59 protein-coding genes and 1 pseudogene are annotated in these 55,900 nt (G+C 39.2%); 19 read left to right on the forward strand and 41 right to left on the reverse strand.

What is annotated here, in order from left to right:
• From KME09_00890 to KME09_00905, 4 genes are all read right to left on the reverse strand, one after another.
• The coding region (locus tag KME09_00890; GenBank protein MBW4532471.1) for a hypothetical protein at positions 1–733 on the reverse strand (733 nt) is incomplete at its 3' end.
• A gap of 33 nt (positions 734–766) precedes the next feature.
• Positions 767–7,057, reverse strand: a complete 6,291-nt coding sequence (locus KME09_00895; GenBank protein MBW4532472.1) for a DEAD/DEAH box helicase — start codon at positions 7,055–7,057, stop codon at positions 767–769.
• Complete coding sequence (locus tag KME09_00900; protein MBW4532473.1) at positions 7,054–11,841, reverse strand: hypothetical protein; 4,788 nt, start codon at positions 11,839–11,841, stop codon at positions 7,054–7,056. Before KME09_00900 ends, KME09_00895 begins: the two co-directional genes overlap by 4 nt.
• 51 nt (positions 11,842–11,892) lie before the next feature.
• Complete coding sequence (locus KME09_00905; GenBank protein MBW4532474.1) at positions 11,893–14,781, reverse strand: DEAD/DEAH box helicase; 2,889 nt, start codon at positions 14,779–14,781, stop codon at positions 11,893–11,895.
• A gap of 323 nt (positions 14,782–15,104) precedes the next feature.
• On the opposite strand from KME09_00905, the gene KME09_00910 reads away from it, so the two are divergent.
• Positions 15,105–15,308 (forward strand): cold-shock protein, encoded by a 204-nt coding sequence (locus KME09_00910; GenBank protein MBW4532475.1) that lies wholly within the window; start codon positions 15,105–15,107, stop codon positions 15,306–15,308.
• A gap of 111 nt (positions 15,309–15,419) precedes the next feature.
• Here KME09_00910 and KME09_00915 read toward each other — a convergent pair whose 3' ends face one another.
• The 5 genes from KME09_00915 to KME09_00935 form a co-directional block, all read right to left on the reverse strand.
• Entirely contained in the window at positions 15,420–15,962 is a 543-nt protein-coding gene (locus KME09_00915) for a thermonuclease family protein (GenBank protein ID MBW4532476.1), read from the reverse strand.
• Between the two features lie 133 nt (positions 15,963–16,095).
• Positions 16,096–16,470 carry a hypothetical protein gene (locus KME09_00920; GenBank protein MBW4532477.1) on the reverse strand — a complete coding sequence of 125 codons (375 nt, stop codon included), beginning with the start codon at positions 16,468–16,470 and terminating at the stop codon, positions 16,096–16,098.
• A gap of 66 nt (positions 16,471–16,536) precedes the next feature.
• On the reverse strand, positions 16,537–16,674 hold the full coding sequence (locus KME09_00925; protein ID MBW4532478.1) for a hypothetical protein: 138 nt from the start codon (positions 16,672–16,674) through the stop codon (positions 16,537–16,539).
• A gap of 44 nt (positions 16,675–16,718) precedes the next feature.
• Positions 16,719–17,387 (reverse strand): hypothetical protein, encoded by a 669-nt coding sequence (locus KME09_00930; protein MBW4532479.1) that lies wholly within the window; start codon positions 17,385–17,387, stop codon positions 16,719–16,721.
• Between the two features lie 231 nt (positions 17,388–17,618).
• Positions 17,619–17,906 carry a hypothetical protein gene (locus KME09_00935; protein ID MBW4532480.1) on the reverse strand — a complete coding sequence of 96 codons (288 nt, stop codon included), beginning with the start codon at positions 17,904–17,906 and terminating at the stop codon, positions 17,619–17,621.
• 650 nt (positions 17,907–18,556) lie between these two features.
• Between KME09_00935 and psbA the strand changes: the two genes are divergently transcribed.
• Both psbA and KME09_00945 read left to right on the forward strand, forming a co-directional pair.
• On the forward strand, positions 18,557–19,639 hold the full coding sequence (psbA, locus tag KME09_00940) for a photosystem II q(b) protein (GenBank protein ID MBW4532481.1): 1,083 nt from the start codon (positions 18,557–18,559) through the stop codon (positions 19,637–19,639).
• Positions 19,640–19,924: 285 nt separating this feature from the next.
• Positions 19,925–20,726: pseudogene (locus tag KME09_00945) on the forward strand (IS1 family transposase).
• A 26-nt stretch (positions 20,727–20,752) separates the two neighbouring features.
• Here the strand turns inward: KME09_00945 and KME09_00950 are convergent.
• From KME09_00950 to KME09_00990, 9 genes are all read right to left on the reverse strand, one after another.
• Entirely contained in the window at positions 20,753–20,998 is a 246-nt protein-coding gene (locus KME09_00950; protein ID MBW4532482.1) for a DUF4926 domain-containing protein, read from the reverse strand.
• An 11-nt stretch (positions 20,999–21,009) separates the two neighbouring features.
• Positions 21,010–21,348 (reverse strand): hypothetical protein, encoded by a 339-nt coding sequence (locus KME09_00955; protein ID MBW4532483.1) that lies wholly within the window; start codon positions 21,346–21,348, stop codon positions 21,010–21,012.
• A gap of 109 nt (positions 21,349–21,457) precedes the next feature.
• Positions 21,458–22,240 carry a hypothetical protein gene (locus KME09_00960; protein MBW4532484.1) on the reverse strand — a complete coding sequence of 261 codons (783 nt, stop codon included), beginning with the start codon at positions 22,238–22,240 and terminating at the stop codon, positions 21,458–21,460.
• A 114-nt stretch (positions 22,241–22,354) separates the two neighbouring features.
• Positions 22,355–22,657: a hypothetical protein gene (locus KME09_00965; protein ID MBW4532485.1), complete on the reverse strand. Its 303-nt coding sequence runs from the start codon at positions 22,655–22,657 to the stop codon at positions 22,355–22,357.
• Positions 22,658–22,716: 59 nt separating this feature from the next.
• Positions 22,717–22,902 (reverse strand): hypothetical protein, encoded by a 186-nt coding sequence (locus KME09_00970; GenBank protein ID MBW4532486.1) that lies wholly within the window; start codon positions 22,900–22,902, stop codon positions 22,717–22,719.
• Positions 22,896–23,054, reverse strand: coding sequence for a hypothetical protein (locus KME09_00975; protein MBW4532487.1), 159 nt, complete (start codon positions 23,052–23,054; stop codon positions 22,896–22,898). Before KME09_00975 ends, KME09_00970 begins: the two co-directional genes overlap by 7 nt.
• A 31-nt stretch (positions 23,055–23,085) precedes the next feature.
• Positions 23,086–23,280, reverse strand: coding sequence for a type II toxin-antitoxin system HicA family toxin (locus KME09_00980; GenBank protein MBW4532488.1), 195 nt, complete (start codon positions 23,278–23,280; stop codon positions 23,086–23,088).
• Positions 23,277–23,672, reverse strand: coding sequence for a hypothetical protein (locus KME09_00985; GenBank protein ID MBW4532489.1), 396 nt, complete (start codon positions 23,670–23,672; stop codon positions 23,277–23,279). The genes KME09_00980 and KME09_00985 overlap by 4 nt, the downstream gene beginning before the upstream one ends.
• Positions 23,673–23,759: 87 nt before the next feature.
• The gene (locus KME09_00990) at positions 23,760–24,479 is read right to left on the reverse strand and encodes a hypothetical protein (protein ID MBW4532490.1); all 720 of its coding nucleotides are present in this window, start codon (positions 24,477–24,479) and stop codon (positions 23,760–23,762) included.
• A gap of 262 nt (positions 24,480–24,741) precedes the next feature.
• On the opposite strand from KME09_00990, the gene KME09_00995 reads away from it, so the two are divergent.
• The 7 genes from KME09_00995 (at position 24,742) to KME09_01025 (ending at position 31,037) form a co-directional block, all read left to right on the forward strand.
• Positions 24,742–25,020, forward strand: a complete 279-nt coding sequence (locus tag KME09_00995) for a hypothetical protein (GenBank protein MBW4532491.1) — start codon at positions 24,742–24,744, stop codon at positions 25,018–25,020.
• 209 nt (positions 25,021–25,229) lie between these two features.
• Positions 25,230–28,094, forward strand: a complete 2,865-nt coding sequence (locus KME09_01000) for a hypothetical protein (GenBank protein MBW4532492.1) — start codon at positions 25,230–25,232, stop codon at positions 28,092–28,094.
• Between the two features lie 219 nt (positions 28,095–28,313).
• Complete coding sequence (locus KME09_01005) at positions 28,314–28,646, forward strand: nucleotidyltransferase family protein (protein MBW4532493.1); 333 nt, start codon at positions 28,314–28,316, stop codon at positions 28,644–28,646.
• Position 28,647: 1 nt separating this feature from the next.
• Entirely contained in the window at positions 28,648–28,956 is a 309-nt protein-coding gene (locus tag KME09_01010) for a DUF86 domain-containing protein (protein ID MBW4532494.1), read from the forward strand.
• Positions 28,957–29,118: 162 nt separating this feature from the next.
• Complete coding sequence (locus tag KME09_01015) at positions 29,119–30,072, forward strand: hypothetical protein (protein MBW4532495.1); 954 nt, start codon at positions 29,119–29,121, stop codon at positions 30,070–30,072.
• A 645-nt stretch (positions 30,073–30,717) separates the two neighbouring features.
• A complete protein-coding gene (locus tag KME09_01020; protein ID MBW4532496.1) occupies positions 30,718–30,867 on the forward strand; it encodes a hypothetical protein in 150 nt (49 codons plus the stop codon).
• Positions 30,843–31,037: a hypothetical protein gene (locus KME09_01025; GenBank protein ID MBW4532497.1), complete on the forward strand. Its 195-nt coding sequence runs from the start codon at positions 30,843–30,845 to the stop codon at positions 31,035–31,037. Before KME09_01020 ends, KME09_01025 begins: the two co-directional genes overlap by 25 nt.
• 131 nt (positions 31,038–31,168) lie before the next feature.
• Here KME09_01025 and KME09_01030 read toward each other — a convergent pair whose 3' ends face one another.
• The 5 genes from KME09_01030 to KME09_01050 form a co-directional block, all read right to left on the reverse strand.
• A complete protein-coding gene (locus KME09_01030; protein MBW4532498.1) occupies positions 31,169–32,317 on the reverse strand; it encodes a hypothetical protein in 1,149 nt (382 codons plus the stop codon).
• 40 nt (positions 32,318–32,357) lie between these two features.
• Entirely contained in the window at positions 32,358–32,864 is a 507-nt protein-coding gene (locus KME09_01035; GenBank protein ID MBW4532499.1) for a hypothetical protein, read from the reverse strand.
• A 41-nt stretch (positions 32,865–32,905) separates the two neighbouring features.
• Entirely contained in the window at positions 32,906–33,652 is a 747-nt protein-coding gene (locus KME09_01040) for a DNA-processing protein DprA (protein MBW4532500.1), read from the reverse strand.
• On the reverse strand, positions 33,624–33,962 hold the full coding sequence (locus KME09_01045) for a hypothetical protein (GenBank protein ID MBW4532501.1): 339 nt from the start codon (positions 33,960–33,962) through the stop codon (positions 33,624–33,626). Before KME09_01045 ends, KME09_01040 begins: the two co-directional genes overlap by 29 nt.
• 134 nt (positions 33,963–34,096) lie before the next feature.
• Positions 34,097–34,333 (reverse strand): hypothetical protein, encoded by a 237-nt coding sequence (locus tag KME09_01050; protein ID MBW4532502.1) that lies wholly within the window; start codon positions 34,331–34,333, stop codon positions 34,097–34,099.
• 546 nt (positions 34,334–34,879) lie between these two features.
• Between KME09_01050 and KME09_01055 the strand changes: the two genes are divergently transcribed.
• The 3 genes from KME09_01055 to KME09_01065 are packed head-to-tail and all read left to right on the forward strand — an operon-like array spanning position 34,880 to position 35,791.
• The gene (locus KME09_01055; protein MBW4532503.1) at positions 34,880–35,158 is read left to right on the forward strand and encodes a hypothetical protein; all 279 of its coding nucleotides are present in this window, start codon (positions 34,880–34,882) and stop codon (positions 35,156–35,158) included.
• A 39-nt stretch (positions 35,159–35,197) separates the two neighbouring features.
• Positions 35,198–35,545 (forward strand): hypothetical protein, encoded by a 348-nt coding sequence (locus tag KME09_01060; GenBank protein MBW4532504.1) that lies wholly within the window; start codon positions 35,198–35,200, stop codon positions 35,543–35,545.
• Between the two features lie 21 nt (positions 35,546–35,566).
• Positions 35,567–35,791, forward strand: coding sequence for a protein kinase (locus KME09_01065; GenBank protein MBW4532505.1), 225 nt, complete (start codon positions 35,567–35,569; stop codon positions 35,789–35,791).
• Here KME09_01065 and KME09_01070 read toward each other — a convergent pair.
• Entirely contained in the window at positions 35,691–36,233 is a 543-nt protein-coding gene (locus KME09_01070; GenBank protein ID MBW4532506.1) for a hypothetical protein, read from the reverse strand. The genes KME09_01065 and KME09_01070 overlap by 101 nt on opposite strands.
• Positions 36,234–36,688: 455 nt before the next feature.
• Between KME09_01070 and KME09_01075 the strand changes: the two genes are divergently transcribed.
• On the forward strand, positions 36,689–37,171 hold the full coding sequence (locus tag KME09_01075) for a hypothetical protein (GenBank protein ID MBW4532507.1): 483 nt from the start codon (positions 36,689–36,691) through the stop codon (positions 37,169–37,171).
• 268 nt (positions 37,172–37,439) lie between these two features.
• Here KME09_01075 and KME09_01080 read toward each other — a convergent pair whose 3' ends face one another.
• The 9 genes from KME09_01080 to KME09_01120 all read right to left on the reverse strand — a co-directional run bounded on the left by KME09_01080 (position 37,440) and on the right by KME09_01120 (position 44,350).
• On the reverse strand, positions 37,440–37,865 hold the full coding sequence (locus KME09_01080; protein ID MBW4532508.1) for a hypothetical protein: 426 nt from the start codon (positions 37,863–37,865) through the stop codon (positions 37,440–37,442).
• Positions 37,866–38,104: 239 nt separating this feature from the next.
• Entirely contained in the window at positions 38,105–38,518 is a 414-nt protein-coding gene (locus KME09_01085) for a hypothetical protein (GenBank protein ID MBW4532509.1), read from the reverse strand.
• 130 nt (positions 38,519–38,648) lie between these two features.
• Complete coding sequence (locus KME09_01090) at positions 38,649–38,849, reverse strand: hypothetical protein (protein MBW4532510.1); 201 nt, start codon at positions 38,847–38,849, stop codon at positions 38,649–38,651.
• Positions 38,850–39,070: 221 nt separating this feature from the next.
• Positions 39,071–39,328 carry a hypothetical protein gene (locus KME09_01095; protein MBW4532511.1) on the reverse strand — a complete coding sequence of 86 codons (258 nt, stop codon included), beginning with the start codon at positions 39,326–39,328 and terminating at the stop codon, positions 39,071–39,073.
• 157 nt (positions 39,329–39,485) lie between these two features.
• Positions 39,486–40,049, reverse strand: coding sequence for a hypothetical protein (locus tag KME09_01100; protein ID MBW4532512.1), 564 nt, complete (start codon positions 40,047–40,049; stop codon positions 39,486–39,488).
• 158 nt (positions 40,050–40,207) lie between these two features.
• Entirely contained in the window at positions 40,208–40,708 is a 501-nt protein-coding gene (locus tag KME09_01105; protein ID MBW4532513.1) for an IS630 family transposase, read from the reverse strand.
• 28 nt (positions 40,709–40,736) lie between these two features.
• Positions 40,737–41,054 carry a transposase gene (locus KME09_01110; protein ID MBW4532514.1) on the reverse strand — a complete coding sequence of 106 codons (318 nt, stop codon included), beginning with the start codon at positions 41,052–41,054 and terminating at the stop codon, positions 40,737–40,739.
• 472 nt (positions 41,055–41,526) lie between these two features.
• A complete protein-coding gene (locus KME09_01115; protein ID MBW4532515.1) occupies positions 41,527–43,029 on the reverse strand; it encodes a hypothetical protein in 1,503 nt (500 codons plus the stop codon).
• Positions 43,030–43,057: 28 nt separating this feature from the next.
• A complete protein-coding gene (locus tag KME09_01120; protein ID MBW4532516.1) occupies positions 43,058–44,350 on the reverse strand; it encodes a transposase in 1,293 nt (430 codons plus the stop codon).
• A gap of 26 nt (positions 44,351–44,376) precedes the next feature.
• On the opposite strand from KME09_01120, the gene tnpA reads away from it, so the two are divergent.
• On the forward strand, positions 44,377–44,772 hold the full coding sequence (gene tnpA / locus KME09_01125; protein ID MBW4532517.1) for an IS200/IS605 family transposase: 396 nt from the start codon (positions 44,377–44,379) through the stop codon (positions 44,770–44,772).
• On the opposite strand, the gene KME09_01130 is transcribed toward tnpA, so the two are convergent.
• From KME09_01130 to KME09_01165, 8 genes are all read right to left on the reverse strand, one after another.
• Entirely contained in the window at positions 44,726–45,850 is a 1,125-nt protein-coding gene (locus KME09_01130; protein MBW4532518.1) for a filamentous hemagglutinin N-terminal domain-containing protein, read from the reverse strand. The genes tnpA and KME09_01130 overlap by 47 nt on opposite strands.
• Positions 45,843–47,132 carry a cytochrome P450 gene (locus tag KME09_01135; protein MBW4532519.1) on the reverse strand — a complete coding sequence of 430 codons (1,290 nt, stop codon included), beginning with the start codon at positions 47,130–47,132 and terminating at the stop codon, positions 45,843–45,845. The genes KME09_01130 and KME09_01135 overlap by 8 nt, the downstream gene beginning before the upstream one ends.
• Positions 47,133–47,554: 422 nt before the next feature.
• Positions 47,555–48,163 (reverse strand): Uma2 family endonuclease, encoded by a 609-nt coding sequence (locus KME09_01140; protein MBW4532520.1) that lies wholly within the window; start codon positions 48,161–48,163, stop codon positions 47,555–47,557.
• A gap of 89 nt (positions 48,164–48,252) precedes the next feature.
• On the reverse strand, positions 48,253–49,032 hold the full coding sequence (locus KME09_01145; protein MBW4532521.1) for a hypothetical protein: 780 nt from the start codon (positions 49,030–49,032) through the stop codon (positions 48,253–48,255).
• Positions 49,033–49,077: 45 nt separating this feature from the next.
• Positions 49,078–49,383, reverse strand: coding sequence for a hypothetical protein (locus tag KME09_01150; GenBank protein ID MBW4532522.1), 306 nt, complete (start codon positions 49,381–49,383; stop codon positions 49,078–49,080).
• Positions 49,384–49,385: 2 nt separating this feature from the next.
• Complete coding sequence (locus KME09_01155) at positions 49,386–49,586, reverse strand: type II toxin-antitoxin system HicA family toxin (protein ID MBW4532523.1); 201 nt, start codon at positions 49,584–49,586, stop codon at positions 49,386–49,388.
• A complete protein-coding gene (locus KME09_01160) occupies positions 49,567–49,848 on the reverse strand; it encodes a hypothetical protein (protein MBW4532524.1) in 282 nt (93 codons plus the stop codon). Before KME09_01160 ends, KME09_01155 begins: the two co-directional genes overlap by 20 nt.
• Positions 49,849–49,920: 72 nt before the next feature.
• A complete protein-coding gene (locus KME09_01165; GenBank protein ID MBW4532525.1) occupies positions 49,921–50,631 on the reverse strand; it encodes a hypothetical protein in 711 nt (236 codons plus the stop codon).
• Between the two features lie 254 nt (positions 50,632–50,885).
• Here KME09_01165 and KME09_01170 point away from each other — a divergent pair, with 254 nt between their 5' ends.
• The 4 genes from KME09_01170 (at position 50,886) to KME09_01185 (ending at position 55,340) form a co-directional block, all read left to right on the forward strand.
• Positions 50,886–51,236 (forward strand): helix-turn-helix transcriptional regulator, encoded by a 351-nt coding sequence (locus KME09_01170; GenBank protein MBW4532526.1) that lies wholly within the window; start codon positions 50,886–50,888, stop codon positions 51,234–51,236.
• Positions 51,237–51,441: 205 nt separating this feature from the next.
• Positions 51,442–54,360, forward strand: coding sequence for a hypothetical protein (locus KME09_01175; GenBank protein ID MBW4532527.1), 2,919 nt, complete (start codon positions 51,442–51,444; stop codon positions 54,358–54,360).
• Positions 54,361–54,462: 102 nt separating this feature from the next.
• On the forward strand, positions 54,463–54,645 hold the full coding sequence (locus KME09_01180) for a hypothetical protein (GenBank protein ID MBW4532528.1): 183 nt from the start codon (positions 54,463–54,465) through the stop codon (positions 54,643–54,645).
• Between the two features lie 260 nt (positions 54,646–54,905).
• The gene (locus KME09_01185) at positions 54,906–55,340 is read left to right on the forward strand and encodes a hypothetical protein (protein MBW4532529.1); all 435 of its coding nucleotides are present in this window, start codon (positions 54,906–54,908) and stop codon (positions 55,338–55,340) included.
• The last annotated feature ends 560 nt before the right edge of the window (positions 55,341–55,900 follow it).

Raw genomic sequence — 55,900 nt, forward strand, 5'->3', positions numbered from 1 at the left:
CACGCCATTTTTCGAGAGGCGCTGCCAGCATTTCTTCCAGTTCGGCATCATCTTCAACAATATAGAATCTGCGCTTACTGTCATCGGTTTCCAAGGCAGTATCAAAGTCTTCTGTATTAATTTGGAGATCGCTCTGCTTATCTTGTAGCTTTAGAACGTCGTCAAGTGAATAACCAGCAGCAAGTATTAAAATAGCATCGGCAGCCTCTTCTGGTAGTTTAGAGATTAATTTATCGACATCATCATCCGTAACCACAGATCTCACTGCTGCTAATAATTCTTCTGGAACTCCCAATCTTAATAGGTGACGATCGCGAATATCGGCAAATCTTTTTTGTCTGGATGCTTTAGGGTCGGCTGCTATTTCTCTCTCAATTGATGCTACTTCTTCGACATCAATAATTTGTAATGCACCAGATTCGGGATTAATTTTACAAACTCTTCTTTGCGCCCATTGGTATGCTTCGTCGTGATTATCCACCCATAATAGTAAATAAGTATTACCAGTTTCGGGTTTAAGCACGATCGCCCGATAGCTGCCATCAACTCTGACGGATTTGAGGTTTTTATCGGTAGCATTATGAATTGATTCGTAGTTAATCCCTGAGCTAGTAGGATTTTGCCTAAATTTGCTAATAAAAGAATTGGTTTTAGCTTGAGTCTGTTTGGGTAGCTTGCTAAAAGCATCTAAAAAGTCGGCGGCGATCGCTATGCGGATATTGTGGTTGAGCATTTTTTTAAAGTAATAAGTAATAAGTTTTAAGTTTTAATTGGCTAAATATTGATGGTAAAAGGCTTCTGGGTTATTTAAAACCTCGTTCACGGTTATGGTCTTCCAGCCATTTTGGGTAAAGGTTTCTGTTTCGCTGGAGTCTATGACTAGAGCTAATTGGCGATCGCTCCAGGCTAGTTCTGCTTCGGCAATTACAGTGTCAGTATCGTCTGTAAATTCGTAACCGACTTCGGGTACTTGCCAATTATGGACTGCCATATAATCGATTAGAGCGATCGCATCTTCGTCAAAGACTAATTCTTTGATTTCTTGCCAAATCGGATTGCTATTTCTTGTAGATGTTTCTGGCTCTGCGGTAGGTGAAAGCAGGATTTTTTCTAGTTGTGTTTCCTCTTCAGAATCACTGTCGTTAACCAGATAGCTGTAATCGAGAAACTGAAATAGGTTGAATTGCCGTAAAACTCCCGTCCAGGCTTTGATTACTTCATCATCGACCCCTGCAAAGCGATCTCTAAGAGATATGACTATCAGAGAACCTTTACTGTCATAAGATTTGTGTTTTGGAGGGGCGATCGCGAAATAGGATTGAATTAAATTATTCTGTTGGTTTGATTTCCAATCAAGGCTAGCTAAACGGCAAGAGTTATTGAGTTCAAAGGTATTGATTATTTTAGAGCTAGTTAATTTACTAACTTCTTGTTGCCAGATGTCTCGATTGGTTTGGACTTGAGGATTGATATAGGCAAGAGTTCTTAATAACGCCCATTTTTGCCATAGATGGCGATCTGGATTACTGAGATAATTGACTAACCAAACGAAACTATCTTTGTTTTCTAAAGGTCGTAGTTGTTCGCAATTATATTGTTGATGAAGTTGATTTTGATTGTTGCGAAATACAGTACTAATATCTTGGGTTAAGAGATTGACATAAGCTCCCGCCTGCGAATTGAATTGAGATTCAACATCAGACCAAGTAAGCGACCAGACGTGAAAGTTTCCACTTTTGGCGATCGCCATTCGTTGTTGAAAGTCTTGTGATAAGCGATCGCTATGATATTCCCAACCATCGGTAAAGACAGCAATGGGTTTGATATCTGAAGACTCTTTAGCAGGATAAAAAACAAAATCAGCACGACTGGGAATAGCTACTCCGTTATTTTGGTCGAGTTCTACCTGGGGTTCTATCTGCCAGTTTTGTTCGCCAATAGAGAGAAAATAGCCAGGTTTTCCCTTAATTACTTCTTTACGCAGTGTAGTTGTAGTTGGTTTATCTTGATGACGATATCGGGCTAAGGCATCGATGAAACGCTGTTCTAGAACACTATCGAACAGGGCATTTAGCTTGACCTCAGATAATCCTGGTTGAGATAGGGTAATTTTATCCTTGCGAGTGATAATGGCATTTAAAACAGCGATCGCACTTTGACGACTAGTGTTATCTTGCTCGAAGTTATTGCGATAGGCGAAAACACATTCGTAACAGCCATCTTCACAACTACAACTGACAAGTACTGCTAAGGCTTTTTCTAAAACTAAAATTAATTCATGGGGATTGCGGAGTAACTGTTTGAGGTAGCCAGTCCCCCCAGGAACGGTGTCGTAGAGGAATAAAAAGGGTTTTCTGCGAGAACTATTGGGAACGGGTTCTTCACTGACTAAAGTGCGGAGGTGATCTACTTTACCTTGGAAATGTAGCTTTAGTCCCAGATGTAAAGCAGCCAGAAAAGATGGTAATTGTTGGGAAGAATTGATCGTATCTACTGGCATTAAAATACGAATTGCTTCTGATTCAAACTGCCTGAATAGATACAGCACATCAATAAAGTTGTTGGGGTTATCATCTTTCTTACAAGCCAGGGTATGATTGCCTAATTCATCACCATTTTGAACTTTGCCACACTCACGACAGATTTTAAAACCACCCCTCGGACGAGCTTCACCAGCTATTTCAACAGTTTCGGCTTGATTGGTGATTTGCCCGAAATTAATTTCACGAAAGTTAACTCGTGAGAGGAATTCAAAGCCAAAGGGAAATTCTTGTGAGTCAATTAAATAAGACTTTTCTCGAACTTCGGGAGCAAAATCAGCTAGTAATTGATGGTTGAAAAAAGAAGGAGTACGTTCGTCTCGGTCATCTCCAATTCTACTTTTGCGATCGCCTGTAGTTGCCATTACCTGACGCAGACGAACCATTTTACGTTTACGCCCTTCATCAGCCCACATCGTATCTCCGCAGCGTGGGCAGGTTTTTTGTTTAGCAGTTTCGTAAAGAGTAGGAACGGCATAGCTACAATTGCGACAAAAACGCCATTCTTCAATTTCCGATAGTTTGACATCAATTTGGTCTACTTTGACCCGACGACCTTCAGCATAAAAGGTACTAGAGGGGACAAGTTCTCTAATGGCTAATGCACCAGGACGTTCGTATTCAAAAGGATGGGTTTCGTATTTACTATTTTGTTGGTTACTTTTGCGCCAAATGATGGATTTAAGAGTTACGCCAGCTTCGGGAAAGGCATAGTTGGGCAGCAAACCTTCATCAGTGAAGAAATTAAGAGTATTTTTTTTATTTATTAATTCCACCAAGCTCATAAAGCCCCTTCTTTCCTGCTTTAACTCCTCTAATTCTTGCTCATAGTTTTGAGACTTGGCACCGCTTTCTTTATCCTTGATACGACGACCGAGAGTTTTAATTTGATTTTGCAGTCTTTTCCGTTCTTCAACTACTTCCTGTAGACGATTAAGAATACGCCAGCGCAATCCCCCTTCATCCCCTTCTCCTTTAAAAATAAAAACTTCTAATTGTTCTTTAGTACCTTTGTCTATTTCGGTATCGAATAGTTGAATAAACCCTTGTAAAAGTTGTTTTTGATGGCGATCGATAAAATTAAGCCAAGTGTAAGGAAAACGATTTAGATCGCCTTGCTGTATTGGTGCTAAAACACGACTAAAGATTTCAGGTAAATCAGGAATATTTTCTGACGTACCAATCCAACAATCCAAACAATAAGCCGTTAGTTGACGCTGGAGAATAGCCGAGGCATCTAAATAACAGCCAGGAGTTTCTACTCCTCCAGCAATCATCTTGAGTGGGTTAGACCAAAAATAAAGATCGTGATTTGTACCATTGGCGATGGTAGTAACAAAAGCATTACCGTCTCTTCTTCCCGCCCTTCCGATTCTTTGTTGATAGTTTGCTTGTTGGGGAGGAATAGAACAAAGTAAGACTGAGGATAAATCCCCGATATCAATCCCCATTTCTAAAGTAGAAGTCGCAGAAAGCAAATTGGGATCACAACGATGTTGACCGTTAATAAAGCGACGTTCTAATTCTTCTCTGGCTTCTCTTTCTAATAGTCCTGTATGTTCCTGGGCAAAAATACGTCTGAGATTTCCTGTAGAGTAGAGATTTTTATAGAAATTAAGCTTTTCTGCTTCCTCTTGATAGTGTCCCGAACACTGAGATTGCAAGCAAGACATTCCCTGCCAAAAAGATAGTTCAGTAGCTGTACTCACAATGGAGTGATGACAATGGGAACAAGATAAATTTTTGGTGTCTGTATCTAACCTTACTACTGTAGTTTCGATTCCCCAAACTTTGGCGTTTTTGTTAGTATGGCGATCGCCTAAAAGACCAAACTTAACTAGAGTTTTAAAAGTCTGTTGATAGATAGCGGGTGTTTGTGCGCCAATTAAACTAACTTCTTGGGTATTGTTCAAGTTTTTAAATGCCCAATTCTCCCACCAAGTAGAATTTTTGATGATGACTGGTTCAAATTCTTGATGGCTTCTTGCTTCTACTGGGTAACTAGGTTTGATCGAAGCGGGTCCCATATTGGGCATAAATGTCGGTCTTTGTAAGAGAAAAATATTGCCATCCTGTTCAATGTACTGTTTGAGCAAAGGATGTAAAATTCCCCCCTTCTGTCTCATGTGATGAATAATGCCCAGGATAAACTGTTGTACTGTGCGATCGCTAATATGATGCAGTCCCACTTCGTTCTGGAGTTTGATTAGTACTTCTGCTGTAGCTCGGTTTAATTGTTCGAGATTAATCCCTACTGCACAAGTTCCCGTTTGTTCTAATGACCCACCAAAAGAGGTTTTAAGGCTAAGTTCTGAGATTATTTCCCAATCCAAACGGCGATCGCAATATTCTTTTAACTGAGAACTACATTTACCAGATTTCCTTAACTCTTCCCATTCATAAAGCCACTCCAAATCCGAAGGCAGAAAAGTAGCTACATAATCAGCATCCGAACCCAATTGCGATCGCCAATATTGTTTGAATTCGGGAATAATTAACTCTAAATTTTTGCCATTACCTTGTCGATCTAAATATTGCTTGATCGCAGTCCTTAAAGTAGTACGAAAAGTTCGCGCAGCAAAGAAACCAGCCCGATGAGCAGCATCTTGTACGGAGTCGGAGAAGGTGATTAGTTTTTTATCGTCGTTATAGGTAGAAGCAAACAAAGTTCCAATTGCAGCACTAGCTAAACTAGCAGCACGGGAACCTAAAATAGCTAGATTATTCTTTGTCAGACAAAATGGACAGTCATGACTGGATTCTCGCCATTTAGAGCCATTTTTGCTTTTCTCCCGCACCATATTCGGCTCGATAACTGAGAGTAAATTTTTACTATTACAGGTATGGCAGTAAGTAGCTTGAGGAATATTTAACCTCAAACAGTCCTGGCACAGCTTTTGCTCAATTCTTTCTTTCTCCTCATGTTTTTCATTTTCTTTGGTAGGAAAAACAAAAACAGTTAGAGGATTACGATTAAAAAATGCTGTATAGAACGACCTGAGATCGCACCCAAGCTGTTGGTCGTTTTGTTTGCGTCGTAAACTCCCCCATCCCGTAGCACCGCATTCACGACAGTGAATTACAGGGAGGGTTTTACCTGCTTCTTCCGTAGTCAGATCGTCAGCAAAAGTTAGTGCAGGGCGATCGCTAATATTTGCTACCATGCGTCTTAATTCCCTTAGCCATAGTTGAATACGAATATTAGCCCAAGGACGATTATTAATATCCCGTGCAATGGAAAATAAAGCAGCCAGACTGGTAAATATGGCAATTTGATAATTTGTAGGGGCGAATCGCGATTCGTCCTTACTATCAGGAAGACGCATTTTACGACTTAACTGCGCCCAGAGAGAAGGTAAAGAAGTTGGTTTACCTGAAAGAATTTTAAGCAGGTTATGGACTATAGGCAAAGATTTTAAGCGATCGCCTAGATCGATGCGCCAGTCTATTTCCTGCCAATCAGCTTCTAGAGGATAATTAAACCAAACTTGATATTGAGCGCGGATATATTTTTCTACGCTGTCATAATTTTGCGGTAGTAACGAGTCTAATAAATCTGGACTAGGTACAGGTTGCGGATCGATAAAGGCATCGGCTAAAAACTCGGCTGCGCTTAACCGATCTTCCGTAACAACAGCATTGAGATCGAATGTCTCATTAAATATTTTCCCTGCATAACTCAACAATTCATTCCCCGTGTCTTTCTTTTCGCCTAAAGTTGCTGAAGTTCCCACACAAGCTAAATGATTTGCGGGGGTTTGCAAACGAGCTTTCAGACGACGAATCAAACAAGCTAAATCCGTTCCCTGTGCGCCATCAAAGGTATGAATTTCATCTACCACTAAATAGCGCAGAGTTTCGGGACTATTTCCACTCCATAGCCCTTGATCTTTGGGACGAATCAGCAGATAATCCAACATTTTGTAGTTGGTTAACAGAATATCTGGAGGACTGTGGCGCAGTATATCTTTACTGGTAATTACTGCCGTTTCCGTCATTACCGAAGTAGGTTCGCGTTCGCTTTCTCCCACAAATAAACCAGCCGTAACATAACCCTTGAGGTTGGAATTATGCCAAATCAACTGTGCCAATCTTTTAGCTTGGTCGGTAGCCAAAGCATTCATGGGATAGATTAGGATTGCCTTGATACCTGGTTCGCCCCGATGTTTAAAACAATGGTCGAGGATCGGCATCATAAAACACTCTGTTTTACCCGAACCCGTCCCAGTAGCGACGATGGTTGACTGATAATTGGGGTGTTGCAGTCGCCCAAATGCTTGTTCTTGATGGCGATGAGGCGGAAAAGCCATCGGTACGTCAGGAAAATAATCGATTCCCGAACTTCCCGATCTAAAAGGTAAACTGGCAGATAAATATGGCCCTTTAAAGATTGCTTCTGGTTGTGACAAAAAGCGATCGATTAAATCTTCAAAACCAGGAGAAGATGAGCGAAATTCGGTTTTGAGGAAGTCGGTAATGCTGGCTTGGATTTCGGAGGCAAGAACAGATGGTATCATGCGTTAACCTCCTGATTAGCAAATCTTTGTTCAAAAGCTTCCCAGGCAATACGATAATCTTCTTCTCTGTCGCAAAGATCGAATGGGGCTTCGTAAACAATCGTCCTAGTAACAGTTCCTCCTGGTAGGGTGTTGTCTTCAATCACTCGTTCTACCGTTTCAAATTTCATATTTTTGATATCTTCCCAACCTGTTTCGTCTCTGGATGCTTTACGGGGGAAGCCTACCCCTGGAAGTCCTTTACTGGAAGTGAAGACAATGCGCCCGTTTTGGTCGTACCAAGTATCTTTTTCGTATTGGCGCATTACGGGGAATTGCACTCGGTAGATGGTGATGAGTTCGTCTAGAGTTAAACCCAGTGCCATTGCTGCGAGTACGTCTATTTCTACTAATGCCTGTCGGCGTTCAAAGTCAGTGCGGAGGGCAATGTTTCTTTGCCAGTTTGGGGTTAGGTTTTGGAAGAATTGGTTCTTTAATCTAGAGTCTTGTTTTGTCCAAGTGTCTTGATTGAATTCTGGGGTGTGGGTTGTTTCCCAAAGTTCGGCGTAGTGTGTAGTTAGACAATTAAGAGTGAGAACTCTAGAGAAAAATAATCTTTCAAATGAGCTTAAATAAGGCAAAGAAGAAAATTGAGAACCTCCCAAATTACCTACTCCTGTCGATTTAATATAAAAGTCTGCAATTAATGAGGAAGTTATTGCATGAGCAATAATTAGATATTTAGTAGAAATAAACGTAAAAGATAAGCATCCATGAATATGAGATATATTTTTAGGTACAATCGATGAAATAAGCGTTCTTTCTCCACTTTGAGAAAGCATTTTTCTAGCAATTAAACGATAGTACTCAGTTACTTTTTTTGGCTCATTTTCTCCTTTTTCTATCCAAGTAACTTTAGGTATTCGATTTTGATACTCATTTACACTGCACGCAGGAACATAATTAGTACGAGGTAAATAATCATCAGGAATAGCAGTTAAATCTAAAACATCATAATGACCATTAGCAGTACAGACTTGTCTAGGAGTTTTATTTAAGGGATTACCTACAAAAAAATGAGGGCCCGAAAGGATTAATTGATCTGTCGATTCAGGAAAACAAGTATTTCGCTTTATTGTTCCATCTTTACAAGCATTAGTTTCATCAAACATTACCGTAGAGTAATATTGCCCTACGAGGTTTTCTAATTTTTGGGGCTGTGCAGCAAATTTTTCTAATACACTCAATAATTGTTGAGATTGAAGTACTGGAAGCCGTGCTTGTAAAGTAGGTGTATTTTCTCCATCATAAAGTTGAGCAAATAATTTTAATTTCGACTCATTAATATGAACAATTCTTAGAGGATGACCATCAGTATTCCATTTATCATCATCATTTTTAATCCCTGGAACTTTACCTTCTCCGTCATGTTCAAAACAAGAATTAACGGTAGTAGGAGTAAATAAATTATTGATATTGTTGAAATTAACTAAATTAGCTTTGCTATTTCTATAAATATGAGTACCGAACCTCATTCTTCCATGATCGTTAGTACCTTCAAATAATTGAAATTCATTTTGATATTGACAATGCAATAAAAGACGAGGGTATATTTCTTCTCTCAAATGTCCACCCTTTGGATCGTCATAAGTTCCTTCTGGATGAACAAAAGCAGATATTCCATTACGGCTTCCAATCATCCAACTTTGAGGTAAAAAACATTTATACAAATTTGTTTGAATACCTTTTAAAATCGGATAATTTTGATAACTGTTAAGAAAATCTTGAGTACCTTCAAAACCTTCATAAACATTAAAATAATCAAATTGTAATTGAGAATATTTAGTAAAAGTTTCCTCTCTTAATTTTCCTAACTTACTAGCTGAAAACTTACGCAATATAAATAAAGGTTCGGCATCGCCTAAAACATCACCTTCTTGCCACTCAACTTTTATCCAAGGTGGATTTCCTAAGATAAAATCAAAGCCATTATTATCGGCAAAAATGTCAGCAAATTCTAATTCCCAATGAAAGAATCTTTTTTCTTTGGCTATTTCTTCCACTAACTGCAATCTCGGATAGCGACTACAAAGCATTTTTAAGTCAACCGAACCATATTTATTAATAAACTCTTTTGCCTCTGCTTCTGGTAAAGTTTCAGGATAAAGAGGAATTTCTAATTGTTTTTCTGGGACGATGGACATTTCTCCTAAAATGACAGAAAGCTCCATTAAATATTCACTACGAGTAGGTAATAAATCCGCTTTCTCGATGCGCCAAAACCATAAAGAACACCAATAATCCATTACCAGTTTTAATCGCCGATAAGCACTAGAATTACCAACTCCTTCCGACATTTTTTCTTGAGCCACGATTTTATCTTTCATACTCAAGGTACTACGCTGTAACTTATCCTCTTCTTGACCAAAAACAGCCAAAGGGTCGGTGGTACGATTTCGCATCGATCGCTGTTGTTTAACGTGACGCTGCCAAAGTTGATTAATCTTTTTGCTAAAACTGATTAACTGTTCTATTTCAAATTCGCTATAAACTTCTTTGCCAAATTCTTTTTGCCAATCTTTAATCTTTTTGATGTTTTCTGGTGCTAATTGTTTGATTACTTTGTCGGTATAATTAGCCATTCCTGGATCGGGTAATAGGAAATGAAAGATAGTTTTTGCTGGTAATTCTTCTGTTAATAAAACTCGTTTAGGTTCATTATCATACCAGTAGTTTTTATGCCTATTACTCTGGGGTATTAAACTGGTGTCGTAAACTTGACGACGCGCCCCAATGAGAGAATTACCGCAGTGTAACTGCATCCCAAACCAAGGAACGTGCGCCCCTTGATAGATAGAATTGAGCCATAAAGATACTTCCGCTAACTCTACCGCTACGGGATTTAAGTCAATGCCAAATACATTACGATCCGCCAACAGCATTTTGACTTTCTGCTTTTCTTGCAGATAATCTTCTTGTTTAATGCGTCGATCTAATTCTTTTTGTTTGAGTTCTAAATAAGCTTCTGCTAATTGATTAATCGCCTCATTCAAAAACGCAGCACTTCCCATTGCTGGTTCGCAAATTTTTAAATTGAGAATATCATCAGCAGTTTTATCTTTGAGTAATTCTTTGAGAGAATATTTAACCAAACAACGAGTTAGAGATTCTGGAGTGTAGTAAGAAGCGGAATTTTGTCTATCTCTTCCTGCTAAACGATAGATAAAAGTACCCTTGGGATAGCATTTAGGCGTACCATCATCATTGAAAACTCGTTCGTCATCGGTATAGTTTTCTAAATCTGGTAACTTAACAAAATAAGCCACTTTTAATTCATCAGTATTTTTATCATCGGCTTTCTTAACCTCATACAAATCTTCTTCGGCAAAAAAGCCCCGAAAACAGAGCAAAGCTTCGTAAACTGCACCTAATTGGTTAATTCCTAACTGAGCATAGGAAATACGCCCTCTTCTTTTACCTTTACTTGCCCTAGAAAGAGACATCAACTCAATCACGCGACGCAAAACCACATTGCGAAACTTGACTTTATTGAGTATGGATAAACGTTCGGGATCGAAAAGATGACTTTTTAACGCCTTGAGTTCAAAAGTATCGTGGGTAACTTCTTTGCGTTCTAAGTTAAGACTAGATTGCTCATACTCTAATTCGGGAAATCCCTCCCAAACCAACTTGAACAGCTTTTTAATCGAAGCATCAATAAAATAGCCCTCTGTATCTTCAGTCGTGCGTAACTCTGCTTGCTCCAAATTTCGCAGAAACTCCAAACTATAACCCTGGCGGTAAATATCCGAATTCATCGGCGCATAACCCAATTCCCGACGCGCCTCGATATAAAACAGAAACAACAAGCGATACATATACCGCAAGCATTCTAGGGTTAACTGTCCCTCATGCAGCTTTCCCTTGTATACCCCTTCCTTGAGCTTATTTTGCTTATACCAAACCGCTTCATTCCCCAGTAACTCAATGGACTCTCGCAAGGCATACTTAAGATCGTCGGAGACAGAAAAGGCGTGTTTGTGAGAATTCTCATCCAACTCATCCAGTAAAGCCGTTCCCTCACTAGGACAGGTATGTTCGCGATGGAGTAAAATCGCTTTAGCTTGCAGAACATCATTGTCTAGACGCGCCAGAATTTCCTCCAAGTCAAACCGCAGCAACCGCGAAGCATTCCACTTAAAGCGATCTAACAAAACTATTTGGTGAATACCAGCTAAAATAACCCAACGGGGAGGATCTTCTTGAGCAAAAATATAGTCTGATATTAAATCCTCGAAGTCGATGTTGAGTAGTTCGGGATTAGGAAGGCGCGGTGATGGGTTAGTATCGTTAGTTGCATAATTTAGATTAAATTGCGCCTCGTTTAAACTTAGAGAAAGGACATCAACGGCTTCTTGTGAGTCAGAAATAGCTTCAATAATCCAAAATAAAGGCTGTCCGCTACTCTTATTAACCTCCGCAATCACTGGAATTATCTCGTCTTCATCCAAAACTTTTTCAGTCGGTTTAAACTCATAACCCAGTACAGAGAAAAATTTACTAAACCATTCTCTTTGAAGCAATAATCGCTCCTGAATATCCTTTTCCTGACTAATCTGACTGCGAGTTTTGAAATAATCAACTTTTAGAGAGGCGATCGCGTTTGGAGGCGACTTATCGCCTGTTAACTCTGCTTTTTCATTCCAGCGTTTGACAACATCTTTAAGATCGTTCTGTAAAATAGCATCAAGATAATGGTGGGAATAAAATTCATTCTCGTTGATAATTCCAGTTAAAATAGCCATGCTTTTTAAGTAATAAATAATAGGGAATAGGTAATAAGTTAGGGTTATTAATCATTCACTACTGCTTAAAACTGCGACAATTTTTATATAAGGAACTTTCTCGGTAATAGTGCTTTCTTCTACCCAAGAGTAGTAATCGTCAAAAATGCGCTTGATACGGTTTTGCTCTTTCTGCTTCTTACTCTCTGTAATCGTATTTATATTCTCGAACTTCAGTTCAAGCTGTCGATTGTGTTCCCATCTAAGCTGCTCTAGGCGATCTAATTGCTGAGAAAGTATGGGATTAATGCGATCGTTATATTCTTTGTCTGCTGCGAGAATATTTTTGGTCGCCTGATCCACAGCTTGCGATCGCAATTTTAGTAAAGACTCATCTATCGGTTGATTAGTATTGGGAATTGGTTCATTCCCTAAATTAGTGCGATCGCGTGTGGCAGTAAATTCTTCAACCCTGACAAATTTATTTTTCTCAAACACTACCCCCAACCACTTGTTGATCAAAGGTTGCCCTCGGCGGTTAGGAATCACTCCAGAGATAATAAATACAACTTCAGTCGGTGCTAATTTATCACCTAAAGTAATTACAGGAGCTTGATGACGACCAAATAAAGTTACTCCCCTATCGTTGAGCCAAGTAACTATTGGATGTAATTCCCAGAGATACTGCAACGAAGACCAACTATCTTCAGCACGTCTGGCTTCATCTAAACCAAGTGCGATTGCGACTTTATCTGCCGATAACCTTAATGGTTCATTCTTTTCAGGTAAAATCTCTCTGGGAAAGCGTTTATAGCGATCTCGTAACTCTTTCGGCATGGTTAACTCAATTAAGAGTTCATCTTCAAGAATAGATAACTGTAAATCTTGCTCCTGTTTATATTCTTCTAAAGCAGCTTTTACATAACTAAAATCATCTTGGAATAAGCTAGGCATTTCAGCAATGTTTTCATCTCCTACCCGCGTCTCCCGGTCATCGCGTTGCCGTATCTCAACAACTGGCTCATCTAACAAAGCAAAGAAATCAAAATCATCATTTTTTGGCTGTTTGGGTTCGAGGGAGCTAGCAAAATCTTCCGCCGATGTTCCTGATTCAATAGCTTGGGAAGTAATCCTTATTTCTTCATCAACATCAAATACCCCCATAAATACGGAGGGATCGCCAATATTCTTAACCGCTTGTTCATCCTTGACCAATAGTACCTGAATAATTCTCTCAACCTCATCCATCCGAGAATTAGTGGAACGAGTTAATAAATAACGAATCTGTGGTTGTTCTTCTTGTCCATAGCGATCGATCCGACCATTACGTTGCTGTAACGCCATTAAAGACCAGGGAAGATCAAAATGAATTAATCGATGGGATAAATAATGCAGGTTAATTCCTTCTGAAGCCACATCCGTAGCAATCAACAATCTGACAGGAGACTGTTCGTTACCAAAATCCTCAATAATCCGCATCAAATCAACATCAGACATACTTCCGTCCAATGTTGCGAGCGCATTTTCTTTGAGAGACAAATCCTTAGCTAAATTCTTCTCAAGAAAGCGCATTGTCTCCAAACGCTCGGTAAATATAACAATACGGTCTTTTGAGTCTTTCCCCTTCCAAGCAAATTCATCTTGGCTTTTGCCTTCGATCACAGACAATAACTTTTGATATTTAGAAAACTCCGAAGCAGTAACTTGCTTTAAAACAGACTGCAAAACTTCCAACTCAGCAATGTCCTTATCTTGTGTAGACGAATCGCTATTCTTCTCTACTTTCTTGATGCGTCTAGTTAGCGTTTCCAAACAAGCCATCGGACTAGATAACATTGCCTTGAGCAAGGTTGTTTTAAACAACATCCCTGCCTTCCCTTTTTTATTGATCGAGGGGAGTTTCAAACTATCGAGTATCTCAAAAGCTGACTCTTCCAAATTAGAAGCATTACTCTCAATTGCGATCGCGTTTCTTTCGGGAAAATGTTTGGCTAACTGATCCTTGACATCTTTTTTGAAACGACGGACATAGAGATCTCGTATTTCGCTTTTACTATAGTCTTGTTCAGATGCGATCGCTGTTGGATCGAGCATATTCATCAAGCTAGCAAAACTTTCTGCCCGACCATCATGAGGCGTAGCCGACAGCATAATCAAACTGTCAGAACGAGTTGCCAGTCTTTCGGCTAATTTAGCTCTTAAAGAGGTACTTTGTCCTTTTCCGCGACGCGCTACATTATGCGCCTCATCAATAACAATGACATCCCAGTAAGCGTTTTCAATATAAGTACGATACTCGCGATCCTGCTTGAGAGTATCTACAGAAACTATCGCTTTATCGTAATAGTGAAAGGGATTGTGATTGGTGGGAATGCGCGATCTAATTCTTTGAATTCCTACTGAGTCTAAACGTACTAAAGGAATAGTAAAACGCGACCAAAACTCCTTCTGAAATTGAGTTAACATACTTTTAGTTGTTACTACTAAAATGCGTCTTCCTTTACCTCGTCGAATCAATTCTGAAACTAAAATCCCCGCTTCTAAAGTCTTACCCAAACCTACTGCATCAGCAATTAATAGCCGTTGACGAGGCATTTTTAAAACTTTCAAACTCGGGTCTAGCTGAAAAGCCAAGGTATCCATCGCTGCCTTATGACCAATGTGGAGATTAGAGTCGGTAGGCGCAGTCTGTTTTAAATTACCTTCAATGAATAATAATGATTTTAAATAACCAGAAGAATTATCAGCAACTAACTTTATTTCTTTGGGATCTAAAACAACCAAATCATCTTCTAAATCGACGACAAATTGTGCTATTTGATGTTTGATAAAATCACTAATACCAATAACTTCTATCACTACCCTACTTCCAGCAGCAGCTTTGAGAGTTTTACGTATCAACCATTCAGAATCGCGTACAACAATTTTAGCCCCTGGTGCAAGTACGGCAGAATTGACCATATTAAATATCTATTTAAAATATCTATGTATTTCAAATATGCCCAGATCCAACAGCTAAAATGGCAATAGTACATATATTTGGTTGTTTTTGCCTAAATTAATCAAAGAAGATCTTATTTATCACTAAAAAGCACGTACATTTCTCAATGTATTACATTGAGAAATGTACTGATAAAGTTGTTGATTGCGTTATCTTTATTATGCTCGGCGATTGGCTTGGCCTCCTCTCAAAAAGATCGCAGTAGCAGACAATTTCTGGCTACCTCTGTTTTTGCGATAGACTACAATCTTACTGATGATTTATTTAATAAGCAAAATACGGTATGAGTACTGGTACAATCAAGTTTTTCAATGACGAAAAAGGATTTGGTTTCATTCTTCAAGATGATGGAGGGAAAGATCTTTTTGTACATGCTTCGGAAATTGAAGGCGAACGCAATACCAAGCTCAAGGAAGGTCAGAAAGTAGAATACGAAATCGGGCAAGGTAAGAAAGGACCATGTGCAATCAACGTCATTCCCAAGTAAACTATTTTGATTTCAATCTTCTGGAGTTGGTTTTAAAACTAGTCTGCCTTTTTCCGCCAGAAATCTCAAAAGAGTACTGCGACCGTAGCTTCAGCTTAATCGTAGAGTATGTCAATTGTGATGCCAAATTCCCAAGTTGTCTTCTCTAGCGATATTCTCTGCCCAGACTAAATGTTCTGGTTCTTTACATCGACTCGACCCTTGGGTGTCGCGACGGGCTAACCCCCGTTCGAGCAACCAGGTATTGAGATGAATCTCTTGCTCGACTAGTTCATTAGATTTGGTTGAGATATGTTTGACCAACTCAACATCATAGTTACGATCCATTGAGATCCAAGCTTCGTAGCGATCGCCAACTTTTTCTAGTTCTACTGTGCCATCACCCAAATTAATGACTGACTGCAAATACTTCTTGGACTCATCTCCTGTTGCTGCTACACCACAAAGATTAATAGTTTTAGTTTCATGGTGACTAGCCACTGTAAAACTTGAGCCACTGTTAACAGTTACTAAAGTCCAGGGGGTGTAGTCGGCTGTTTTGTATTTATATCGCTGCCACTTGTCCAAACCTACGATAACAGAGACGATAAAAGCCAAGACCAAGATTATCGGCTTACGAAAACGTAAATAGAATAGAAATAACTTTGCTTTCATGACTTGAAATTTACAATTTTATCTAGTGTTCCCAAATCAGTAAATTTCTCAATGTATTATTTTGCGAATTGTCACAACCAAAAGTATGTTGACTCAATTTCAAAAAGAATTTTGGTCGCGCTTTACTATTCCTTTAGACAATCTCGGATATTAACGAGATATAACCATCCTGATTTGCTCTGTATTTTTCTTGGACAAACTTTAAAGCTTCTATTTGTCGCTCAAACTTTTCTATGATGATGAACTGATTATTGTTCGGGCTATAGCTGAGACGAGGCACCTTCACTACATAGCCAGCAGCTTCCTCGGAGATTAAACATAGAAAGCCTTTTTCTGCTCCCCATACTCTTTTAGCAAAAGTAATTGCCATTGCCTGACGCTCAAAGCTTTTAACTATAATCCATGGTTTCGAGGGGTCTTGGTTAGGGATCTCAATTATGTGTGACGGCAAAATTAAAAAATACCTCCAGAAATCGTTTTTTAACCGTTCACCAATATTACCGAACATTATCTTTAGAGCCTAATCGCAAACCTTCTCAAGATAAACCATATTTATATTCTTCCAATATTGCAGCTAATCTATTTCTGGTAATTGTTCCAACACTGTTTCTAAGCCTCGTAGAGTTTTGCCTGTATCGGTAAACTGCCAAAAAGAATATAGATACTTGCCTTTTCCTCCTAGCAGCAACTCAAATCTTGGTTGCTGACACAACCAAGATTCATATCATGAAGCTGGAACGCCGAAATCAGTAATTTTCACTGATTTGCTCCACTGTGAAATGGACATCCAGCAGTAAGCGATTGGATGAACCTAGAATTATCGAAAAAATGCTCTAGGTTTTCAATTTGCAGGCGATCGTTGACGCGAGCAACCGATATCCCCACAATCTCAATCGTTTCACCCGTAGCAGCACGATCCTTAAACGTTCCTGTAAACTCGCCCCAGTGCCGCCACTTGAACGTAACAGCAGGAGGACCCGAATAAACTTCTACTAACTCCCACAAAAACCCTTCTGGAAAAGCGGTGTGAAATACGTCTGCTGATGATTCAAAATCTTCCCGATCTGGGTCGTAATGTTCGCTTTTGAGTAGGAATGTATTATACGTTCCTACTTTTGCTATCTCTTCAGCGGTGTAGGCACGTCCGTTGTTCGTCTGCATGACAAACTTATCTTGGACGACTGAAAGCCATTCAGATGGATTCTTCTTGAACGAGGCTTCCATTTCAAACACTCTCACCAGGTTCTGCGCGATCGCGGCTAGCGACCCTTCAGCATGATTGTGCTGACTATGTTGAGCTAACCGTTCTTCGCTTTTTGTATAGTCTGGCTTTTCACCGTAACGCCAAGATTGAGATTCATGATCTAAAGCGAGAACAGTAGAACGGTTTTGAACGCCCAACGAGATATCTTCTCTATCTGTCATTATTTTCTCCAATTCTCTTGCTAGCAAATTGACATCTTCCTTTCTTTCTATATTAGATGATTCAGATCTCCATTTTTAGCTCATTCAAACAGACGGGCAGTAAAGCACTCTTCCACATTTGCCCCAATCAGATTATTTAGAAGGTCGAGAATTTGGGTAGTGCCATATAATCCCCACTAGATAAATCATCTAGCCAAAATACACTATCTGAACCAGGGCAAACGTATCAAATTACGAAGATAAAACTCTAATCAGATAGTCATTGTCCATTGCAGCATGATACCTTTTCAGTCGAATGCTTTTTTTCAAAGTTATATCTCTCTTTAATAATCCTAGTGTTTGTCTTCTCATCGTCCCAAAGTTTTCAGACCCATGACCGGTGCGGATTCGTGACTTATCTTCGCCGAAAATCACATCTATCGACCAGTGCAATTGATTTTCTATTCCCCGAAGATTAGCTTCCAGCCACTCTGGGTCGGCCTCGGCTAGAGTATTTAAGGGCATGGCGTAGAGTTTCAATGAGATTTTCCAAGCGGGTCAATTCCCAAACCTTTGCCAGTACATGGGTTGAATCCGTCCGTTGTTTACCTCTAGCTTTAAGCAGTCCTTTCTCTTAAAATCTTTGTAACATCGTATTACTTGGTGTTTTTTACTTCTTTTATCCAGAATTTATACACTAATAACGCACTTTGACATTACGCTCGACTACTTATTGATTACTTTCGCCAACAGATTCGGTCGGCTTATCCTTTAGCATAAGCTTCGCAAATGGGTAAGAATACTCTCACGAGGCGCGTTTTATGTGGGAAGCTTCCCACATAAAAGCCGCCGCCCAAAACGCGACCGTATATACAGACAGGTTTTTGATTCGATTCCTCACAGTTCACCAAGATTGGTTATCTGCTACTGTCATAGTCTATTGGGTGGGTTTTGGGTGTAATTTGATTACGTTTGGGAGCGATCGCCTTGGGTTGAAAGTGGGAATCCGCATATTGCTATCTATTACGACCTGCGATAGAGATCGTCAACAATTTCGTTACAAAACTTGACAAATAACTTTACATTCGTTAATGTACTTATATGGATGAAGAAACACATTATTTTTTACCTCGTTGACCATCCTGTTCTGGAAACCGAACAAATATATAAACAACGCAATCATAAACACAATGACAACTACACTACAACAAACCCAAACCCAGAATAACTGGGAAAGGTTCTGTCAGTGGGTAACAAGCACTAACAACCGCATCTATGTTGGTTGGTTCGGAGTCTTGATGATCCCCACCCTCCTAGCAGCCACAACTTGTTTTCTCATCGCCTTTGTCGCAGCACCTCCTGTAGACATCGACGGAATCCGCGAACCCGTAGCAGGTTCACTACTATACGGAAACAATATCATCTCTGGTGCAGTTGTTCCTAGCTCCAATGCAATCGGTCTTCACTTCTACCCAATTTGGGAAGCAGCATCCTTAGATGAGTGGTTATACAACGGTGGCCCTTACCAATTGATTATTTTCCACTTCTTGATTGGTGTATTCTCATACCTCGGTCGTCAGTGGGAACTATCATTCCGTTTAGGAATGCGCCCTTGGATCTGTGTAGCTTACTCAGCACCTGTATCCGCAGCCACAGCAGTATTCTTAATCTATCCTTTAGGACAAGGTTCATTCTCTGATGGTATGCCTCTTGGTATCTCTGGTACGTTCAATTTCATGTTGGTCTTCCAAGCAGAACACAACATTTTGATGCACCCCTTCCATATGTTGGGAGTAGCAGGTGTATTCGGTGGAAGCTTGTTCTCTGCAATGCACGGTTCACTAGTAACATCTTCCTTAGTACGTGAAACAACTGAAACCGAGTCTCAAAACTACGGTTACAAGTTCGGACAAGAAGAAGAAACCTACAACATCGTTGCAGCGCACGGCTACTTCGGTCGTCTAATCTTCCAATACGCATCCTTCAACAACTCCAGAAGTCTACACTTCTTCCTCGGAGCATGGCCTGTAATCGGCATTTGGTTCACAGCAATGGGTATCTCCACAATGGCGTTCAACCTGAATGGATTTAACTTCAACCAGTCCGTAATGGATTCTCAAGGACGTGTAGTCAACACCTGGGCAGACATCTTAAACCGAGCCAACCTTGGTTTTGAAGTAATGCACGAGCGTAATGCACACAACTTCCCATTAGACTTGGCTAGTGGCGAACAAGCTCCTGTAGCAATAAGCGCCCCTGCTATCAACGGCTAAGAGTTAGTTAATCAAACTATCAGTAAATAAAAAAATGCTCTCCAGAAATGTGGGGCGTTTTTTTTGGCGGTTTTTAATTTAACAGTTTGGTCTGTACCACCTTAATCTCGACCGTCCCAACCGCATACTGCTCCTTCAAGTACGCGATTGGCTGAGTCTACGACTTGCTCCGCAAACGCCAGCCCGAAGGGCATCGCATTCCTCAAACTACAATAACTAAACTTGGTAGTGCTAAACAAGTAATGATATAGAATAAGCGTTGATATTAAACAACTCCGACCAATGCTGACTTGTCCAAGCTGTCATTCTGAAAAAACTGTAAAAAACGGTCATATTCACAACGGAAAACAACGGTTCAAATGCTGTGGGTGCAATAGACAATTTGTTAAAAACCCAGAGAAGATAACGATCTCACAGGAAAAGCGAGAGCTAATTGACCGACTATTGTTGGAACGGATTTCTCTGGCGGGAATTGCGAGACACTGCGTTGGGCGGTTTCACCGACTTGAAGCAAGTGTCGAGGTTGCTCGTGCAGTGAAAGTTTCCGAAAGATGGCTTCAAACCTATGTCAATAACGGCGGCTTTTGAGTAAGAATCTTCTTACTCAAAACGCGCCTAACAAGTATGCCCTCGTATCAAGAGCAATACAAGCAACTCCCAAAAAAAAGGAAAGTTGACAATTCAAAGCGATGAACTATGGTCATTTGTAGACAATAAGGGGAATAAACAATGGGTATGGTTAGCTTTGGATGTAGACAGTAAAGAAATTGTTGGTGTTTATATTGGCGATCGCAACGAAAAAGCAGCTCGAAAGCTTTGGGAATCTTTGCCTCCTGTTTATCGACAATGTGCAGTTACCTATACTGATTTTTGGTCTGCTTATGGGGCAGTATTTCCTAGTCAACGTCACCAAGCAGTGGGTAAAGAAACGGGGCTTACAAGTTATATTGAACGATTTAACAATACATTGAGACAGCGAGTGTCACGTTTAGTCCGAAAAACTTTATCTTTTTCTAAATCGTTAGAAAATCATGTCGGTGCTATTTGGTACTTTGTGCATTATTACAATTTATCATTACTTGTTTAGCACTACCTGAAGATTTATTAAACTATTTAAGAAGCTTGCAGTACGACAGGACGATAAAGCAAAGGAATTAATTGGTCTACTGGTAAAGTTTCCATAGCATAAGTTATTCCTTCTGGGTCGGCAAAGTCAACCAAATAAGCTTCGCCATCAAAATTCATAACTACTGTTCCAACTTGTCCTTTTCTGAGTAAAATAGGTTCGTTGGTTTCTTTGTGATTAGCTTGGATATCAGTAGTGATCGCTATTAAATCATATTCTTGAATTAGACTCATAAAAACCTCAATTATTTATTAACTGGATAAACATTTGTCAATCGGGGAAAAGTTTCCTGATGACGAATAATCCAAGAGCTTAAAATCAAAGAACTTCCTACTTCGGTTTGAAGTCTAAACTTGATATCGTAATGAATACCGTAACGATCTTGTTTATAGATTACAACATTATTGTTCTCTCGAATAGCTTGTAATAATGCTTGTTCTAATATTGCTTTATTTTCCAGAGTAATGCCAAGTTTTTTATGAAAAAGGAAAGCTTTGTGTTTTCCTTGCAAGTGTTGGGTATTTAAACAATATTGTTCGAGTTTGTCTCCTAAAACAGCTTGGTCACTGTTTGGTAATTTCATTTGTAAATATTCCAACCCATTTCTTCAATAGTTTATCGTGATCTGTAGACTAAGCGTGTCCTAAAGAGTACTGCTATGCATATCTTCTAAGGCGGAGCGCGATCGCCTATCAAATACCATTGCCATCAGAATTGGCAAATTGTTGAGTATCAGATTCAGATTTAAGCCAAGATTTAGTCGTTTGAATCAGTTGCTTAATCTTGATACTTATCTCCGAACCATTTTTAATGATTAAAGAAGCAAAGTTATCTGGAGTAGGCTGGACAAAGCTCTCGGTGATCACAGCCGAAGATTTCTGACCATTGACACTAGAAGTTACGAGCTTCCTAACAAAGGTCGGTTGATAAATAGCATGAGCGTAAAATATTTCATTCTTATCAATAGCTCTATCGCCAGTGAGAGATTTATAGACAGCTAGGAACTGTTTGCAGAAACAGTCAGCAACGTTGTAGTAAGAATAATTCTGAAGAAAAGTCAAACCAGCGTAGCCACTACATTTAAGCCGAAAAGGTAATTGAGAAAGGGGTTTGTTGTTATCGTCTAAAAACCAAACTATGACATAGCTGAATGCTTTATAACCTTCCGCATCATGTTTCTGTTTATCGTAGGGAAGAGTCTCAAAATCATTGCTCATCAGGGCTTGAGAACGATTGAGAATTAAGAGCTTGGGCGATTTGGTCAACAAAAGAGTTTCTTGAGTACCATCACGAAACTCATGTTCGACGGGCTTCCAAGCATCAGTTAATTCAAACTTGGCTAATTCGGCATTAGTTGAAGTAATGGCAATACCAAACTTTTTATCTGAAGCGTTAATAAATTGCGCGTAAGGAATTGAGGATAATTCACCGAGAAATTCCTCAGTGTTAAAGCCGAAATCGTGATTATTTTGCATGGTCTTTATGAAGATAATATTAATACTATTGTACTATTCAACTGCTCAACAGCGTGGTTGGATATGCGTGGGCTTGCATCGCATAGTTTGATGAAACCCACGCATCCCCCACGCTCAATTCTTACCAGTTTGGCGGAATCTGCGCCCTCGGAGTTTACGCCCTCGGATAGAGGCAATGAGCGCATCTGTTTGATCACCAGGCAGAATTTGAACGTTGAAGAATAAAGGATGGCGAAAGTTGGTTCCAAGGTGGGGAATTGCGCCGATAATCGCGGTTTTGACTTGATCGAGGCTTGAACCGATAAAACAATTGTTCTGTGGGTCGCAAAAAATAGTGACGACGGAATCAGCAAGAGGATTGTTGAGGCTTGGCTCAACGGTTCTGATCTCAATTGAAAGTAAATATGTTTGAGTCATTTTATAGAGTGAGAGATTGTAGACTGAAAAGATTTAAACGATCGCGACTTTAAAGATTTTTAATTGGTCTGGGAAATCAAGTAAATATTTCCATCGGCATTAGCATCAGGAAAGTTAGCACGAATAAAATCTAAACAATCGCACTCCAGCTCAAATTCTTCAATAGTTAAAAATTGGTTGTTACGGGATTTAAGTTGAGGATTAGGAGTATCGCATGACCAATAACTACCGTTAGTCGTCAACATCGGATACCAACCATTTGTGCAGCATAAATGATCGTCACAAAAAGCCCTAAAGGATTAGCTTCGCGTCCGATCGCTTCGGATCTCGTCTTGAACTCCGTAACTGTGTGCCAAGTTTTAGAAGGATCGACGTTGGGAACTTCTACTAGATACATGTTGATTAAAGAAGAGAAAAGAAAGGAAAGATTATTTAATTTTCTGGAGAAAGAGTTTAAGAGTTTTGACTTGATAGGGTTTGGCATCACTGTTATCTTTTCCAGACTGAACAATGGCTATTGGATAAAAAGGATGTTGCCAGACGGTGTGACTGCCCTTACCGCGTTTGGTCAGCCGAATAAAACCTGCTTTGGATAAGCGAGACTTAAGGATTCGGTTTTTCATAGGAAGTAGGGCAGAGAGGGTTTGTTGTTTAGAGAAATTAACTCGGCTCTTTTTTCGAGATAAGATTCGTTTAAATGCAGCAAGAATTTGAAGTATTCCGCTGCCCAAAATTTAGCCTGGTTGTAATTAGGTTCTGATGCCAAATTTCTTTTGAGTATTTCGACACGAAGGCGATTCTCTAAAGTCAATTGAGTATTGTTCGAGGGAGCAAGATTCACCTTGGATTGATTGGATTGTCGAAGTTGTCTAATTTGGTCTTCAAGACGTTGACACTCATTGAACAGAATCAAATAGTCTTCTAGATGATTGACGGCAAGTTGGGCAGCTTTATGTGGATACTGATCGAGATAAACTTTTAATTGCTGAAGTTCAGCATCAATATTTGGATTCATGGCGAGATGGATGATTTTGTAGAGGGTGGTTAAGAAGTAAAGCCATAAGAGCGATCGCATTACTTGTGCGATCGCATCACGGAGCGACTAAAAGATGTCTTCAGTAGAGATCAGATGAGACTCATCGAACAGACAAATTTGGTCTTCAGCCACCCAAAGACGCTCACCATAGGTTGACTCGTAACTGGGGTTGACTAGCCAGTAGTACCAAGCAGTTTCAGACAAATAAGCTTCCGTAGAACGATAGAGTTCGTGATTGTATTGGCGACCGATAATTACAAAACTTGCCCATTCAGAATGATGTTCAGTCGCATCGATGACTTTAACGATACTATCAAGCGCGAAACGAGCATGAGGAACATCGAGGGGATTTTGATCGCCAAACAAATCGCAGTCATTAGTTCTTTGATGATGAGTTTTGGCAGCCTGTTCAAACAAGCGACACCAACCACGTCCATTAGATTCTTGATAATCTTGGAAATGAGAGCATTGAGCGCAGGTATCAGAATAACGCTCCAGAGCCGATTCAACTTTCCAGAAACTAACTTCACCGTTAGTAATTTTGTATTTCCAATAAGGTTGATTGAGTAACTTTCCTGAATTCGTTTTGGACTCGACAAGCTCCATTGCGTAGACAGTAAATGGAGTAGAGGAATTATTTTTAAGAATAACTTGTTCATAGAAAACGAATAAAGGTTGTTCGCAACTATATTTGGTTTCATTGGGGTCTTGTGGGGGTACGAACTCTATGGTGATGAGTTCTCGTTCTTCTGCTTGTACTGTCTGTTTTTCGGCTAAATATGTCATGATGTGAATTGACCTCTTAATGGGGGGTATAAAAGCGATCGCATTGTTTTCTCAGGACGAGCGATCGCTTTTAATCTAAAAAATTTTGCATCACTTTAGTTAACTTATTTGGCTTGCGGACTAATGCTTTCCGTTTCCTCATAGTATTTATATTGACATACTGCTAACTGATTGTCAACATATTGATTGTCAGTTGCTTGATATTTCAAATATTTGGTATAGTGGATATCAAGTAGTTAATCGACAATAATTGGGGGTGAACTTGACAACAACAGGCGTTTTAATGAACAGAACATATATAGACATACAACTTTGGTGGCCGAAAGATGATGAAGGAAAGCCATTATCCGTTTATGCAGTCTATAAAACAATTGAGGGAACAAGAAATGAGGTAACTAGACATACCCTAACTAGAGCTAAAGATGGGTTATTAGAAAAAGCAGATATTTCAAATCTCAAAGCCTTGGCTCGTTTATGTTCTATATGGAGTGGCGAAAACCTGTCTGTTGATGACTTGATAGTAGAAGAATCTGATAATTAATGTTGATTGATTAACTTTACATTTTGTATTTCACAGCCATAAATAGCAAAAGCGATCGCTTCCCGTCGAAAAGTTAGCGATCGCCTTTGAACCAATATCCGCATAAAGGAATTAGTAGTTATGTACATTTTAAATGGTGGAGTCCAAAACTGCACCTTGACTTTCAAACAACATCAAGAAAACCGCTCGAACCAGTTGGGAGGTGCGATGTGATTGGATTTATCACACCATTCCAGATTTTAGATTACCTAGAGCGCTTGAACGTAGTCAAAGAAACTTCAAATGAATACCATTGTACCTGTCCTGTCTGTGGAGATGGTGGGTTCAAAATCAACAAGAAAAACGGTTCGTACCAAGCGTTCAAGTGTGGCTGTGAAATTAAGGATATTCGGGAAGCGATAAGTCCATGGTCTGAAGCTTCTTCTCAAGGGTCAAGGGTAAGGGGGCAAAGGGACGAGGAGATAGGGAGACAAGGAGAAAGGGAGAAAATCAAGCTTGCCCAACTTAATGCCTCTGCTGAGAACGCGCCAAAGCCAGAGTTCTCGCCTATTCCAGAATGGTTAATCAAACAAGGAGTACCTGTTTCAGCAGTAGAAACCCGTTATTGGTACTCAAAAACTCAATGGGTAAGTAGATTTGAGTGGACAACAGAAGAGAGAAAAAAAGCCAAAACGATCAGACAGGGGCATATTAAGTCCAATGGCTTAATCCAATGGAGTAAAGGCGCAAAGGATTGGAGAGCATACAAACTATCTGAAGCAGTTAAGCATTGCCAGGGAAAATGGGTCTTAGGTTTAGAAGGAGAAGGATGTGTCGAGACAGCCAGAGCGATCGCCTTGGCAGCAATAACATGGCAGGGGTCGAACTGGACACCCAAGGCAATTGTCAATGATTTGAGCGCCTTAAAAGACGCAAAAGCAGCAGGATTAGTTTATTTTCCCGATCATGATAAAGCGGGGCAGAAAAAAGCAGAATTAGTCAAATCAGCCTGTTTTAAAGTCAACTTACCATGTCTGATCATCTCGCCGACAGATGTATGGAGTGAAATGCCAGCTAAAGGAGATCTTACGGACTTTGTAGAGGTGCATCCGCATTTTAGTACTGATGAACTGATATCGAGATTAGAAAAAGCGATTGCTCAGGCGATAAAAGTCGAGTCCTTACAAAAATTAACGGCGGCTTTTGTGAATGAAGATTCATACACAAAACGCGCCTTAACATCAGAATCAGCGGAAGGCGATCAAGAAAAATCGCGGGAGTTACCGAACTGGTCACAGTCGGATTTGGCTCAGTGGTTAGCAGAGAAATATCGAAGTAAACTAGCCTGGAACGCAGAGCAACAGCAATGGTATCGTTACGGCGCGCAAACAGAGGGGATTTGGAGTATTGAACCAATTGAATTTGTCGGGCAGCTAGTCAAGTCAGAAGTAGAAGCGATCGCAATGGAAATTGCCCAAACAAGTAAAAATAAGAAAAAACCAAACTACAGTGTATCGATGCTCAATGGAGCGATCGCATTATTAAAAATGGATTTAGCCGTGAGAACCTGGGACGAAGCGAAAGGAGTATTGCCATTGCTCAATGGGGTATTAGACCTTGAAACAAGGAAACTTTTATCCCACAGCCCCTCCAACCGATTAACCTGGTGTCTGCCCTACGCCTATAATCCACTCCTAACTTGTGATCCGATTCAAGATTGGTTACTCGAAATGTGCAGGGGCGATCGCCAATTAATTGAATTGATGAGAGCCTATCTACTGGGAATCGTAACAGGTAGAACTGACTGGCAGAAATACTTAGAACTAATCGGGCCAGGAGGAACAGGCAAGTCAACTTTAACCAGATTAGCGATCGCTTTGGTGGGGCAAGAAAATGTACATACCACTACCCTCAAGAAACTAGAAGGAGAAAAGTTTGAAACCGCCTCGATAGCAAGAAAACGCTTAGTCCTAATCAACGATTCAGAAAGATACGCAGGAGAGGTGGGTAAGCTTAAAAACCTCACAGGTCAGGATACTTTACCTTATGAAGTAAAGTACCAGCAGTCCAAAGGTGGATTCAATCCTGATGCCTTGGTAATTGTTTCTACCAATGAAGTAATCCAAAGCAGTGATTACACATCGGGATTAGCAAGAAGAAGAATTTCAATCCCGATGCTCAAAGCGATTAAAAGCGATGCGCTCCGCGCTGGCTTCGCCAATCGCCAAAAGAATCTAATCGAATATCAGAATGGTGAGATGGTAGGGGAGTTTGTACCATACATTCCAGGATTACTTAATTGGGTATTATTGATGGATGAAGTTGAAGCTACCAGAATCATCAAAAACTACGAGACGGCAGTACCATCACTCTTGGCAATGAAGGCACAAACGTTAGTAGAAACTAATCCGATTGCCGACTGGTTAGATAGCAAAGTAGTTTATGACCATGCTGCCAAAACCAATGTTGGTGTAGCCAAAAGGGACAAAGATAACAATTCAGCCCAATGGTATTTAAATACTAACAAATGGTTATATGCCAGTTATGCCGAACATTGCCATGACACAGGTACTCGCGCACTTTCCTTACGCCGCTTTGTAAATTTATTATCTGACTTGGGCAAAAATCAATTGGGGTTGGATATCGAGCGATCGCGCGATCGCTTTGGGTCATATTTCACTGGCTTAAAGATTCGCTCCGAAGAAGACGATAAGCCGCCTATGATTACGGGTGAGCAGAAATACCACAATATTCAGCCAGCCCGTAGCAACAATAATATAAATACAATACATAGAGTTTGGACGATGGTGATAAATAAAGTAACTACTGCGATCGAGAGAATCATTGATGATGCTCTTGGTAGTAAATTAGAAACGGAAGTAGAAACAGAAACAAATCAAAAATCAAATCTAGATTTAGAGACAGAAAATGTTGAAGAAATTGCGGTAGGAGATCGCATAACTATTTCTGATTGTCCTGGGCATTGGAGTTGGGCCTCGCCGTTTAAGGTCACAGCAATAGAAGGAAATTGGGTAGCATTAGAGTTAGTAGACAATTTGATTGAGATGGGTCGGTTAGAAAAATGTCGAACTTAAAAAAGAAGAAAAAAGCTCAAGAATTATCCCACCTAATGGTAATTATAGATGTTCTGATTGTGACAGCATTTTTCAAAACTACTGAAAAAAAAGACTGAAAAAAAAATTCGGTAATAATGATTTCTGGAGGTAGTTTTAAATTTTGCCGTCACCATGATCCAGAATATGTATAATCAATCTTTATTTAAGAAACATACCAATACATTACAAAAGATTAGGATGAAATTGACCAATATAAAATTCCCAATCAAACAGATCGAAGAATTTTGCGATCGCTGGCAAATTATTGAATTTGCTTTGTTTGGTTCTGTTCTTCGTGTTGATTTCCGTCCTGATAGCGATATCGACGTGATGGTGCAATTCCATTCAGATGCTCATCCTACCCTGTTCGACTTAGCAGATATGGAAAATGAACTAAAGGTAATTTTTCAGCGAGACGTAGACTTAGTAACTCGCAAAGGTATTACAGGTAGTCGAAATTATCTGCGTCGTAATAATATTCTTGACTCTGCTCAAATTATCTATGCCAAAAGATCCCCAATTTCTACTTGATATGCTGCTCTCTGCCAAAATTGCTGTTGAATACGTAGCAGGGCGATCGCGAGAGGATTTGATAAGCGATCTTCAACTTCAGGATGCTGTGATTCGACGATTTTTAATTATTGGAGAAGCAGCAAGACGTGTTTCTGAAGAAACCAAACAAAACTTACCGAAAGTTCCCTGGACAGCTATTAACGGAATGCGTAATCGGTTGGTTCATGAATATGATGATATCGATCTTGATGTTATTTGGGATACCTTGATTAAGAGTCTGCCTATTTTGATTAAAGAACTAGAGAATGTTGTTTTACTGGAAGAATAGCTCAAAAACCTCACAGGTCAAGATACCCTGCCTTATGAAGTAAAGTACCAGCAATCCAAAGGCGGATTTAATCCTGATGCTTTAGTAATTGTTTCTACCAATGAAGTAATCCAAAGCAGCGATTACACATCAGGATTAGCAAGAAGAAGAATCTCCATTCCCATGCTAAATCTAATCAAAAGCGATCGCCAGAAGAACCTGATTGAGCATCAGAATGGGGAATTGCTTGGGGAGTTCGTACCATACATACCAGGGTTACTTAATTGGGTACTGGCAATGGATGAAGTTGAAGCCACCAGAATAGTTAAAAACTATGAGACGGCAGTACCATCGCTCTTGGCCATGAAGGCACAAACGTTAGTAGAAACCAATCCCATTGCCGACTGGTTAGATAGCAAAGTAGTTTATGACCATGCTGCCAAAACTAATGTTGGTGTAGCCAAACGAAACAAAGACAACAATTCAGACCAATGGTACTTAAATACCAATAAATGGTTGTATGCTAGTTATGCCGAACATTGTCATGACACAGGTACTCGTGCGCTTTCCTTGCGTCGCTTTGTGAATTTATTATCTGACCTAGCTAAAAATCAATTGGGATTGGATATCGAGCGATCGCGCGATCGCTTTGGCTCTTATTTCACTGGCTTAAAGATTCGCACCGAAGAAGATGACAAACCGCCTATGATTACGGGTGAGAAAAATTTATCCTTAGTTCAAAATAGTCAACCAGCCAATCTTAATAATACCAATGTCGTGAATAGAATTTGGACAATGGTGATGGATAAAGTAACGACGGCGATTGAAAGAATTATTGATGATGGTCTTAGCAATGAATCAAATGATTCACAAGAAATTGAACAAGAACAAGACAAATTAACCGTGGCGCGTTCTAGGTGGAAAGTTTCTCACCCAGAAGCCGCCACCACTAAGACTGAGATAGAAGCAGAAAATAATCAAGAAATAGCGGTAGGCGATCGCGTAACCATTTCTGATTGTCCAGGTCATTGGAGTTGGGCCTCGCCATTTACCGTTCGAGCAATAGAATCGAATTTGGTAGCATTAGAGTTAGTGGACGAGTTAATTGAAATGAGTCGGCTAAAAAAGTGCTGTTGAGCAAACTATCAAACAATGGGCGAAGCCAAAAGAAGAAAACAACAAGGAACCAAATCGATTAATCAAGCCATAGTAGTCAAAATAGAAAAGTCGAAGACGACCGAAATTAAAAGCTATTAGCCTTTAGCTTTATCAAACGGTAAGTTTGGAGGCAATTTTAGGATTATCGCCCCCATATTCTCCGCAACAAGCTTACTCCATTTCGATTTTTTTCATCTTCTTTTACAGACGTTTCCTTGCCAAATTGATGAATTGGCATACAAGGACTATATACAACTTTCGCTCTACCGTTGGAAACAAAGTTTTTCTTCATGACACTTTCAAAGACTAATTTTTCTACATACTAGCGTTTTTATCTCTACAAAGGGTTGTCGATTTGTCACCTTGCTTGGTGATTTGGGCAAGAATCAATTGGGTTTAGATATCAGGAGAGAGCGCGATTGGCGAAGCCAGCGCGCGACGCGAAGCTATATGCGAAGCGGTATCCTTTAGGAGTCCTTTAGGGGAGCGCATCGCTTTGGGTCATATTTTGCGGGGCTAAAGATTCGAGATGTCAATGACACTTCACCACCACTAATTACGGAAAACTCTGAAGCAGGGTATGAGCTAGACGAGGATAAGTCTGTTATCACAATAGGGGATTGTGTGACGGTAGAAGATGCGCCTAGCTATTGGTCGTGGGCGAGTCCTTTTAAAGTAGAAGCGATTGATGGAGAAATGGCAAAGCTTCAAATGGTGAGTGAATTAATAGAAATTAGTCGGTTGCAAAAATGCTTCAATACAGACTTAAAATGATGATGGCTATAGAGGGCTGTATCTTAGCGATCTACTATTCACCAGCAAAATGTTATCAGTTTTCAATTATTGATGACTTTAATTGCGTCTACGATTATTCTGATATTTTTTACAGTTTAGAGGCAGCAGAAATTAAAGGAAGAGAAGCAGTTAAAGAACTCTGGTGCTAATCATGAGTCATGGTCATTATGACTCATGATTATGTTATCATCTGCAATCGCTTCATAAACGCAGGTAATAATTGAATTGAGAACGAACATCGGGAACAAGGATAATGAAGAGGAATCGGGGATAAAAGAGACTAGAGAGAGATTTTTTGCCAAGCTAAATCTAGGATATGAAGAGGATAAGCAGGATAACCATCTTGGATAGTAGTTTTAATGTCCAACTGTTTGGCTAATTTCCTGGTCAGTTCTAAAAAATACAAAAAGTCATCGCGTTCGAGCCATTTTCTTCTTAGTTTGAGGTATTGACCGCAGTTGAAACAAAAAGTTTCAGCTTTTGTTTGTTGATGCTTCTGCTGCTTCGATTTGTGATCGTGTGGGGATTGCTCAAAATTGCTATGGTAGTCGCAGTAGATAAATTTATGTTTCCAAAGTGGTCTAGGGGAGGTCACCATCAAAGTCCAAGGATTCACACTCAGTTGGTTTTGTGAATCATGAGATTTGTTTTGGAAATGATTCTTGAGATTACTGAGCAAATCATTTTTACGTTCAAACTGATTGTAAGCGACCGCTTCATATTCACTCATAGTCCACAAATCGTTTTTGGTCAGGCTATTTAAGTTGAGTTGATCGAGGATATAAAAGAAATTGTGATGAATAGCCGTTACCTTTTCTCTAAAGGTACATTGCTGACGGAAAACGATTTCTAGCTCGGTATCAAAATAACCATAGTAACAACGCTTAAAAAGCCGAAAATTAACATTTAGGTCTCTTTCAAAGGTGTTAAAGTCACCAAACATTTTCCAGTAACTAGTGGGAACATGACTGAGTAAAGTTTCAAAATCCAATTCAACTTTGGGGGGCTTCGGCTGTTGATAACTACTTTGGCGTTGAGATTGGTTTTGATTGGAAGCAGCCCAATCAGTCCAGTTATATTTAGCCGAGCCAGAGCGAGAATTGGACTGAGTGTAAGCTTCTGTGTGCGATCGCGATTGATGATTAGTTTTCCAAGGGGAGGTAGCTGTTGCCATGCCATCTTTGGCATTAATAATTGTCTGGGCGATTTGTGTAGCTAAATGTGAATCTAAATCACTAATATCTGGGTGAAAAACTTTGAGTAGAGATAAATACTTTTTCCTGTCTAAAGTCGGGTTAACAAAAATACCGCGATTGAAAGATTTGATGGCATTGAAACCTTTTTCCTCTGTGCCATCATCAAACTGAATACATTGTATTTGTTCTACATTAATGGCGATAATAATTTGCTTACCCAGATAAGTCCACATCAATCTGCAATTATTAGTGGTGAATAAATTTGTTAGTGACTCAATCTAACTGATGAATAGCTATTGGTAAATATTTAGGCAAGTCTACCTTGACTCGATTAGAGATTAGGCGTAACTGCCCTAGTCCTTTAGGGTAATTGTGGGCATTGAAGCGGTAGCTCAATAAATCTTGAGCTAGAAAATATGACCACAGAATTTCTGCTTCGGTTTTTTGACTAATCTCGATTAAATGTTGACGTTGGCAGTCAAAAAATCGAGTATATAACTTCAAACATCTGTCAAAAGCAGATTCTCTGATGATGAGGACAAATCGAGAATTGAGAGACGATTGTAAACAGTAGCGAAGATCTTGCCAGTTAAAAAGCAGTTGCTTATGAGTTCTAAATTTAGAGCCGACTAAATTAGAACCATCATAAAATTCAATTTTGTAGCCATGTTTAGTCGGAGTAATATATCTGTACATAAAGGGGTCTGGAGCCGTAAAAGATGTTTCGTTTTTGTTTTTCTTACAAAACAAAGCAAGATAAATTCGATTGAAAAATTGCATGTTGTCTTCTCTTTTTACTCCACTCTTTTATATCTAGGTAATTAATTCAGGCTAGCTAAAGCATGAATATATTGATTACGGCCCATCGCGTTATCGATCTTAAAACCAGCATCAGGATCTAGGGCTGAGATTAGAGTTAATCTCCCTTGAGGAATTCCTCTGCGATAATTCTTGGCTACTGCTGATGTGGCTAAACCATCAGCCATCACACCGACAACTGTTCCACCAGCTTCAATTGTACCTAACATCAAAGCCCGATCTACCCCTCTTGTACCACCAACAATTATTTGGCTCTTTTGTTGAACACAAGTTTTAATCAGTTTCTGAGTATATTCTAATCCTGCATCATCTAGATTGCGAGAACCAACAATTGCTAATCCTCCTTGATCGAGCAAGTTTTTGTTACCCACACCATAAAGAATAGCGGGAGCTTGATCTTTTAGTTTTTGTTTCAAGCACTTAGGATATTCAGCATCGCCTCTGCTCAAGATCCATAATCCTTGATTTGTCCATTTTTCCACCGCTAAACTCAACATCACACCACGTTTTAATAAAGCCAAGATGCGGTGAGATTCTAGCTGATTAATTGTCAACTGAAGAAGTTTATCTTGAATTATTGAATCAAATAAATCTTGAGGAGTCAAATCATTATCTTTTAACCAAATTACTAGACTATTATATTCTCTTAAGGTTAAAGGTTTTGGCACAGTTGTACGCGACAAACCAAAACTGGCACATAAGAGTAATATTGCCTGAGTATCAAGGGAAAAAATGTGATTTGTCATCATTTTCAACATATATAAACTCAATTTGACTAAGACTATATTTGCCTAATTTATAATTAGAATTATGCCAAAATACTTGTTTAGTGCCTGATACTAAACATATACCAGCTTGAGAAAAGTAAACTATACTACGTAAACGTTGAACGGTCATATGTTTGGATACTTTTGGGAGAAATTCTGACGCATCCATTAGCACTGACTTTCTTGACCAATCTTGCCAAAGACTGTGTTGTTTTTTATAAATGTTGATTGCTGTTTCAATTGCCAGCAAATCATTTAAAAGTAAGATAGATGTTTGATTCATGGCATCCATTTGTCGAGCCTGATAATCTAGAAAAGCACTACCTAACCTACCTGTTTAAGCTTTTAAATATTGAGGAGGATTAGACAGCTTTTGTAAATAATCCATAACAATCGGTGGTGTATTTTTCATCTTACAAAGAAAGTTTATAGCTTCTGATGGTTAAGGAATAAAGCAGAAGGGGCTTGTTGTTGATGTTGGAGAATTCGGCTCAACTCATTGAGAAGGGCATAATTTTTCTGCTCCAGTTCTTTGTATTGACGCGCCAAGAGAACAAAATCTTCAAAATGGTTAATGGCTAGCTGAGGAGCTTGTTCAGGGTATTTTTCAAGATGACGTTTAAGGCATTCGACGGAAAAACAGAATTCTAGGTCAAGTTTCATAGTAAAAAATTAAAGTGTCACTTCAATGAGTAAATTAGTGTCAGGGTATGGCAGGAAGGTTGTGTAATCAAGAAAACTAAGGAGTTCGCGATACCAAGGATAAAGTTGGTTCGCGTACAAGTTAGCTTTGTTCAGATTCCAAATCGTACTTTGAGTGGGATTTCTCAGATTAAATTCAAAGATAGTGGCTTCCAGAAATTTCGCTCGAAATTCTGCCAAGCAAGCTATTGTTAATACGTCTTGATTAGAAGTGGTTTGGCTCCGTATACTCTTCGAGATCGTTGCAGAATTAAGCTGGTTATAAAGTTCATCAGAAACGACCAAAGCATTGATGAAGTTGCTCTGCTGGGTAAAAATGGTAATCAGTGGCATGAGATTAAAGAACAGATGGAAGCCGTTTATATAACGGGTCAAAGCAAACTTTCTTTTCTTTATGGTCTAATTATAGCATGATAACGCTGTAATATGTTATTTTTTACGCTATAAATAAGAAAATCAAAAATGATTAGACTAGCGCGAAAGTGATATAACTAGTGAGTAGAATTAGTGAAGGAAAAGAAATTGGACGCAAAACCGTTTAACGATCGTCTGAAAGACTTGGGCTGGAGTCCCTATAGACTGGCTCAAGAACTAGATAAAATAAGGCAGACAGAGAAAGGGGCAGGGAATTACACTAGTACAGTGGTTAAGTTTTTGGAGAACCCAAATAGTTCTCGAACAATGACTTTTTTAGATTTGGTGACAGCGATGGATGGAGAAATTGTGATTCGCTGGAAAGTCAAAAAAGAAGTCACAGTAGATTGTAAAGAAGTCAAGATAAACTAATTCAGCTACCTTTGTTTAATAACTATAGTAAACTAGATTGTGGAAAAAACACATTTAAAATCATATCACAACTTGATTAAACTGAGATCGGGTGTTTATCGAGGTTTAGATAAAACGGGTAACTTAGTTTTAATTAAATCTTTTGAATTTAATAGTGGGCAAAGCTGGAGTTTCCAAAGACAATTAGAACAAGAGACAGCTATTCTTAAGTCTCTTTCTCATCCTAGAATACCTAAATATTTTGATAGTTGGCAAGATGGAAGTATTTTTTATTTAGTTCGTGAATATATTGAAGGTAATTGTTTGGTTACAAACAAAATATTTACTGAGAAAAACGTAATTAATATTGCTTTACAGCTATTAGATATTCTAGTTTATTTAGAGTAACGTAATGTAACACATCACGATATTAAACCACAGAATATTATAATAGATTCCGAAGAAAATATACATTTGATTGACTTTGGTATTTCTAAGGAACTGAGTGATAAAACATTAGGGATAACTACTCAGTTTGGAGGCACAGAAGGGTTTATTGCACCAGAGAAAATTTTACTTCGCAGAACAGATAATCGAAGCGATTTATATAGTTTAGGAATGGTGCTGGCTCTCTACATCGATCGGCTTCAATAGAGTTACGACGAGCCATCCCACGTTCAATTACCCAGGTATTAAGGTGAATTTCTTGCTGCACTAATTCATTGGGGGTATCGGAAATGTGTTTAAGCAGATTAACATCATAGTTAGAAGCCAGAGAGATCCAAACTTCATGGAGATCGCCAACTTGTTCTAGTTCTACTGTGCCATTACTCAAATTAATAACTGACTGCAAATACTTCTGGGACTCATTTCCTGTTGCTTCTACACCACAGAGACTTATAGTTTTCTGTTCATTGTGACGTTCAACTGTAAAAGAAGAGCCACTATTGACACGGCTGATTTTCCAAGGCGTATAGTCGGCAGTTCTGTACTTGTACCTTTGCCAATTGTCTAAACTAATGAGAGCAACAGCCGCAACAGCAGACAGAATAATCAAGGGTTTTCTAAAGTAGAACAGAAATAACTTGGTTTGCATGACCAGAAAGCTAGATTTATTTCTAGTATTCCCATTCTGCTATTTAAGCTAACTGCTTCTCCATCTTTTGTTTTAAGCCTGTAGATCTCTACTATTGTTTAACTTGCTTGGTCGCAACGGCGATCGCGGGGATAATAAACCCGCATTTTGGCTGGATTAATTAATTATCAATAGAGCATAAGTGACTTTACATAAAAGTGTATAAATTCAAAAATGCATTTTTACAAGCGATCGCTCTTTGTGGTCAAATAGCCGTGGGGTGGAGGCTGAAGAATCCAGTTCAAAGCCTTGAGATACTTTAGAGGCTTTTGAACACCATTGCTTAGAATGAAATAACCCTGCGCCTAGTACGGTTATTTTGTAATCTTTCAATAGCTCAAAAACTAGTAATAATACTTTCTGCTGTTGAGCTAAATTAGTATAAAACGATAAAAAATATTTGTTTGTAAATTAATATGCCTTTAACTCAAGAGGAAGAAAGAGATTGTAAGACTAAAATATTAAACTTAATTATACAAAAGAATCATCGTTATAGAGAAATAGATAATTTTTGCGGTGATTACACTCCAGCAGAAATTGTCAAATGTATAAATCAACTAGTGAATGAAAATATTATAAGGGAAGAAAAACTTCCCTATGAACATGAAACTTCTTATTATTTGATATCTGACAATTATTTATTATTTGATTCGACCTATGAAATTACCAGCAGTAGCGATACATTTGAGAGATATTTTAACCGTATACCTCTAACTTTAGAGCAAGAAAGAGATTGTAAGACTAAAATACTAAATTTAATTAAGCAAGGCAGAAATCATCATAGACAAGTAGAAAATTTTTGTGATGATTTCACTGTGATAGAGATTGTCACATGTGTAAATCAACTAGTGGGTGGAAATATTATTAGGCAAGAAGGAGCTTATTACCATCTAAACTAATCTGAGTTTGGGCTAGCTGTTTGGGTTAACTTGTTAGGGGCATGGGAGAAATGGGAGGAAGCGACGAAGAGAGGATATTCGCTCTTTGTATCTGAAGAAAATAATGAAGAGGAATCGGGAATAACTAAAGATTTTGGCTATTTTGGTTGATGGCGATGGTGAAATAGCTGTCGGGTTGAGGCTGAGGAATTGAATTCAAAGCCTTGCGATGTTTAAGATTGTGTGTGACGAGTGAAGGAGATCGCCCTTTGATGAGACATTCCAATCACTATTCGCAGCGCTCTGAATACAGATTATATTTTTGGTTCAAATAATCCTCTTTGACTTTTTGCGGATCAAAGTCTGAAGATACGGGTTGAACTTGTGGCGTGTTTTGCTGAATTAAAGATTTGAAAGTTTTACTTTGGCATGGAATCAGTTGTTTCTGAACGTTTTGTTTACTTTCTTCTTCGTCCGCCTTTTCAAGGCGGACATTGCTAAATTCACTGTTGCTGATATGTTTATCTAGCTGATCGACTTTGGTATCTAGAGCTTTGATCTCTCCTGAAAGTTTTTCATCAACGGTATTTATTTTCCCTTTAATTTCAGATTGACCAAGCTTAAGAGAATTGACTTCTTCAAGTAGTTTCCTCTGGTCTAATTTAATTTCGTTGAGGATATCGGCGATGTCGGTCTGGATAATAGGATTGGTCATTTGGTATACTCCAATTAGATTAAGTAGTTGAATGAACATCCCCAATGATTTGGTCGTCGATGGGGATGTTTATATTTTAAAGCTTCCAAGGATAAGGAAACAGTGGGTTAACTTGTTGTCAGGAGTATGGAGAAAGCGATCGCAAGCTCGGAGATATTCCACGTTGAGTAAAAGAATGACTCAGGGGGTGTATTTTGCGGCGTTGAGCCAAGCGTCATCAGTGGGAGATTCTAGAACGCCTAGTCGGTAAAGTTTTGATAGTCATGGTGATGGTTGATGGTTGATGGTGATGTGAGATCGTTTTCCGATTTTAAGCTAGCTAATATTCGTTGAAACTCTGGTCGATCTGAATCAAAGAAACGTTCGTGAGTAGAATCACGGTTGAGAAATTCAGAAATGTTTTGCTCGATGGAGAGATGGGAGTAACCAATCCAACCATCACCCCGTAAAACCGTGTCCAAAAACTCAAAGTCGCCATTAATAATCTCCTGCTTATCTTCAAAGATCATCAATTCAATCAAATACTCCGCTAATAGATAGCGATCGCCTTTTGCGACAATTGTTTGTAACAAATCAAGGCGTTGCTGGCGTGTACCGTGGGAGACGTTAAGATCAATAATTTGCGACCATTCTGGTGTTTGTGGATTGTTCATAATCTTAATTTAATGAGGAACAGGGAGGTTATGAATGCGAGTGCCGAGAAATTGACCGTTGAGATCGAAGACATCAAGACACAGAGTATAAAAAAGTGGAAACGTTCTCTAAGTGAACTAACTCATTCCATTAGTGATGGGAGTGTTCAAGAGAATCGCAGTTTTGAACTAGCTTCCCTTCGGCAAAACAACTAAGGCAGTAGTTAAAGTCCTCAAATGATTCTTCAATTGGAATTTCTAGCTCTTCTGGAGGGTACTGGTCGTCGCACAAAAAAGCAATACGAGAAATTGGTATTCCAGCAAAATCAAAACGCGCAAGCTCAATCAGCATCCAAAGTTGGTTGTTGGGGTTAAGTTGTTTGTTATATAGTGTAATACACTTTCTTAAAGATTTTAATCTGTAGGAGGGTATTATACAGATATGGATCATTTTTCTTTTATTATTTAAAGGTGTTGAATGTGATCTGGCTTAAGGAAGGTCATAGCCTGACTGCCTGACACAAGTGCCTGAAACATATTGCGTCTCTTTTTAGAATGAAATAGCCCTGTGAATCATTCAATGTTAAACCTTCCATTTCCGTATAGTGCTTTGTGTTCACTGTTAACAATTGTACTCGTACCAATCCTAACAGTCGGCTTTTGAGTGGGAAGCTTCCCACTCAAAACGCGACGTAAGTTTGTGTATCCTTTTTCTCTAAATTGTTGCTTGATTTCTTCTATTTTTTCTTCGTCTTTTTTTTCGAGCCTGGTAAGAAATTGATATATTTGACCGTTAAATTGTCTAAAGTCACCAAATTTACTTTTTTTCACAGTTGACAAAAATTGAGTAGAAAATTAGCGATCGAAATAAAGCAGAAGGGGCTTATTGTTGATGTTGGAGAAGAAGGATTAATCCATTGAGCTGGCTAGATTCCGTATTGTTCAAGTTGTTTGAGAAGGTTTAGTTTGTTCAGCAGCAGCACCGCGATTAAGAAAGTGATCGGACGTAAACAATATCATGTCTGTAAAAATTATCTGAAGTAAAACTGAAATTTAATTTTTCTTCAATCCAATAGCAATATTTTCGATAATAAGCTCTGAGTTCTAAAAATTCAGGATCGTTAATTGAATCACGACAAATGTGTCCTAGAGTATTCAACATTTCACGAGCTGAATCTAATTCCAATCCATATAAACGCTGTTTATTAGGGTCGAGAGTTTCAAGAGTTTCAAAAGAAAAAGTTTCATTTTCTGAATAAAATTGTTTCACTAATGGTATGGCATTGAGGATTTCAGTATTATTAACCTTAATTAATTTGTCATGCTCATAAAATATTTCGTAATAAGGCACTGAGCCTATATCAAAAGAATTTTCCTTAACATAGGTAACGTTTACCCAATTAACATCAAATAAATGGATGTGATGATATTCTTTATTTCTTTTATAGCTGACAGCAATAGGATTAACTACTTTCTCTATGGATTTTTTTGGCATTTTATCAACTTCTGCTTGAAAAATATATTTTTTAATTGCTTGAGCCTGATTGAGCAAAGTTTGTAAGCTTTAGGGAAGTTTGGATCAGATAATTTGTGTCATGTTCTTCGATCAATATGGTAGTCGGTGGGGATCTTTATATTTTATAGCTTTTAAAGATTGCGATGCCGAAGGCTAGGCAGAGCCTAATCGCGATTTCTGTTGAGATTGTATAGTCATTCTAAATAATTTCCGTATGATTTAACGATATCATCCAAGGAAGTACCAGGAGCGGAATAAATGCGTCTTTTTTTGAGGATGGCAAAGTCTTGTTCGATCCGATTAAAATCAGGTGAATAGGGTGGTAAAAACAAAACTTTGTGACCCGCTTGTTGGGCAATGCGAAATACATCATCCTGGCGGTGAAATGACGCATTATCAAGGATTAGAGTGGAGTTTGGTTTTAATTCGGGAATGAGATGTTTTTCGAGCCATTGATTAAACCATAAAGCATTAGTACTTCCTTGAAAAAGAATTGGTGCTAACAACTGTTTACCTCTTTTCCCAGCTATCAGACTGGTTCTGGTTCCTTTTTGACCATGGCGATCGCCATAAGTTTTTTGTCCTCGTTTTGACCAGGCATAAGGACGATAGACATATTCTTCAAAGCCTGATTCATCCAAATAAACTAAATTGCTTGACCCATCCAGGATGACAATTTCACGTAAATTTCTCAAAAAGTTGATTCGCTCACTATGCCTGCGTTCACTGTATTTCAGAGTTTTTTTTACGAGTTAACTTCATTTGCTTCTGGGCATACCCAATAGCACTCGTATGCACTCCAAAATATTGCGCTCTTTCTCTTAACAAAGCATCTGGATGTTCTTGAATATGTTGGGCAAGTGCTTTCCAGTTTAGTTTTCGCCTTCTTCCAAGTTGTGGTGATGGAGTCAAATTTTTTCTTCGACACCAATCATTCACACACCATAAGCTTACTTCATATCTTCTTGATGCTTCGGCTTTTGAGCCTCCAGCCGCGACAAACTTTACCACCCGCTTTCGCAGATCTACACTATAAGTCATCTAACTTGATCAATTTCTCAGTTAGCTTATATTATTTCATATGTTTCTTATTTAGAATGACTATAGCTGCTCAACAAAGCAGAAAAAGAGTCGGCAGAATTATCAATCAATTGCCAAAGCTGCTCGGCGGAGAGATGCGGCTTTGGCTGCACTAAAGTATTAGGCGGCTTTTCTGTACGTCGCGTTTTGGGTGGTAAGCTTCCCACCCAAAAGCCGACTGTGAGAAGCTTCCCATAGAAAACGCGCCGTATATCTTCGCGTCGCCAAGTGCGATCACAAAGAAAATCATCTTGTTCGAGTTCAGTAAGTTCGTACCAGTCATTAGGTGGTGGATTAGTGAGAAAATTTCTGCTACAAGCCTGTAAAATCTCGAAACGAAATCGATGGTCATTTGGATTGTGAGTAGAAGTATTAATGTTTATCGAAAAAATTAGTATGAAAAACTACTCTTTTTGTAAACATCTAAAGAGCTTCACTCGCTTTGGCAAAGTTCAGGTGGGGAAACTGGCTGATTAGATTTAGACTCAGCCACCAAGAAGATTCGACCATCAGACATCCTCTTAACGGTGTTGGCTTCAACAATTGGCTCGTCCTGTTGAGCCGAAGGCGAACCTTTAATCTCAGACTGATAGTTTTCCATTTGGGGTAATCCTTCAGACTCAGCAAAATCATAGGGGTTGGGTGCAATTGGGCTACCCAAATCCTGTACTCGAACTCTTCTTTCATTGTAACCAGTACAATTTTTGGAGATTAAGTCTCGTTCATTGATCGAGCGATCTTCTCGACCGACAATGATGATCTCTTCGCCCACGTTATTTTCAGGGGAGGAGATGATCACTGTCCCGTCAATGCCCAGTTCGGAACTGGCTGTAATGTCATTGAAAGGAGTTAACGACTGGCGCGATTCTAGACCAAAAATATAGTTAGAATCGATGGTAATATTGCCACCGTTTCCCGCGACGGCATTAGCGGTAATGTCACTATTTTCTAGACCGACCATTGTATCGGTATCGATGGTAATGTTACCACCGTTTCCTTGTCCTTGCGCCGAAGCCGTGATGTTTGATTGACCAAATAGTTTTAGACTTTCGGTGTCGAGGTTAATATTTCCGCCTTCTCCTGATAACGTTGAGGCAGAGATCTCGCCTCCGTTGTCTAGAGATATAGAATCGGCATTGATTTCAAGATTACCTGCGTTACCTATTCCTTGGTTTTGAACAGATACAATTCCCCGATCAAAAATCTTTAGTTTCGGTGTATTTATAATTACACTACCTGCATCGCCTTCAGGAAAAGAAGGTAGATCGAACAATTGTCTTAACGATGGATTAGTAATTTCACTGGAGGCTGTAATTTGGCTATAGTTGATTAAGCTATCATCTGTCGAGTCAGGAACTTTACCATTTATTTGAACATAATTGTTGGCATCAACAATTATGTCTCCTGCCTTGCCTGTTCCAGAATTTGTAGCATTTACTCTCGCTCCATTTTCAAGCTTTAACATCGAAGTAAAAACTTTTACATTTCCTCCCTTGGCAAAGACTGTGGTGCTTCCAATAACACTATGAGCAAAGCTATTTAAAGATGTATCCAACGTGAAAGCCCCTGACAATTCAACACTATCGGAGAAATTAGCTTGAATACTTCCTCCATTACCCTCTTGTAGAGCTTGGGATATGATCGTTGCTCCTTCTCTCAAGAATAAGCGATTACCCGAAAGGCTGATGTTTCCTCCGTCTCCAGATGCTGCTGCAATTGAAGACACTCCACTTAATGCAGGAATCCTTTCAATTGGAGAAACTCCGATAATTGTTATAGAATCATCGACATTAATGTTAATATCTCCAGCATTACCCGAACTATATGCTGAAGTATTTATTAAACTAAAATCGCTAATATTTAATTGATTAGCAGAGATGTTTACATCAGAACCTTTTCCAGACTCAAAAGATTGAGAAATTATGCCTGGTTTCACTACAGAGGAATTATTGACACTCCCACGTTTACGCTGACGCTAAAAACGTGGGATTCTCCCGTCTAGTCTCATAATTGGTAGTATCGAACAGGCACAATTGCTCTGCTCTTCCATTTATGATGTTCATGGAGTTCTGGGGATTGCCAAATACCCCGTCCAGTAGATTGTCTGCATCTATTACGGGTGCAGGTCTGTGAAAATCTACTGGACAACTGCGATAATCCCAAATAGCGAGATTTTTCCCAGCATTAAAATCAGAGTTTAAAATTGCGCCACTGGTACATTTAAACCAATGACCATTTCGCTTCCCGATAACACCATTAACCGATGAGGTTTTGGAAGAATAATGAGGTGGTCTAACATGAACTTGTCGTCCAAGTTTTGCCATCTTATATTCTAGTTTTTGCCCAAGATCGTAGTATGCCCAGGCATGACGAGATTCGGCATTGTCAGAGCGAGACTTTTTTCTTTGCTTCATCGTCTGACGACAACCAGACAAATCTTCCAGCATTAAGTCTGCATTTTGCCAGTCAGCAAAATCAACAATACGACGAGATACAGTGTGATTAACCGCTCTCATCCAGCGCTGTTCTTTTTGCTCAAGTCTTTTTACAGCACGATATTTACCAGCTTTTTGTAGCTGCTTTCTACGTTGCTGAAATTTGCGACGACGATGTTTGACCTGTTTCCCAGAAAAGAATAAACCAAATCCCTTTTTGGGAACGGCTACAGCTATTTGGTTTTGACCTCTATCTACCCCAACTCGATTATCAACGATCACCTCTGGAACTTCCTCGGTGATTGAGATTAAGGCATACCATTTATTTCGATATTGGCATAGCTTTAATGTGCCTTTAGTTAATTTTGGATCATTGTCCAACAACCTATCTAATATAGGTTGCCAATAATGACTTTTAACCGATATAGGAACTCGCTTAATCCCATGCAAAGTAGGGAAAGACACGGAATAAATGTCACCAACTTTAAACAGCCTCCAATTTTGGCAATTAACCTCTGGAGGTAGCAGCTTGAATTTCTTGGTTTTTTTGCCAGCTTTGCCTTTGCAATGACGAATAACTTGATTAGCTAATGCCGATTTTAGAGATGTTAGTACGCAGCCTGCGTTAGCAGGCAAGTCGCGTCTAGCGACGCTCTGGTGCATTCGCACCTGCGCAGTAGTTAACTTTTTTCGTTCTGCAATCGGTAGCTTTATTAGCTCGTTAGCCAGTTCAGTACAAGCTGCTGTCGTCTCAGCAAACATTTGTGCTTTAACGCCGTTAAGACTATGAAATTTAAGTTTCAAAGTGGTGGTGACTTTCATATAAGAAGTATAGTACAATACTGTCTATGAGTCAATCCTATAGACGAACAAATACTACTGTATCTTTAATTAATTACCACTTTATCTGGATACCTCGTCGTAGAAGAAAAGTGTTAGTTGGTGCTGTTAAAACTAGAGTCACTGAGTTGATCTACGAAAAAGCTAACGAATTAGACTGCAAAATCATTAGTCTTGCCGTAGAACCTGAGCATATCCATCTTTTTCTCAACTGTTCTCCTGGCATTGCACCAAAACAAATCATGCACCGTATCAAAGGCTATTCATCTTATATATTGAGGAAAGAGTTTCCGCATTTAAAAAAGATGCCTAGTATGTGGACTAGGAGCTATTTTGTCTCTACTGCTGGCAATGTTTCTAGTAGTACAATTGAGAAATATATAGCTGCTCAAGGGAAAGTTTAACTGGGGCTAAAGCCCCCGTGTCGCAATTCATCCAAGGTCTAAAGACGCTTGGCTTTCTTGCTCCCGTGCTTTCTGTAAAACTCGATGGAGAAGTTATTCCTACTAAGTTAATCGAGCCACTTATATCTACATTTATATTTCCAGAAGGCTTCCCATCAAAGTTTGAGTTCAAAACCAAGGATTTATTTGAAAGAAATAAATTCTTTCCTGTGATATTAATATTTCCTCCTGGAAAGCCACTCGTACTTATTAAAGAATTATTGCTTATTACAATATCTTGAAAACCAGTCGTTCTCAAATAGTCGAATGTTAATTTCTGAGATGAAAGGTTGATTCCAACTATTCCAGATTCAATGCTACTAATTTCGATCTCTCCAGAAGGATTCGCTAAAATTCCACCGTCTAATGTAACCTTATTTCCGATTAAAGACAAAGTTTTTTCGGATGATATATTGAATCCTGACTGAATTTTTTGTGAATCAATTATTGGTGCATTAAAAGCATCAGAAATACTTGATGTATCAGCTAATCTTAGTTCATGTCCAGAACCTTGAACTTTAATTTCTCCTGAATTACTGCCAAACCCTAATCCAATCGGAAAATCAATTGTCAATGTGGGAATATTAGGCGAACTCGCACTAAAGACATCGCCGTTGTTAAATTCAATATTTTCAGCAGTTGTCGCTAAAAAAGAGCCATTAACATTAATTGCTGAATTTTCGCCAAAAACAATTCCGTTAGGATTCATCAAAAATAGATTGGCTGCACCCTCTATTCCCAATGAGCCGAAAATTTCCGAAATATTCCCTCCAGTAACGCGAGAAAAGATATTTGCTATTCCTGCGGGATTGTCAAAATTAACAATAGCACCCTCACCTACGTTGAATTCTTCAAAGCTGTGAAATAAGTTGTCGCCTCTAACCGCTCCTCCTTCAATGCGATCGCGCAATTCATCAATTGAATTTACTTCTGAGTTTTCCGCACCCAATGTATCATCAGGGGTTATTTGTGCTTGACTAATTAAGGTATAACTAAGGGAAAAAGCTATTAAAGAACATTGAGCTAATATCTTATACATCTTTTGGTGAATGACGAAAATAAACTTTTAAATTGTCAGAAGGATGAGGAAAAGGAAATTGCTGTATTTGTAGATTTTGTCCGTCTATCAAATTCCACTCACAGTTGTTGATTAACATTGCAGCAAACATCTTCATTTCTAATCTAGCTAAATTTTCTCCTAGACATTGTCTTTTTCCTCCTCCGAATGGAAAATATGCTTTAGAATTAGCACTGTTGTTTAGGTCAAAGCGCTTTGGCTCGAAGACATTAGGTGAGTTGAATAATATAGGATCTTTGTGGGTACGATTTATTTCATAAATAACCTGCCAGCCTTTAGGAAAAAGATAATCGTCAAACCTACACTCTTCGATCACTGTACGAAATCCACCGCCTACGGGTGGGATAAACCTTAGCACTTCTTTCAGTATTGATTCCAAATACCCCATTTGTCTTAAAGTTTCCATTGAAATAGAATTTGAGGTGTTAAGTAATTTCTTTTGCTCTATTCGGCAAGACTGTAAAATATTTGGGTATTGTGCTGAAAGCAAGCAAAATGAAGATAGAGATGAAGCCAAAGTACCATGTCCAGCAGATAGCAGATTAAGAACTTGGTCTTTTATTTCATTAATTGACAACGAATGTCCGTTTTCATCATGGGCTTGCAACAATAAACTTAAAGCATCTTTATTTAGATTATTATCAAGCTGACGATTGTTCACAATTTCTTCAATATACATTAAGATTTGCTGGCGGCTTTTCAAAGCTCGACCCAACTTAGTCCAAGGAAGAGGAAATGAAAAAGAGAAAAGCCCTTGACTCCAGGTTTCGTATAAGTTGCAAAGTTCAGTTTCAGAAGCACGATCTAATCCAATTAAAAGCTTACAAGCTATATCAAAAGTATATTTACGTAGTTCGGGATACCAGGCAAAATTTTCAAGTTTTGCCCATCGAATAAAATAAGCTTCTGTAATTTCTTTGATAATTGTAATTTGCTCCTCCAGATATACGGGAGAAAACACTTTTCTTAAAAGTTTGCGTCTGTCTTGATGTATTTGACCTGTTTGGACTGTTAAAGAAGATGCGCCTAAAAGAGCTTCAATGTTTGGTAGCATTTTATTTTGAAAATATTCATTTTCATTATCCAAAACAAAATGACATGCTTCGTCTCCACTTACATAGATTATGGACTGACCGAAAACGCGAGTTTTGAATATTGCACCATGTTTATAGTGTCTTTGTTGGGAAAAACCTTCTGGATCGGACATGAGACTAACAGCCTCCCCTAAAAATGGTAGTCCCATCCTACCTGGAGGTAAAGTGCAAACAGAAGGGGCAATTTCGTTTTTTTTTTGCGAGTCATAAATAATTGTGCTTAGTTATATTCGTCGGTAAATGCTTTTCGTATACCAAATTAAGCTTATATTATTATAAGCTTCAAACGAGAGCGATCGCTCGGAGGGAAAAGCAGCATTTAGTAAGAGCATACTACAAAAATTAGTTAAAATTCGCCGTAAGTATATTCCCGTATTATTGGCTATCAAACGACCAGGATTGGTTAACCCTTGAACAGCAAAATCAAAGATATTTCTGGAAACAAATGTCTACAAATATACTACTTAATTACGGGTTTGTATCTAAATAAATCTCTTGCATAATTAAATTTTCCAGGTTTCCAGCGCTCCCTTCTTTTAGGCTGGGTCTAGATCATTAAGTTCAGCTGTAGCTAAAGAATCTCAGTTAAATCAAGGTTAAAACCAGCCATGAGGGGCTGGCAATCGATCGCAGTGGGAGAATCGAAGATTTCTGTCTCCCGATCGAGTCGGTAAACTTCAACTTGTTTATCTTTAGGGTTAATGAGCAGCCCCAACTTTACACCCAATCGTTGATACTCAAGCATCTTAGACTGTAGAATACCGAGGCGATCGCTTTGGGAACGAAGCTCAATGACAAAATCAGGAACGACGGGAATAAAACCTGAAATATCAATTCCATCGAGACGAGATTTTTCAATCCAAGAGACATCGGGGGACATTTTACCGCCATCAAAATTTGTAAAGTCATAGCCAGTCGAAGAATCAAATGCTTTACCTAGTTTTTGTTTTTTATTCCATGCTGCAACCTGAAATGTTAATTCTGAGTTTCTTTCGCCACTTTCACCGCCAGTAGGAGACATAACAATTAATTCATGGTCTTTAGTGAGTTCGAGTCGTAAATCGGGGTTATCTAAGCAGAGAGAATCAAATTCTTCGGGAGTAACATGAAGGACAGTGTTACTAACATTGAGTAACAAAGGTAGGGTTTGAGTATTGGTCGAAATATTGTTGGCAAGCATGATTTTTAGAGGACTTCCACTAAATTCCTTTTCTCTAGTTTAATATTTCCTGACTGGGAACGTTAATTGTCAAACATAGCGATCACCTATCAAATACCATTGGCATTAGAAATGGCAAATTGTTGAGGATCAGAATCAGATTTGAGCCAAGACTTAGTAGTTTGAATAAGTTGTTTAATTTGGTTGCTGACTTGACCACCATTTTTAATAATCAAGTCGGCAAAATTATCTGGAGTAGGCTCGACAAAGCCGTCAGTGATCACAGCCGAAGATTTCTGACCATTGACACTAGAAGTTACGAGCTTCCTAACAAAGGTGGGGTGATAGACCCCGTGACTATAAAACAGTTCATTTTTATCAATAGCGCGATCGCCAGTAAGAGATTTATAAGTTGCCAGAAACTGTTTACAGAAACAATCGGTAACATTGTAGTAAGAATAATTCTGAAGAAAAGTCAAACCACTGTAGCCACTACATTTAAGCCGAAAAGGTAATTGAGAGAGGGGCTTGTTGTTATCATCTAAAAACCAGACCACGACATAGCTGAATGCCTTGTAGCCCTCAGCATCATGTTTCTGTTTATCAAAAGGAATAGTCTCAGTCTCATTGCTCATCATGGCTTGAGAACGATTGAGAATTAAGAGTCTGGGGGATTTGGTCAAGAGAAGAGTTTCTTGAGTACCGTCGCGAAACTCATGCTCTACAGGCTGCCATGTATCAATCAATTCAAACTTGGCTAGTTCGGCATTGGTTGAAGTAATGCCAATGCCGAACTTTTTATCTGAAGCATTAATGAACTGAGCGTAAGGAGTTGAGGGTAATAAAAATTCCTCAGTGTTAAAACCGAAATCGTGATTGTGCATGGTCATAGTAATTTAGAGAAATATATTAATACAATTGTACTATTTAGATGATTAATTGATTCGAGTTTGGCGAAGTCTGCGCCCAGGGAGTAAAGCTTGTCGATGCTCGATGGAGTCAAGTAAAGCATCGATCCCATTACCAGGTTTGATCTGCACACTGAAAAGCAAAGGGTGACGGGAGTTAGTCCCTAAATGGGGAATTGTGCCGATGATAGCTGCTTTGATTTGCTCAAGACCTGTGGCAATGCAGCAGTTGTGTTTGTCGCAAAAGATGGTCAAGGTCGAATCAGCCTGATGGTGATCTGATTGAGGCTCGATGGTTCTGATCTCGACAGAAAGTAGAAATGTTGGGGGCATGATTAATTTTCAGAAATTTGCTGAAGAACGAGCTTAAGAGTTTTAACCTGATAGGGTTTGGCATCACGGTTATCTTTGCCAGACTGAGTGATGGCGATGGGATAAACAGGGTGTCGCCAGACGGTATGGCTGCCTTTACCTCGTTTTGGGAGCAGAATAAAACCAGCAGCAGATAAGCGAGACTTAAGGATTCGGTTTTTCATAGAAAGTGAGGGAGGTAAGCAACACAGTAACTAGATGATGAGTCAACTGATACCAACAATCATTGCAATAGGCAGTGTATTCATCTGAACCGCCGAAGCAGTAACCAACAGTCTGTTGACACCCAGGGCAATTGAAATATAGTTGCTCTTCATGACAGTTGCCGCATTTACATTTAATGCTGTCACCCGTTCCCCGCCTTGCAAAGGAGGACGCGAGACTTGAGGGTGACCGTTGGTCAGTATTGTGTTCTGGTAGAGGCATGATTATTGCTGAGTAAAGATTGTAGAGGTATTATGGCGATCGCTCTTGAACGGCGATCGCCCGCTCAATCGACTAAAAGATCTCTTCAGTGGAGATCAGATGAGACTGATCAAAGGCACAAATATCATTCTCAGCAACCCAGAAAGATTCAACAGCGTAGGGCAAGGCAGCTAATTGATAAGACCACTCAGATTCATTGAGATAGGATTCAGTGCTGCGATGTAGTTCGGTATTATATTTACGGGCAATGACGGTGAAAGTAGCCCATTCGGTGTGATGTTCTTGGGGGTCGATGATTTTTACTAAGCTTTCAATCGCAAAACTAGCGTGAGGAGCATCGATTGGATCTGAGTCGGAATGTAGGTCACAATCATTAGTCCGTAGATGATGTTTACGTGCTGCCACAGCGAAGAGGTTGCACCAAGCACGTCCATTAGATTCTTGATAGTCTTGGAAATGAGTACATTGGAAGCAGGTGGGAGAATAACGAACTAAAGCCGATTCATTTAACCAAATCTGTTCTTGTCCGTTATTTACTTTGTATTTCCAGTAAGGTTGATTGAGCAGTCGTCCTGAAGGGGTTTTAAATTCGACAAGCTCCATTCCGCAGACAGTAAATGGAGTAGATGAATTATGTTGTTTGGTAACTTGATCACCGAAAACGAATAAAGGTTGTTCGTAACTATATTCGGTTTCATTGGGGTCTTGCGGGGGTACGAACTCGATGGTGATTAACTTTCGTTCGGATGTTTGTACTGTTGGTTTTTCGGCTAAATATGTCATGATGAGAATTGACCTCTTAATTGGTGGTTATTGAGGAGAGCGGTGACCGTCCAAAGTACCTGCTCTTCTTTTTGCGTTGTCTTTAGCTACTATTAATAGTAGTACTCCTAATAGAGGTAGTCAAGTATTTCAGACAAAATATCTATTAATATTGGTGATACCACTGTTAGTCATCTATAACCAAAAGTAATACTACTTTTAAGTAGACAACTATTGGTAGTACTACGTATAATTAAAAAGTTGAATTCAAATTTATGTCAGTGAAAGTATTGTTGCAGGAGGTTAGAAAATCCAAAGGTCTTTCTCAAAATGAATTAGCTAGATTGACGAATATGTCTCCTCAAAATATTCAAAAAATTGAACAGGGAGAAGCTAAATCCTTAACGTTCAAAACTTTAAGTAGATTTTGTCAAGCACTCCAATGTCAACCAGGAGATTTACTAATTTATGAAAATCAATCAAAAGCTATCGTTCAAGAAAACGCGAAGCATAAGCAAAATAAGTTAACTCAAAATACAAAATTGAACAAAACAGTGAAAGAAAAAGATCTATTTTCTTGGGAAGCAGATCAATTGTTTCCAGCCACTTTAACTCCAGTTATCTAACTCAACAAAGTTAGGATCGACAATTGTTTTGAAAAATTTCATTTAAAAGCGATCGCTCTCCGTCGAAAAGTTAGCGATCGCTTTAGTTCAAAAATCTCCCAGGAGGGAAAGTTATTATGTACATTCTAAATGGTGGAGTCCAAAACTGCACCTTGACTTTCAAACAACATCAAGAAAACCGCTCGAACCAGTTGGGAGGTGCGATGTGATTGGATATATAGCACCATTCCAGATTTTAAATCATTTAGAACGGCTAAATGTAATCAAAGAAACTGCAAATGAATACCATTGTACTTGCCCAGTTTGTGGTGATGGCGGGTTTAAAGTCAATAAAAAGAACGGAAAATATCAAGCGTTTAAGTGTCTTTGTGAAGTCAAAGACATTAGGGAGGCGATAAGTCCTTGGAGCGAAGTAACAGGAGAACAGAAGAAGCAAGGGAAGCAAAGAAAGTACACAGACAGACAAATAAAATTAGCTCGACTTGATTCACCTGCAACTAATGCCCCAAAACCAGAGAAGAAAAATATTCCCGAATGGCTAGTCAAACAGGGAGTACCCTCATCAGCTATCGAAACCCGTTACTGGTATTCCAAGACGCAGTGGGTGTCTAGATTTGAGTGGCAAAATAGCGAAGACATTAAAGAGAAGACAATTAGACTGGGGCATATCAAGTCCAATGGCTTAATTCAATGGAGTAAAGGCAGCAAAGACTGGAGAGCCTATAAACTAACTGAAGCAGTTAAACATTGTGCTGAAAAATGGGTATTAGGTGTTGAGGGAGAGGGCTGTGTCGAGACAGCCAGAGCTAAAGCGATCGCAGCGATTACGTGGCAGGGGTCGAATTGGCAGTCAAAAAACATCTCCTTTGACTTAACAAAACTTATTGAGGGCGGAGTAGCAGGATTAGTTTATTTTCCCGACTGCGATAAAGCGGGAGAGAAAAAAGCCGAGTTAGTATTGTCAGCTTGCCAACTCGTTAACTTGCCATGTTTAATTCTTAAACCTACGGATGTTTGGGCGGATATGCCCATCAAAGGAGATCTCACTAACTGGGTAGAAGCTCATCCTCAGCTTAGTACAGGTGAATTAATTAAAAGATTAAACAGAGCGCTCGCTAAAGCATTACAGAGAAATGAGCAGGAGAAACAAAAACAAGAAGAAGAAGAATTACTAGACAACTTACCTAACTGGTCACAATCAGATATAGCCTGTTGGTTAGCCGAGAGGTACAGAGGAAAGTTAGCCTGGAATACAGATTTACAGGAATGGTATCGATATAGTTCTGTTACCGAGGGAATCTGGAGTATAGAGCCTGTTGAGTTTATTGGGCAATTAATCAAGTCAGAAGTAGAAGAATTAGCCCTCGCCATTTCTCAAACAAATAAAAACAAAAAGAAACCAAATTACAGCGTATCGATGCTCAATGGTACGATCGCATTATTGAAAATGGATTTAGCAGTGAGAAAGTGGTCTGAGTCTACAGGATTGCTGCCATTACTCAACGGGGTATTAGACTTAAAAACCAAGAAGCTGCTGCCCCATTCGCCTGAAAACCGATTAACTTGGTGCTTGCCATATAACTACAATATTTTGGCCACTTGTGAACCAATCCAAGATTGGCTACTAGAAATGTGTAGAGGCGATCGCGATCTAGTTCAATTAATGAGAGCTTATCTACTGGGAATCGTCACGGGTAGAACTGACTGGCAGAAATATTTAGAACTAGTGGGTGCGGGAGGAACGGGAAAATCAACCCTCACCAGATTAGCGACTGCACTAATTGGGCAAGAAAATGTCCATACTACTACCCTGAAAAAACTAGAGAAAGAAAAGTTTGAAACTGCTTCGATTGCAGGAAAAAGGCTAGTGTTGATCAACGATTCTGAAAGATATGCGGGAGAAGTAGGCAAGCTCAAAAACCTCACAGGTCAAGATACTCTGCCCTATGAAGTCAAATTCAAACAATCCAAGGGTGGGTTTACTCCGAATGCCTTAGTAATTGTCAGCACTAATGAAGTAATCCAAAGTTGTGACTATACATCGGGATTAGCCAGAAGAAGAATATCTGTCCCCATGTTCAACCAAATAAAGGGCGATCGCCAGAAGAACCTGATCGAACATAAGAATGGTCAGATGTACGGTGAGTTTCTCCCATATATACCAGGACTACTTAACTGGGTGCTGTCGATGGATGAGGAGTTAGCCACTTCAATTGTGAAGAACTATGAAGTGAGTGTACCTTCTCTTTTAGCAATGAAGGCAAGAACCTTGGTGGAGACAAATCCCATTGCCGACTGGTTAGATAACTTTGTGGTCTATGAAAAAGAAGCAAGAACCAATGTAGGAGTAGCTAAAAGAGATAAAGATAGTAATTCACCAAGTTGGTACTTAGACACCGAGAAATGGCTTTATCCTAACTATGCTGAATATTGTCACAATAGCGGGACTCGTCCAGTCAGTCTACGTCGATTTGTCACTTTGTTATCTGACTTGGGCAAAAATCAGTTGGGTTTAGATATCAGGAGAGAACGAGATCGCTTTGGGTCATATTTTGTGGGTTTAAAGATTCGAGATCACGGCAATAGTTCACCGCCATTAATTACAGGTAACTCTAAAGTCCTAAAGGATACCGCTTCGCATATAGTAATAAATGCTCATCCTCAGTCAGAGAACACAAATGTAATAAATAGGTTTTGGACGATGGTAATGGACAAGGTGACGGATGTTATAGTAACAGTGATGGATGAAAGTATTGCCAATGATGAATGTTACGAGTGTGACGGCAAAAATGAAAAGTCTTCAAATAATCAAAATAAAGTAGAATGCGAAAGTGAGTGTAATACGATAATAGAGGGTGCTGAAAAGAAAAAACCAAGATCAGACAAGTTTTTAAAAATGCCGTCATATAGAGCGCAAAAAGGAAGTCGAACTCAGACAGAGCAGGGTGTGACGAATAACCACTCTGCCATCACAGTCGGCGATTACGTAACCATTTCTGACTGTCCTGCTCACTGGTTATGGGCGAGTCCTTTCACCGTTAGAGCAATAGAATCAGATTTGGTAGCACTAGACATGGTAGATGAGTTGATTAAAATTAGCCGCTTAGAAAAATGTCCGAAATAAGGAGCGAATTTTTCATCGCTATTGAAGATCATATTTTGATAAAAGAACTAGAACAGGCTAGAACATAAGCTCCTCGATACTTGAAAGCTAAACAGAAAAATAATGATGGAAGAAGTAGTAGGAGTTGATGGATATTTGTTGATGGTCTATTTTTCACCCAGAAAATGTTATCAATTTTTGGTGGTGGACGAAGAGGGTAGAATCCACCAGTTTGAGGAAATCTTTTATACGGTGGCTGCTGCAAGAGCTGAAGGTATGGCAGCGATTATGGCAATGTCTTGGTAGACAATCTGACTGTTTATTAAGTTAACTTCATCGTAGGAATTCCCTGTTAACGCCCGTGTCATTTGCAATTAATGTCTGATTGCGTCCTGTTCCCAGCTTTGCTCTACAGAATTCCGAGTCTGTTCGGCGTGGGCAGGTAAGGAGTTACCTTTGAGTTTAAGATCACAGCAATAGAATCGAATTTGGTAGCATTAGAAATGGTAGACGAGTTAATTGAAATGAGTCGATTAGAGAAGTGCTGTTGAGCAAACTATCAAACAATGGGTGAAGCTAGAAGAAGAAAACAACAAGGAACTAAGACGACTAATCAAGCGGTAGTAGTCAAAATAGAAAAGTCGAAGATGACCGACAAATGGCTAGTAGTTGCTTATATCTTGAGACAGCGTTATGTTATCAGTCCTTTTATCGAGCGTACTGACGCTGAAAGTGCTAAGACTGAAGTAGAGACTGTATTCAACTCAATTTCTTACGAGCGTTGGCGAAAACTGCGTCAGGGTGAGCGAACGGTTCTTACTGAAGCTATCTCGTTACTCAGCTACGACGATGATGATGAAGTAGTCGGCTTGATGAATCTGACGACAAATGAGGTGATTTTCAAACAGCAAGATCCACAGTTGATGAAGGATGCTGCCCAGTGGGCTAATCGCAAAACAAAGCTCCAATCGGGTAAGCCTTTATTTAAAAATTTCAGCTAATTCTGTGGGATTGACGCTCGTATGACTGATGTTTTCGCGTCAAGGTTATTCTATCCCTAATGTAGTATGTTTGTTGCTAAAAAAATTTCAAACTGCAATCAATTTTAAGGTAGCAGCGATGGCTAAAACCTTTGATAATTATAGATGTTATAACGGTGACGGCATTTTTCAAAACTCAATCAAAAAAAATAAGAGCAAGGTAGTTTAGAGCAATGATCATAATCGAACTAGTTTTCAATTTTGCCGTCACAAGGCTTATATATTTAGCGATTGAACTACCCAACTTTCGTTTGAAATAGTTCCCGCAAAAGGTGTTGAGAATTACTTTAAAATCCGTATTTATTTAAGCTAAGGGGGCGTAAGCGCATTGAAGAAAACTTGCCTTCGTTATTGACGGACATCGTGTCAATAGATGGATATGCAACCTTAGAACCTGTGGGGGCGACAATCTAGACTGAAAATTAGAGAAGAAGGGAGTTTGAGGCAAGTGGCAAAAAAAGATAGGCTGAAGAGTGAGTCATCAAACCTATCGTCATATAATGTTACCTGAATTATATCAA

Origin of the sequence: Pleurocapsa minor HA4230-MV1 (assembly GCA_019359095.1) — a bacterium.
Taxonomy (GTDB): Bacteria; Cyanobacteriota; Cyanobacteriia; order Cyanobacteriales; family Xenococcaceae; genus Waterburya; species Waterburya minor.

Coding starts and splice junctions, on each gene's coding strand:
- KME09_01010 (MBW4532494.1), top strand. CDS start 28,648: ATGCTGCTCTCTGCCAAAATTGCTGTTGAATACGTAGCAGGGCGATCG.
- KME09_00970 (MBW4532486.1), bottom strand. CDS start 22,902: ATGTTGACGACTAACGGTAGTTATTGGTCATGCGATACTCCTAATCCT.
- tnpA (MBW4532517.1), top strand. CDS start 44,377: ATGAGTCAATCCTATAGACGAACAAATACTACTGTATCTTTAATTAAT.
- KME09_01155 (MBW4532523.1), bottom strand. CDS start 49,586: ATGAAAAACCGAATCCTTAAGTCTCGCTTATCTGCTGCTGGTTTTATT.
- KME09_00905 (MBW4532474.1), bottom strand. CDS start 14,781: ATGGTCAATTCTGCCGTACTTGCACCAGGGGCTAAAATTGTTGTACGC.
- KME09_00955 (MBW4532483.1), bottom strand. CDS start 21,348: ATGAAATTACCAAACAGTGACCAAGCTGTTTTAGGAGACAAACTCGAA.
- KME09_00965 (MBW4532485.1), bottom strand. CDS start 22,657: ATGACTCAAACATATTTACTTTCAATTGAGATCAGAACCGTTGAGCCA.
- KME09_00895 (MBW4532472.1), bottom strand. CDS start 7,057: ATGATACCATCTGTTCTTGCCTCCGAAATCCAAGCCAGCATTACCGAC.
- KME09_01080 (MBW4532508.1), bottom strand. CDS start 37,865: ATGACCAATCCTATTATCCAGACCGACATCGCCGATATCCTCAACGAA.
- KME09_01005 (MBW4532493.1), top strand. CDS start 28,314: ATGAAATTGACCAATATAAAATTCCCAATCAAACAGATCGAAGAATTT.
- KME09_01050 (MBW4532502.1), bottom strand. CDS start 34,333: ATGAAACTTGACCTAGAATTCTGTTTTTCCGTCGAATGCCTTAAACGT.
- KME09_01120 (MBW4532516.1), bottom strand. CDS start 44,350: ATGAAAGTCACCACCACTTTGAAACTTAAATTTCATAGTCTTAACGGC.
- KME09_00985 (MBW4532489.1), bottom strand. CDS start 23,672: ATGAATCCAAATATTGATGCTGAACTTCAGCAATTAAAAGTTTATCTC.
- KME09_01015 (MBW4532495.1), top strand. CDS start 29,119: ATGCTAAATCTAATCAAAAGCGATCGCCAGAAGAACCTGATTGAGCAT.
- KME09_01110 (MBW4532514.1), bottom strand. CDS start 41,054: ATGACTTATAGTGTAGATCTGCGAAAGCGGGTGGTAAAGTTTGTCGCG.
- KME09_00920 (MBW4532477.1), bottom strand. CDS start 16,470: ATGTTCGGTAATATTGGTGAACGGTTAAAAAACGATTTCTGGAGGTAT.
- KME09_00980 (MBW4532488.1), bottom strand. CDS start 23,280: ATGAAAAACCGAATCCTTAAGTCTCGCTTATCCAAAGCAGGTTTTATT.
- KME09_01160 (MBW4532524.1), bottom strand. CDS start 49,848: ATGCCTCTACCAGAACACAATACTGACCAACGGTCACCCTCAAGTCTC.
- KME09_01035 (MBW4532499.1), bottom strand. CDS start 32,864: ATGCAATTTTTCAATCGAATTTATCTTGCTTTGTTTTGTAAGAAAAAC.
- KME09_01085 (MBW4532509.1), bottom strand. CDS start 38,518: ATGAACAATCCACAAACACCAGAATGGTCGCAAATTATTGATCTTAAC.
- KME09_00915 (MBW4532476.1), bottom strand. CDS start 15,962: ATGAAAGCAAAGTTATTTCTATTCTATTTACGTTTTCGTAAGCCGATA.
- KME09_01130 (MBW4532518.1), bottom strand. CDS start 45,850: ATGTATAAGATATTAGCTCAATGTTCTTTAATAGCTTTTTCCCTTAGT.
- KME09_01075 (MBW4532507.1), top strand. CDS start 36,689: ATGCCTTTAACTCAAGAGGAAGAAAGAGATTGTAAGACTAAAATATTA.
- KME09_01030 (MBW4532498.1), bottom strand. CDS start 32,317: ATGTGGACTTATCTGGGTAAGCAAATTATTATCGCCATTAATGTAGAA.
- KME09_01185 (MBW4532529.1), top strand. CDS start 54,906: ATGGGTGAAGCTAGAAGAAGAAAACAACAAGGAACTAAGACGACTAAT.
- KME09_00960 (MBW4532484.1), bottom strand. CDS start 22,240: ATGCAAAATAATCACGATTTCGGCTTTAACACTGAGGAATTTCTCGGT.
- KME09_00900 (MBW4532473.1), bottom strand. CDS start 11,841: ATGGCTATTTTAACTGGAATTATCAACGAGAATGAATTTTATTCCCAC.
- KME09_01025 (MBW4532497.1), top strand. CDS start 30,843: ATGCTTCAATACAGACTTAAAATGATGATGGCTATAGAGGGCTGTATC.
- KME09_00950 (MBW4532482.1), bottom strand. CDS start 20,998: ATGAGTCTAATTCAAGAATATGATTTAATAGCGATCACTACTGATATC.
- KME09_00975 (MBW4532487.1), bottom strand. CDS start 23,054: ATGTATCTAGTAGAAGTTCCCAACGTCGATCCTTCTAAAACTTGGCAC.
- KME09_01180 (MBW4532528.1), top strand. CDS start 54,463: ATGATGGAAGAAGTAGTAGGAGTTGATGGATATTTGTTGATGGTCTAT.
- KME09_01040 (MBW4532500.1), bottom strand. CDS start 33,652: ATGATGACAAATCACATTTTTTCCCTTGATACTCAGGCAATATTACTC.
- KME09_00990 (MBW4532490.1), bottom strand. CDS start 24,479: ATGACATATTTAGCCGAAAAACAGACAGTACAAGCAGAAGAACGAGAA.
- KME09_00930 (MBW4532479.1), bottom strand. CDS start 17,387: ATGACAGATAGAGAAGATATCTCGTTGGGCGTTCAAAACCGTTCTACT.
- KME09_01170 (MBW4532526.1), top strand. CDS start 50,886: ATGTCAGTGAAAGTATTGTTGCAGGAGGTTAGAAAATCCAAAGGTCTT.
- psbA (MBW4532481.1), top strand. CDS start 18,557: ATGACAACTACACTACAACAAACCCAAACCCAGAATAACTGGGAAAGG.
- KME09_01070 (MBW4532506.1), bottom strand. CDS start 36,233: ATGCAAACCAAGTTATTTCTGTTCTACTTTAGAAAACCCTTGATTATT.
- KME09_01045 (MBW4532501.1), bottom strand. CDS start 33,962: ATGGATGCCATGAATCAAACATCTATCTTACTTTTAAATGATTTGCTG.
- KME09_01150 (MBW4532522.1), bottom strand. CDS start 49,383: ATGCCCCCAACATTTCTACTTTCTGTCGAGATCAGAACCATCGAGCCT.
- KME09_01140 (MBW4532520.1), bottom strand. CDS start 48,163: ATGCTTGCCAACAATATTTCGACCAATACTCAAACCCTACCTTTGTTA.
- KME09_00910 (MBW4532475.1), top strand. CDS start 15,105: ATGAGTACTGGTACAATCAAGTTTTTCAATGACGAAAAAGGATTTGGT.
- KME09_01145 (MBW4532521.1), bottom strand. CDS start 49,032: ATGACCATGCACAATCACGATTTCGGTTTTAACACTGAGGAATTTTTA.
- KME09_01090 (MBW4532510.1), bottom strand. CDS start 38,849: ATGCTGATTGAGCTTGCGCGTTTTGATTTTGCTGGAATACCAATTTCT.
- KME09_01135 (MBW4532519.1), bottom strand. CDS start 47,132: ATGGGACTACCATTTTTAGGGGAGGCTGTTAGTCTCATGTCCGATCCA.
- KME09_01165 (MBW4532525.1), bottom strand. CDS start 50,631: ATGACATATTTAGCCGAAAAACCAACAGTACAAACATCCGAACGAAAG.